The sequence below is a fragment of the Deltaproteobacteria bacterium genome (genome assembly GCA_018668695.1).
Taxonomy (GTDB): domain Bacteria; phylum Myxococcota; class XYA12-FULL-58-9; order XYA12-FULL-58-9; family JABJBS01; genus JABJBS01.
In genome coordinates this window covers 1-47,650 of the sequence record JABJBS010000215.1, presented here as the reverse complement: position 1 = coordinate 47,650, position 47,650 = coordinate 1, and the positions used below count along the sequence as shown (strand labels likewise).

Here is a 47,650-nt window from a genome sequence, read left to right as displayed (position 1 = left end):
TGCAGGGCCGAAGGGTAAATCTTCGTGCAAGATATACGGAGCAAATGTAGCAGGATCAATGCGGTCCAAATAGGACTGCATCATGGCCGAGACTTTCTGCTGGTCCAGTGGATCAGGAACTGCCATCTCAAGCATAAACAAAAGTGCTTCAAACGGGTTCGCTCTAAACATGATGTGGGAGAAAGATGCCGCACCAACATGCAAAACAACATTATCAATCTTTGGATTCAAAGCTGAATACACGCCGCCGAAAATCGCTCCCATACTGATGCCTAAAAAATGTAGGTTATCATCGTTGTATAAAAGCTGACCACCTTCTGGATGCTTGAACGCGTCGGCTTGAGCCAAATCACCGGACAGCGCTTCTGTAAGTGCGAGCCAGTTGATCATCGTCTGAGGCATTCTATCCGTCACTTCCATGAGCGACTCTAGATTCTTACTCATGCCTGCGGCCATCAGACCGATATCGGATCTACACATTCCCCACCAATCGATGGAGAAAACAACGCTCTCAGTAACATTCGCAATATTGCTTACCGCGCCGCCAATGCCCTCGGCGCGTTCACCAAAAAAGCCGTGTCCAAACTGCAAGACATCACCAGGCACACCCGACTCACCCACACTGCGAGGAATCCGCGCGAAGAATGGAAAGCTGATTTCGCCGTCGATTTTAACTCGGCCATTTTCGTCACGCAGTAAAAGCGCTCCCGCCTCAGCAGACTCAATCACCGCCGGGGCAGTAATAACACCAGCGATAGTTCTCCAGGCGTTACCTGAATCATGGTCTTCGAATGTTAGGCTCTCAATACGTGGTGGATTCGTTTTCATCGCCTCGAGAGCGAGTTCCCGGGCGCGTAATACATCATCCATAACGTGGGCAGTTGTCGCTGTGGTAAAATCCCAAGCAAGTTGGATATCTTCCCGGTTCACACCGGCCGCTTCAACCATTGGAAAAATTGTAGACTCGTATCGATCCATGAGTGGAACCAAAGTGTCATCCCACTTTGCAACATCATCACGCAGTCTTCTAAAGCCTTCCGGCGCCTCAATAAGGTCACCAAGCGTATCTTTAATGCCATGAATGGCCACAATGTAAGTCGTTTGCTCTTCAAGCCCGACGATAGGACGAATCACGAAAGCCTGACGCTGAGGTTCTTGCGAGCGCGGGTCCAAGTCTACGAAGTGAGCAACCAGTTCACCGGTTTCGGCGTTAATAATAAGGGTACGGTTACCGGGCTGGATTGAGGCTTCAGGGTCATCAAAAATTCCGACCAAGCCCTCGGGAGAAATCGTAGAGTCGAGCATCGTTACGATAGGCGGCGTTTTGGAGAAGCCATCAACCGCATGATCGACGTTCGCTGAATCGCCGCTTGTATTGTAAATCGCGGCGGCAGGGGGAATCTCAAGGCGTTGACCCGAAGGCATCGCGTCATCTTTCACCAGGAATACATCCGAAGGGTATGGCAAGAAGCAATCAGCACCTGCAAGCAGTGGATTGCAGCCCTCTTCTAAGATCATGGGTTCGTGCGGAGCACTTTGACATGCCTGCAACAACCAACCGGTTAATAAAATTGCGAGCACCCTAGAATGGTTGCGACGTATCCCCATGCTAATTCCCCATGATTTTCTGGCGTATGGCCATGTAGATGCAGGTAGGTAGATGTCTCCTAACTGCTGACAGCATCAGACCGCTCAAAACGGCATCCGTCAAGAGAGATTCCGGTAGGTAAAAAATAAAATGAACGGGGAATCAGCTTAAAAATTAGCCTTCCAGGGACTTTTTGAGCAATTGGTTAACCAATTGTGGATTCGCACGGCCTCCGGTCTCTTTGATGACCTGTCCGACGAAGAAACCCATCCGATTGGTCTTACCACCTCGGTACTGCGCCACTGCTTCCTCGTTGGCCGCCAGAATACGATCAACGACGGGCTGTACATCCGCAGGATCTGTGAGCTGCTTTAAGCCTTTATCGGCAACGATTTGCTCAGGTGAGCCACCCTCGTTGGTCATGCTGGCGAAAACCGTTTTAGCAATCTTCCCAGAGATATCACCGGCATCGATTAGTTTAACCAATTCTGCAACTTCAGCAGCACCAAACAAGAGTTCACTCAAAGAACCATCTTTGAGTTCCCGCATCACATCGTTGATGATCCAATTCGCAATGGCCCGGCCATTGTCGTGATGCTTCATCGCATCTTCGAAAAACTCTCTGAGTTCACAATGGCCCGCAAAAGTTTCGGCATCTGCATCGCTGATTCCATAAGCCTCCACCAACCGTTTGATCAGAGCTTCGTCTTCTGGAGAGCGAAGTTTCTCAACGGGTGCCTTCGCTTGCTCTTTAGGTTTACTCTTTTTCTGAGCCTTCTGAGCTTTCGCTTCAGGCACCTTCTGCGCCGGCGTATCCTGCTTACGTGCCCATGAATCTTTCAAAGCAACTGTTCGGTTAAAAATGAGTTTTTCATCGCTTGAATCTAAGTCACGATAGAAATAGCCCTGGCGCTCAAACTGGAACCGGTCACCTGAGGCAGTATTTTTAACACTCGGCTCAACAAAACCTTTTTGAACAGAAAGTGAGTTGGCGTTCATCGTGTCTTTAAAATCACCATCGTAAGCATCGGGCTGCTCGATACTGAAGAGTCTGTCGTAGAGACGAACCTCAGCCTCAATGGCTTCCGTAGCAGAAACCCAATGAATGGCGCCCCGAACTTTTCTACCTTCTGGATTTTTGCCCAGAGTATCAGGGTCGTAACTGCATCGAATCTCAACAACTTCACCAGCATCGTTCTTAATGACTTCGTTACAACGAATCACATAGCTATAGCGCAGCCGTACCTCGTTGCCCGGAGATAACCGATAAAACTTCTTCGGAGGATTCTCCATGAAGTCATCACGCTCGATAAATACTTCCCGCGTAAGTGGCACCTCACGTGTTCCCTCTTTGGGAATATCGTGTGGCCAGTACGGCGCCTCAAGCATTTCAACTTTGTCTTCAGGATAATTTTCAATCACAACTTTAATGGGATCCAGCACGCACATAACTCTGGGTGAACGGTGGTTTAAGTCGTCACGAATGCTGTATTCAAGCTGGGCTACATCAACCAAACTATTGGCCTTCGCTACACCGATTCGTTCGCAAAAGTCTTGAAGCGCTTCAGCGGTATAACCTCTACGACGCATGCCTGCGATGGTCGGCATCCGAGGGTCATCCCATCCCGATACGAGATTATCCTGAACCAACTCGAGAAGTTTGCGCTTGCTCATCACAGTGTATGTCAAACTAAGGCGAGCAAATTCAGTTTGCTCGGGCCTTGGCTGCGGAGCAGATACCTCGTTGAGGAACCAATTGTAGAGATCACGATTGTTTTCAAATTCAAGGGTGCAAATAGAATGCGTGATGCCCTCAATAGAGTCAGAGAGGCAATGGGCATAATCGTACATGGGATAGATGCACCATTTGTCGCCCGTGCGATGATGGTGATCATGTCGAATACGATAAAGCAGCGGGTCGCGTAATTTCATATTCGCTGCCGCCATATCACCTTTGGCTCGTAGAACGTGCTCGCCATCTTTGAACTCGCCTGCACGCATTCGCTCAAAAAGCGAAAGGTTCTCTTCGGCACTTCGGCTTCGATAGGGACTATGCTTCCCATCTTCTTTGACAGTCCCGCGGTATTCGCGAATCTCATCTTCCTTCAAACTGCAGACATAAGCCTTACCGTCTTTGATCAGCTGAAGAGCGTAGTCATACATTTTCTCGAAATAGTCTGAGGCAAAGAAGAGGTTCTCACCCCAATCGAAGCCTAACCAACGAACATCTGCCTGAATTGAATCAACGTACTCCGTGTCTTCTTTCACGGGGTTCGTGTCGTCGAAACGCAGATGGCAATGGCCATTGTATTTTTGAGCCAAGCCAAAGTTCAAACAAATCGATTTTGCATGACCAATATGAAGATAACCGTTGGGCTCGGGTGGAAATCGCGTCGTGACCTTGCCGTTGTATTTAGCAGTTTCCAGATCGCGCTCAATCATCGCACGTATAAAATTGCGTCCTTGAGTGACCTGGCTCTCGTCAGTTTCAGATTTGTTATCAGGCGTATTTTCCACAGTAGAACCTCTTCATATTGCGCCAACATTCGCGCAGGAATGCCTACCACCTGCCTATGGCTTCATCAACAACCAAATCTTAGATTTTAAGCTAAACAAGGTGTAGCCGGGCCACTTAGACGAGTGCCCACACCTGCTTTGGGCAGAGGCCCTGAGATCGCTAGATTTTCAGCATTTCTTCAGACGTGGCAAGCTTTATCCTGGAGCGGCCTTGTTCTTGGCCCTCTCTTAGCTCGTGTTGATTGATACGCTCCCACCTAGCAAAGTCTACGAAATCGACATTACGATTTTTAAGAAGCTCCACAACCGCTTCCGGACCTCGATTCGAACACGGCGCGGCTCTAACCGCATCCTCTAGCATCAACTTTACCGTTTCTTGCGCGTCAGGCTTATTGGTCCCGATAACTCCAGATGGTCCCCGTTTAATCCAGCCCGCCACATAGAGACCTGGTATCGGTGTGCCGCAGGGCTTATCGACCACTCGGCCGTTTACATTGGCCACCACTCCCCGGTCCTCATCAAAAGGTAAGCCTGCAAGCGGAGTGCCTCTGTAGCCCACTGAACGTAAGACAAGGCCACACGGGATATCATTGAACGTGTCAGTTGCAATGGATTGCACATAGCCGCCCTCCTGCTCTTCCAGACGATTGGCAACAACACGCATCCCTTCCACACGCCCTTCCCCGCTTATTTCCACTGGGGAAGTTTTGAAGAGGAAGTGTACCCTCTTTCCATTCGCTGCATGCTGGACCTTGCTAAACTTCTCGAGCACTTCAAAATTGCGCTGAGCGGCTTTATTGCGCTCAAGCTCACTAGCACTCCCAGGGTCCAGCTCTAGGTCCTCAGTTCGAACCGATGTGGTCGCTGCCTCAAAATCTCCAAATTCCTTAATCTCGTGTAGAGTAAACTTCACCTGGGCCGGCCCACGACGGGCAATAATATAAATATCTTCAACTTTAGATTCACGAAGTTGGTCCAGCGCATGACAGGCAATATCTGTGGGGCGAAGCTCGTCGGGTGTTTTGGCTAAAATACGGGCCACATCTAATGCCACATTACGAACTCCCACTACCACGACAGCCTTATGACTTAGGTCCACCTTCCAATCACGGTAGTCCGGGTGACCATTATACCAAGCCACAAACTCCCGCGCAGACACACTGCCCTCAAGTTCTTCACCGGGTACATTCAACATTCTATCGCCCTGAGTTCCCACCGAGAAAACTATCTGGTCATAATGTGATGAAAGGTCTTCGAGAGTAAGGTCAGTCCCATATTGAACATTCCCAAAATAACGGAATTTTTCATTTGACGCGATTTTGTCATAAACGCGCGTCACTGACTTAATCCTAGCATGGTCCGGTGCAACCCCATAACGCACCAATCCGAACGGGGACGGCAATCGCTCAAACATATCGACATGCACATTGATATCTTTTTGTTTAAACCATGCAGCTGCCGCATAAAAACCCGCGGGACCAGCTCCGATAATCGCAACCCGCAAACCACCCGAAAACCGAGACGCAATGTCTTCTTGTTGTGACATAGTAAACCCCTATCTCCCCATTAGACCTAACCGCCACAGTCATCTCCGGGAGACACCTTTCAGTATAGGCAAAGGCTTCTTGGTGCTCAAACCTGCAGTGATCTCAGCTATCTTTTAATGTCATCAAAAGGTGGGAAAAACCGGATAGAGATCGTCTTCAACACAGGCCTTAACTCGGGGGCAGGTCTCCAGGAATTGTGAAAATAAAGCGGCTTCCCTTGCCCAGTTCACTTTCCACCCAAATCTGTCCGTCGTGTAAGCGTAATAGCTCTCGGCTCACAGCAAGGCCCAAGCCTGCACCGCCGAAAGTACGAGTATGAGAACTGTTAACCTGAGAGAAGCTTTCAAAAATCATGTCGTGATCCACGGAGGCGATACCAATGCCTGTGTCTCGGATCTCACACCGGATAACCGGCCTTCCTTCCTCAACCATCTGACCCCATATAATATCGACCCGGCCACCTTCCGGCGTAAATTTGAGGCCGTTCTCCAAGATATTCGTTACGACTTTCGCGAGCTTTTCCCGGTCTGCGCAAAACTCTCCACTCCAATCCACCGCATTATGCGAGACGGAGATGCCCTTTTCGTGGGCACGCCTATTTGAATGGTCGAGGATATCCGTCATGAAGCCCGTGAGCTTAAACTTCGAGCAATTCAGTTGGACTGAATCGTCTCCTGAGTCGGAGAAATTAAGCACATCGTCAATGAGGTGTAGAAGCTGCGCAGCCTGTGTTTCAAGGCGCTGAAGGAAGTGTTGGTGTTCAGCATGCTCTCCTGAACAGATTACCCGGCTCGTAAAGGCCAGTCCTCCGTAGCTGCAATCGGGGCAAGTGAGAGTTTCACCTGAGTCGCCTTGACGGTCGCCTTCAAACATCGAACCACACGCCGAACAATGCCAAACAGGCACATCTTCATAGTCGCGCAGTAAGGCACTCGGAATATTACACAGAGCATTGAGAGGCGTTCGCAATTCATGGGAGATATTGGCCAAAAACTCACCTTTGATTCGGTTAGACTCTTCGGCATGCTGCAGCGCTTCCATCTGAGAACGAAGCGCTTCTTTTTCTACCCTCTTCTTCTCTTCCTTCATTGTGCGGATACGGGCCGCCAGTGAGAACGAAAGCAACAAGACGCCAAGCGCGATGCCTATTTGCAGACCGTAGGTTGTTAGGAAGGAAACCGGCAAGACTCCAAAGTTCCGTAAAATAAGAACCACGGCACCAGAGAGAAAAGTACCCCAGGCGATTAAAAAGAATTTGGCCGGTTGATAACCTTGCCGCATAACGTGGGCTGTTGTCACCAGTAAACCCGCGGCGCCCACGCCACCTAGGCCCAAACAATAAATTGCCGCAAATTTATGGGGAACGAAAAGCGGTATCACTAAACCGGGCACTGAAAGATACGCGCATCCGCGGAGAAATTTTCCCATGCGCGGCGCAAAATGGTCCGCGTTAAGAAAATTCACGACAAACCGGACGCTAACCACGACTGCCAATGACGTCAGAATAGGAACACTGCGCATCGACCACCAGGGTGATTCCGGCCACAGGTATTCAAAAGAAAACTTGTTTACATCAAGCTGGATAAGGGCAATAGACCCAATGAACAACACGTAATCAAGATAGGATGTTTCGCGAACGCCAAAGTAGATGAATAAATTGTAGAGCAGCATCACGAGCAGGATTCCGTAGAACATCCCAAAAACGAATTGCTCGTCATGGTCGTTTACCAAGAACGACTCTCGCTCCCAAAAAACCAACGGGAACTGTAATGCATTGCCGCTCTCTATTCGAATAAAGAGCTGAACCTTTTCCCCCGCCAGAACATCAACCGGGAAAACGATATTTCTGTGACGAAAGCGCCGCTGTGAATACGCAGTTCCTAGCCCTGCTGTCTGACGGTCGAGTTCAACACCGTCCATCGAAGCTAAAACGATGGTAAGTTCATCAACATGGGGCCACTTATTTTCTAAAAGCCATCTCTTGCCTTGGCCGACCTCGGCAAAATCGAGAACAAGTCGCCCCCAAAAGATGGACGTGGAGTAACCAAAATTGGGAACCTCTGAATCAGCTTTTTTCCATGTATAGACATCACCCCCAGAGCTTACCTCTGTGATTTGACCGGAAATAATTTGTTCTATGCTTAGGGTTCCATCTGGATCTTCGAGGAACTCAACTTGATGACCAATCGCTGAAGACCCATTTGGGGATACACTGAGAGTGTCAGCGAAACACCAAACTGGAGAACACCAAAGCCCTATTATGAGCATAAGGCATAAACAACTGTATCTCTTCATCTACGCCTTCCCCGGCACTTCCACTGTGATATCCTTAAATATGGTACTCCTCCGGGCAGGCCCGCACAAACCGCCAAATCAGTTTCCGGAAGAAACTGAGACACACTGCTTTAAAGGCCTGGCACAATAATCGCCGATAGTCAGGGCGACACATGCGTAAGAACTGTCATCGGCAGAATTAAAGGGTTGGCAGTCTGCCTCCACACTGCATGGCGCGTAATTGCCGCCCGCGTCCAATGCTACGTCGAGATACAAAACGATGTCGTCTGGGCGCTCGCAAACGGCTCCTGCACCGCAGTCGAGTTCAGTACCATCGGGCCTCTCACAAAATTGGAAACACAGTCCGGTTCCGCCGCCGGCATCAACGCAGAGAGCGAAAGCTGGATCGACCCCGTCAGCCAAAGGCGTTGGCTCAGCACAATATGAATGCCCATCTTCAAGGCTGCAATGATTAGCGGAATCGGCCAAACAACCTGTCCAGTCTGCCGGGTTCGACGAAAGACAGGGAGGTACCACGTCACCACAAAGCCCGTTGGGTTTGAAGCACTTATTCGCTCCGCTTGCCAATTCGGTACATTCATACCCAAGCTCACATCCAGTGTTGTCCTCACAATCGGGGCTACCGGTCTGGATGCTTCCAAAGCCCAGTGGATCCGCTAAGCAAGCTTCTGAGGCACTGCAATCAGACCCGTCACCACCGAGATCGCAGGGCACCTTGCACCGATAGGCACTGGCCACTTGAGCATCGTAATCATAAGCTGTGGGCAGACATTCAACGGCCTCTTCAAGGCACGAACGGCCATTTTCGTAGCAAGTGTCGTCGCGAGACACAGTGCGTTGAAGACAATAATTGTTGTCTACAAATTCGACACATTCGAACCCGTCTGCGCATGTTGTGACATCAGCAGCAGCGTCACAGCTACTCACGCAATAGGAGTCGGCCCCAAAGCCTATGCACTCAAGGCTATCATCACAAGTTCCCATGGTTGGTTCACCGCAGGCTCCTCCCAAAGAGATAGTCCCATAACAACCAGCCATATCGAATCCCGTACAATCGCTTGCACACCTTAGTGGTCCTAATGATGGCAATCCCAACGATTCACAGGTGGTTTCTCCCAACGTATCGACGTCACAAACTTCGTCACCCTGTAAAACACCATCGCCGCAAACAGGGACCACATCGTAAAAACACGAGCTTAAATCTAGCCGGCAGTCTTCGGCGCAGCCGAGCGTTCCCGTTGCTCCTCCGAGTAAACTGCAATCCCGACTTTGCCAATCTGTTGTAAATTCATCTCCATCGCAAAACTCGCCCCCTTCCACCGTTCCATTGCCGCAAGTGCAATCTGGGTCAGGTGTTCCAAGTGACCGACAAGTCCAAAGGCCAAGTGCTCCGTCGTAGTAATCCATGCAGATTCCATCGGCGGCGCTGCACAGATTACACTCTGTATCCGCGCTCCCGCCGAAGACATCACAACGGTCACAAGCGTCGTTGTCGTAAAAGCCAAAAGCCTCGCATAAATCTTCCCCGCATCCAGTTAAATCAAGAGTACAGTCATCGGTGCATCCTAGCGCTCCTGAGCCGAGGTTCTGCCCGAAGAAGTTATTACAGCTCCGCAGCGTTCCATCTGAGTTTAATCCAAGTAGTGTACCATCACAGGCTTCGTACCCTGTGATCTCACCATCACCGCAGATCTCTTCTACCGCCGGCGGCTCGGTCCAGCATTGTGTTTCATCAAAGGCGCTACAATCATCGGCGCAGGCCAAGCTGCCTGAAAGATAACCAAGGCTTGCACAGCTTTGTCCCGTTAAGAGCGGCCCATCGCAGACCTCACCATCATCAATAACGCTGTTGCCACAAGCGCTCTCAGCTTCGCAGGCATCCAATACATAGGCCATGCAGTCGGGTTGGCAGCCCAAGACACCACCGAGGTAACCAACCGTTTCACAGGTGACTCCCCCAAAATCATCGCCGTCGCAGAGTTCACCTTCATCGAGCACGCCGTCCCCGCAGCTACCAGAAAGCTCTGAGCAGCCTGAGGTGTCGAAACCGGAGCAATCGTTAAGGCAGAGCAGCGCCCCACTCTCGAATCCGAGTGTCTCACAGCCAGCCCCGTCCAAATCTAAACCATCGCATGTCTCACCGGCCTGAATGATATCGTCGCCGCAAATTGCCACAGATGAAGGATCTGCAGGATCGCTGGTGGAACTTGAATCGGAAGCATCCGATGGTTCTGGGGTGTCCGATGGGTCTGAGGTATCGCTCGGATCAGCGGAGTCGGCCTCGCACCCTGTTGTATCCACGATGGTACAGCTTTGATTACAGCTTAACTCACCCCCCGTAAAACCCATGTCCTGACAGGACGCGGAGCCCGACGGAAACGCTAAGCCATCACACAGTTCACCGGTTTCAATGATTCCGTTACCACAAACATTTTTAACCGAGCCGGCCTCAGTACTTTCACCACAGCCAGCCAATGGGCCTAAGATAAGGACGGCCGTCAAAAAAGAAGACCATGGGTTTGAATGACATTTCGCCTTCATCGAGACTCTCCCGCTTAGATTGCCCCATCATGAGGGGACGGTAGTGTACCCTCTGATCAAAGCGTAATCAGGCGTCTGTCGAAAGAGATTTATGGGTGGAATCTAAGGGAAGGATCATTAACAAGCTGAAAATAAAGATACACGGGTGCCCATGCAGGAGAACCTACAGGGGCAACTCAGCGGCTTGTTGGGAAATGTATAGGCGAGACAAAGAGGCAAAACCGATTCGTTGAATCGATTACTTCTTCATCTTAGCGCCGCCCTGGCGTACCTTAAAACGTGGATTGCTCTTGCAAATCACGTAGATACGTCCACGACGCTTAACAACTTTGCAGTCTTTGCTGCGATTTTTCAGACTGCCAATCGAACTTACTACTTTCATTGTAGCTCTCCTCTGTGCCTTGCAGCCCGTAAAGATGTGTGGCCGCTAGGTTTTTAAGAATCGGCTGGATATATTTTGAAGGCCCTCTTGTCAATAGCTCTCTTGACGGTTCGGGTCAGTTCCCACTTAGGCTGAGATCACTTCGACCTCGGGAGCAGCCGATTGGCTCAATCACCAAAATCAGTGATTACAGTGATTTAGAGCAGCTCTCTTGCAATTCAACCCGGCAGCCTATACCTGCCCACAGGTAAATCCAGGGTATAAGTCGCTCGTAGTAACCTCAACACGGGACATGCGCTTCTACCCAGCAACTGGCATATGCAAGAGCATTAACGCCTTTGGAGACAGCATGGAACAGCTCATTCATTTGATTCCGGGCGCGCTCCCCTACCCAAATATCGATCCCATTGCGGTCCAATTCGGTCCGCTGGCCATCCGCTGGTACTCCCTCGCCTATATTATTGGCTTGGTCGGCGGCATGGGACTTCTTTCCAAAATCGCCAAACGTGAAGACTCGGTCATTACCGAAGAGCAGGCCTGGGACTTTCTCTCATGGGCATGTATGGGCGTGATTCTCGGCGGCCGTGTGGGATACTGCTTATTCTACAAACCCGAATATTACCTCTTTAACCCACTCGAAATACTCGCAGTCTGGAAAGGTGGAATGTCCTTTCATGGCGGGGTCATAGGCTCCACCCTAGTCATCTATCTCTATGCGCGCCACGTGAAAGTACCGTTTCTTGCTCTTGCAGATATGGTCTCAAGTATCTGCTGTATCGGGCTTTTTCTGGGTAGAGTCGCAAACTTCGTCAACGGAGAACTCTACGGCCGTGTCACCGATGTAGCCTGGGCATTTGTATTTCCTCACGGCGGTCCATTACCTCGCCACCCAAGCCAACTTTATGAAGGTATTTTAGAGGGCGTCATTCTCTTTGCCATCTTGAACCTGATGCGATTTACACCTGCAGGGCTGCGACGCCACGGCCGGATGGCCGGAACATTTATGGTGGGTTATGCCCTCTCGCGCTTTATTGTTGAGTTCTTCCGAGAGCCCGACGCCCACTTAGGTATCCTGCAAACGGGTACGACGATGGGGCAGAACCTGTCCATTCCAATGGTCTTTCTTGGAATTTACTGGATAGTTCGGGCTTATCGGCGTCCTTTGGCTGATTTACCGGTCCGCGAAGTGCCCAAAGCGACCCCAAACCCCTCTAAAAAGAGCGGGAAAAAGAAAAAACGAAAAAAACGCTAAGTACCCGACCTTAAAAAAATATTTGGTCAAACTTTCAATAGACTTGCTTGAGCGATAAGGTTTACCAAATCAAGACGTTCACACGAGCGACTGCAGGGGAAATCGTATATAACTCATGGTCGACACCGGATCACACATCTATTCGCGCACGCTCGAGCCTGGAGACATCATCTTTCGTGAGGGAGATGCTGGGGATTCAGCCTACATTGTAGAAAGTGGGGCTGTTGAAATCTCTATGATTCAAAACGGTCAGCGTACAGTATTAACTCGAATTGGTGAAGGCGGTCTCTTTGGTGAGATGGCTGTCATTGATGATCAGCCAAGAACAGCCACCGTCGTGGCCCTTGAGAAAACCAATCTTGTTTCAATCTCAAGAAAACAGATCAACGAGCACCTCAACCAGGGTGACTCTGTTGTAAATCTCCTGCTCAAGGTTATCCTCACCCGTTACCGAGCCAATCTCGAAAGAACCAGCCAACCCGGAAAAGTCATTGCGCCTGCTATGCAGCCCGATTTAAACCAAAGTGGTGTTCAACTTGAATCTGCCATGAGTAAGCCCGCTGAGGCGGCAATCGAGGCGATTCGCCTGGAGGCAGATCTTAAAAACGGTATCGATAGGGGGGAGTTTGTTTGCTTCTACCAGCCCATCGTTGACCTAGAAACACGAACGACCGCCGGCTTTGAGGCACTTGTACGCTGGGAGCACCCAAAACGCGGCCTGCTCGCGCCTTTTCACTTCATCGATCTTGCCGAAAAGACTGGGCTGATTATCCCACTGGGAGACTATGTCCTCGAGCGTGCCTGCAAAGACCTGCCGGAGTTGGAAAAAGCGTGCAATCTAGGGAATACCAATGGGCGTACCGTTCGTCCCTTCGTGAGCGTCAATGTTTCCGGAAGACAACTCGGCGTTCCCGGCTACATCGATACCATTCGCCAAACGCTTCAAAGTACTCAAGCACCGCCCCACCAGATTAAGCTCGAAATCACTGAGAGCCTTTTCATGGACAGTCCGGAAGTGGCCGTGGAGTGGATTGCCCATTGTAAAGAAATGGGTATCACCATCGCCTTGGATGATTTTGGTACCGGCTTTTCCTCGCTTGGTTATCTCTACCAATTTGCAATCGACAATCTGAAAATCGACAGATGCTTCGTCACCGCCATGAGCGAAAATGAACGAGCCATGAAAGTTGTTCGAGCCATTACCGGCTTGGCGCGTGGTCTTCATTTGAGCGTGGTTGCTGAAGGTATTGAAACTCCGGAGCAAATGGAAAGCCTTGATGCTCTCGATTGCCAATATGGGCAGGGCTATCTCTTCAGTAAGCCGGTCAACTTGAATGATATCTGTGAGCTGGTCGCCAGCAGTCCTGACTGGACCTACGGACAGAAGTAATTAAGGTCTTAGCGCCTTAAAACTCCTTAAAAAGTTTCCACCTAAAATTCGCTGAATGCGCTCTTCAGACCAGTTGCGTTCCAACATCTGCGCAACCAAAACTGGGTAATGCGGATCTGATAACCCTTCCGGGGGTGAAATCATGCCATCATAGTCTGTCCCAATGGATACAAACTCATCTCCCACGACGTGGATAATATGTGCCATATGCTCGAGAATCATATTCCCATCCATGGGCCCATTCGCGCGCTTGAGAAAATTCGGTTCGAAGATAACGCCAACCGTACCGCCACTGTCTGCAATAACCTTAATCTGCTCATCCGTTAAGTTACGCCAGTGGTCACGAACGCCATCAACCCCAGTATGGGTAACAATGAGAGGCTGAGATGCATCATGACATTCAACAGCATCCCAAAAGCCTGCTTCGTTGATGTGGGCTAGATCCACAAAAATACGATGAGCATTCAAGTCACGTACAAAATCGCGCCCTGCTCCGCTTAGGCCCTCGCTCCCGCGCAGGCCCTTCAATGGGCTCGATGTAATCCCATAAAGAGAATTCGTAAGATGAACCAACGTAACCCGTGTAATGCAGTTACCAGGAATATCAGCGCAGCCACCAGGAGCTCCGGCCAATGAGTTACCACCTTGAATTGCTGGTAAACAAATGTGCTCCACTTTATCGCGAAGATCCATAAACTCTGACCATGTCGTAGCTATCTTCACACGGCCATGAGATCTCTGGACTTGATTTTCTAAAGTGGTCACGTTCTCAAGAAAAGACTGCCAGCGACGCCCCTTGGGCTTAAACGGGTTGGTCGTAATAGACCACATTGCCGCATTACAACCATTCTCTATGGCTCGGGGAAAATCGAGATGCCCCATGAATCGGCCGCCCGTGTAACTGCCTGAGTGTCGTACATTGAGGTCGTAGCCAAAGAGCCTATGGGGAATCAGCCCATCAACATGAAGATCAATGAGGTCTGAAACCTCGAGTAATTCTTTGGCCGCCTTTATTAAACCGTGGTCCATGCTTCACTCCACTTATTGCTCAAGAGCAGTCACTGCTTCCACCGGTTCAAGAGCGCTAAACCGGCCTCGTTCATCGACACTAAGCCGAGAAAGAGCAGTTTTACTATCATGGGTATAGAACAACCGGCCTCCGCGCTTGTGTAAATCCTCAAGTAATGCACGCTTTTCATCGATAAGCAGTTCCGGGTACCGGTCATAACCCATCGTAATAGGCAAGTGCACCCAAGGCGTTCCTGGAATCAAATCACCGCCAAACACCACGGGTCCATCAGGCATATCAATCTCAGTTAAAAGGAGTCCTGGAGTGTGGCCGTGACTTTCGTGAAAGCGGTACCCCTCACCCAGCACTTCAGACTGAGAACCACTTGGAACTACTTCCAACCGCCCCGATGATGCAAGCTGCGCATTCAAAATCGGAACAAATGAAGCCTTATCACGAGGGTGCGGGTTGAGGGCCCGGTCCCAAGCTTTTTCACCCACTACAAACTGCGCATTTGGAAACAAAAGCTTCGGTGACGCGTCCTCTGACCATGCAGAAAGGAGACCACCAGAATGGTCAAAGTGCAGATGAGATAGAACCACGACATCGATATCTTCGTGCGTCAGGTCATGAGCTGCCAATGAATCCAGCAAAACATGCTCAGACTCAACCACTCCAAACCGGTCCTTCATCTTAGGCTCAAAGAATGTTCCAATCCCGGCCTCAAAAAGAATCTTACGTTCAGATTCCTCAACCAATAAGCACCGGCAAGCCAACGGAATCCTGTTCTCATTGTCGCAAGGTACCCACCGCGTCCATAAAGCTTTGGGTGCATTTCCAAACATCGCACCGCCATCGAGCTTTTGGCTGTTGCCCATCAATGAGGTCATTATTCGCTTGCTAGCCTGTTTCACGGAAGTCTCCTTCTTGAGAGATTCTATGTCCCCAACCCAACAAAATCCAGTGTGAGCCGGCTTTGCCCCATTACACTTCTCGCGTGCTGGATGCCTTTACGTTACGATTTAGTTGTAATGAAGATATTTAGCAAACGTGTCATTCTAGAAGATGCATCGGGCCAGCTCATTGTGGCGCCCGCCTGCATCAGTGTTGATGGCACCTTTATCACTGATGTTGAAAAGGTTGACGAACCTCCCAGTGGCGTCGACGTTCTCGACTTTGGAGACCGGCCTATCAGCCCCGCTTTCGTGAATTGCCATACCCACCTTCCCATGAGCGCCTTTCGCGGTATCGGCGGTGTTGCCGCCCTCGCGGGCAATGTCGTTGAAGATCTGTTCTTCCGAATCGAATCATCGTTGCAAGTGGGTGATATCCGCGCCTTTACCAGAATGGGCGCTTATGAAGCACTTCTCTCAGGTACTGGTACTGTTTGGGAACATTATTATGCCGGGTTAGAGCTTGCGGATGGAATTGAGGATGTTGGTCTCAATGCGGTCATCGCCCCTACCCTCCAAGACCTAAGCGGCCCGGGCACACAATCCCTCGAAAGCCAGCTTAGTGAAACACTGGAGATACAGAGCAGGTATTCAATAGAGAGCGGTATTGCGGCCGCCCTCGGTCCCCATGCAACCGATACCGTCAGCGATGAACTTTGGAACCAAATCATAGAGCTTGCGAATACGAAGAACCTGCCCATTCACTCTCACGTGGCTCAATCCCTCGAAGAATACCAGCGCAGTGTTGAACGTTTCTCGATGTCGCCGGTGGAACGACTGGAGCGCTTGGGAGTTCTAGATGCCAAATCAGGCTCTCTCTTGGTGCACTGTCTCTTCTTTTCAAATGAAGACCTCAAGCGAATCCGGCCTCAACTTAACACGCTTGGGTTTTGCTCATTTTCACAAATGCAATATGCCTTCCCCGCTCATCTTCCCTCATGGATTGAGCATGATGTTCGGTATGTCTTAGGAACAGACTGCGGTGCATGCAACGACACCATGAACATCCAGCAAGAGCTTCGAGCCGCGGGTGGTGCACTCAGCTTCACGGTAACTCAAAGTGAAGCCCATCGGCGTTTCAGACAATCCGGTTCACTTCAAGACGCAGAGGCCGTGATGGAAGAACGAACCGCTACGCGCAACCTAGCCGCAGAGGCAATAAGTTACCCAGGTCTTCTCAAGAGTGTTTGGGGAACGGCGAGCAACATGCACCCTGATTTACCGGTTGGGAAAATACAAAACGGTTATCGAGCCAACATCGTGGTGTGGGATCCTGAGCACCCTTCACTCTGGCCCTGCCTTGACGTGCTGCAAACCTTAAGTATGGCAGATGCATCGAAAGGTATTTATCAAATGATGACATCAGGTCAGTGGCGAGGAACCGCCGGGCACTATTCTGAGAGCATCGTTGAAAGCGACGACTACAAAGAGGCGCGCACCGAGGCTTCGCTTCGTCTAGATGGCCTTCTTAAGCGTTTAAACCTTCGCTAGCACCAAGGCCAAGCCAGGCGTTACGCCGTGCCACGACTGCTTCAGAGGCATCCTCAATCAGCTCAAAATAAACGGTATCGGCTACCGGTGAACCTACCTTAAGAGTCGTGGTGACGAGTTCATCCCGGCGAAAAGCGTGCACTGATACTTCTTCCCCTACCTTAAGTGCGGCGACACGGTCTTCCAAATCGGTTCCCGTGACCCGAAGACCATCCAGCGCGACGACAACATCACCGGCTGCGAGGCCAGCGTCTTCAGCGGCGGCGCCATCGAACACGTTGAGAACTTTTGCACCAAAACCACCGGCACCCGTCCGGGCTCCAATACATCCCTGCTCGGTCACTTTTTTCTTCGAAGGCTTTCCGCCCTTGTCGGCAGAATTTTCTTGAGGGCGAACGCAGAATCGGACACCAAGAGGTTCAAGCAGCGGATTAAGTTCGATGTCGTCAGTGCCTCGTAAAGCTGAGTCGAAGAAGTCGGTGAAATCTTCACCGGCAACCTCTTGTACGATTTTCTCAACACCATCTTCAGGTACACCCACCAAAGGCTTTCCATGCCGTGCCCACAACACACGCATCACGTCATCCAAGCTTTTCTCATCTTGAGTCACGTGACGAATCTTCATGTCGAGCGCCAGCGCAACAATCGCGCCCTTGGTGTAGTAGCTAACAATCGCATTGGGCGCATTCTCATCTTGACGATAAAACTTTGTCCAGGCGTCAAAGCTGGAGTCGAACAAAGACTGCTTATGCCTACCATAGCTTCGATACACACGCGTCGCACCCCGCCCCAGTAGCTCCAGGTAGGATTCAGTATCGACCATACCACTGCGGATGAGTCCTAGGTCGTCGAAATACGAAGTTATGCCCTCAAAGGCCCAGAGAAGCGTAGTATGCGACTCTTTACTCAGATCGTAAGGAAGAAACATCGCTGGCTTAATCCGCTTCACATTCCAGGTGTGGAAATACTCATGACTACAAAGCCCGAGGAATTGCCGATAGCCTTCGGTGACCTCTTCGACTCCCTTTTGAGGTAGGTCGTCGCGTTTGCAAACCAAAGATGTAGAGCTTCTGTGCTCAAGTCCACCGTAAGCATTACCAACAGCCATCACCTGAAAAAGGTAACAATCCATCTTTGGCAACTCGCCGAACATATTGATGTGTGTTTCACAAATCTCTTTAAGGTCTGCACATAAGCGCTCGCAATCGGTGCTGTGACGACCGGTTATCGCGATGTGATGGGGAACCCCTGCTGCTTCAAAAGTTGCCAAAGTGAAATCACCCATTTCAACCGGATGATCAACGAGGTCATCGTAGTCAGGCGACTCAAACAAACCAAAGCCCCCCTCTTCACCCGTCACACGCTTTAAAGTGGTAGCAACTCGCCAGTTGACACATTTCTCATCGCTCGGTTCGATGATTTCGACAGAATGCGACTCGTTTTCCATCCCGTGGGTCATTAAACACACGCTGGTTCCATTGTAGTAACCATGGGTCTGATCCAGGTGAGCCGACCGAACCGACATGTCCCACGCGTAAACATCGTACTGCAGGGTAAGCGGACCTTTGGCACCGCGCACGGCCCAAGTGTTTCGGTCAACTTTATGCACCTCTATCGGACCAGCTTCCAAACGGGCACTGATCGGTCCTAAGCTCTTCGCGAATTCCCGCAACAAATAGCTACCAGGAATCCATGCCGGTAAAGAAAACAACTGCTCTTCGGTGTTGGGCTCTTGAACGGTCATCGTCACGTTAAACATGTGAGAAGCTGGACGGTTCATGGAAATGACAAAATGGACGCTCGCCTTAGTCATTGAGGTGACTCCTGGACAAATTGGGTTTTATAGAAAAAGTGGAAGACCGAAAGAAGTAAATTCCAAGCTGAGGGCCGACAACACAGGCACTCTCAGCAACAGCAAACCTTCGGTAATCTATAAATTCGCTCATGGTGGGTTGAAGTACCACGAATGGTCCCGGGTTCAAGGGCTAAAACACCGGTTTTGGCGTTGAAAATTATACCTTTTTCAAATTTCTCTCCAAAATCTCTCTTCCAATGTCAGAAATGAATCAGGCCACTCGAAATGCTAAATGGAGGGGCACAGGCGCAAGCACTGTGCTGGGCAACCTCCATTCTACCAGCCGGTGGATTGACCCCCAACGGCCTTGAGGAAACGATGATGAATACCCTACTCTCAACAGCACCCCCGATGGACCCCAGAGCCAGTTACACAGATATCTCCTTCACGGGCCTTAGATCTCAATATGTGCCGTCCCAGACGGTTCTCAGACGGCACCAAGCTAAAAAACAATGGAGCAGACCTTGCGGTTCATGGTCTTCCAGTGCAATGGATGCGTCGATAACCAAGCGGGAAACAGTTGTAGCGTCCTCCCTCAAGAAAACGAGCGTTGAAACAGGTGTTTCGGGTGCGAAACATTTGGTGAAAGGCAACCACGCGCGAGCCATGGAATGGAATGACGAGACACTCAATCAAGCTCTCGATGGCAATCGCCCTGCCATGCGGGAACTGGTGAAGCATCTCACGCCTGTCATCCAAGCCAGAGTCGCAAAATGCCTGATGGTCGGATCTCGTAACTTTGGTCACGACCGAGTTCGGGAAGAAGTTGCCGATATGACCCAAGAGGTCTTTGCTGCTCTTTTCGCCAATGACGCGCGCGTGCTGCGAAACTGGGAACCCACGAAAGGGCTTTCCCTGCGCAACTTTGCCGGGCTTGTGGCTCATCGCCAGGCGCTTTCAATTTTACGAACGACTAAACGTAACCCTTTCACAGAAGACCCGACGCTAGATACCGACTTCGAGTTTATGACTGAGCAAGACGAAACTCTTGAGAGTGCCACGATCAGCCGGGATTTAATCAGACAAGTCTTTCACCGCATGGATGAGCAACTTAGCCCCTTGGGCCGTCAACTCTTTAACATGGTGATTATCCAAGAGCTTGATGTCTCAGATGTGGCAACTCAAACTGGAATGTCCGACTCTGCAATCTACGCCTGGCGCAGCCGGCTGGCGAAGCATCTGAAACGAGAATATCAATCCGTCCTCTCGGAAACCTCAAGCTCTGAGCAAAGGTCTTAAAGGAGAACACCCATGCCTGATGATCAATTCATGAAGGAATTCAAAGCGGTGACCCAAGAAGAGCTGGAGAAACAGGCTCTTACGGAAGAAGATCTACTAGTCGAGCTTGCCGAAGGTACGATCTCCGAAGCAGATCTCGACAAATTGGAAGCGATGGCTACCGAAGACGAAAGTGTCGCCACAGCGATGAAGGCGTTTAATCCACTGGGAGATGATTTCGAAGACAGTCTCACCGACAGCCTCATGGCCATGGTTGGCGCAGCTGATCCAGAGCCATCGAAAGAGCCCAGCCCCGAGGTCAAGCCCTCGCCACTCAATTGGCTGCAGACACTCTTTAAATTCGAAACTCCATTGTTCGGACCAGCTCTTGCCGGCGCCGCGGCCCTGGCTATGGTCGCCGTCTTCTACCCAGGTACCGAAAGTAAGCTGGGAGGCTACAACTTAGAGGTAAGCCAGGGCGATGCCGCCATGCGCGGAGAGAACAAGGCCTCTAAAGATATACCCACGTTTAGCCAAGGCTCCCAGGTCCAACTGCTTCTCAGACCGAGTTCTCAGGGAGACGATGACTTTATGGTCCGGGTCTACCTGGCATCTGAATCCGAGTTCTCCGTTCTTCAAGTAAAGACTCAGATAAGCTCAAGCGGAGCTGTTCGCCTCAGTGGAAAAGCCGGTCTCGCATTTCCCTTAAAAGATCAGCCCTACCGAGTGCTCACGGTTTTGTCTCGATTCGAGGATACCCCCGATGAAGCGACTATCCGTCAGGCCGCCCAAGATGGGATTCGAACCCACGGCGAGCATTGGCAAATGCTCTCGACTGAAATCCTGGTGAAATAGAGCACATCAACTTCTGGCTGAAACCTGAGCGGATCGATCAGCCGATCAAAAAGTACATTATCTCAAAATTAAACTCAGCTGTGTGATGCCGATCACAGAGATGTAGGCGGGTATCGGATAGTTCCCCACCTTCGATTGGGATTTGAACAGGAAAATTCACATGTTGAGCCATGAAAACAGGGGTGCGTACGCATCCCGGGAAATAGTTGGGGCACCAAAAGTACGTGCTACCCTCCTCCGCGCCAGCGTAACTGGGCTTCTTTGCATGGGTTTTGCCATTTCCGCCTGTGATCCGTTCACCGTCATGAACGAGCAAGATCCTGAATCACTCGAAGCCTATTACAGCGGTTGCCACACGGTTTATGAGGGCCCCACTTGTGAACTGCCTGAGTTCACCGAGGATACCGAACACAAGCTGACCTTCTGGGTTGCGGGACACGAAGCACCAACCATTCAATTCAACTCCGAACGTGGCAACAAAGAGTTCAATCCCGAATTCATCAAAACCGAGGACGGATTACGATTCCAATTGGTTGCGCCGGAGCAAGCAGGCTCATTCACGTTTGACGTATCTCAACCTCAAGCGCGCTCCTGGAGCCTTGAAGTACAACCTTACGAACCTCGGCACCCTGTATTACTCGAAGCCGCCAAGCTTAGAAAAAACAAGAAGCATGCTCAAGTTAAGATGCTATTAGAGTCAAAACTTGCCGACTTTACGCCTCGGGAGCTTGGTGAGGCCTTGAGCTTATTGGGGCGATCCGAACTCAGCCTCAAGAATGCGCCAGAGGCCATCGAAAAATTAGAGCAGGCTTACGAAGCACATATCAAAGCCGGGAGTCTCGGTGCGGCTGTTCGGGACACCACCACTTACGCATGGACCTCAGTCTACCGAATGGGGATGCAATTCGATAAGGCGAGCCTTCACGTCAACAAAATGCAGGGCTTGTTACCCAACCACTACGATAGCCAGCATTTTTATCGCTGGTCGCAATCTCTCATCGCCGAGAAGTCTAGCAATCATCGCGGTGCACTCAACTTCTCGCAAGGCGCAATGGCGCTTGCAAAAAAAATTGGCAATCAACGAAATGCTGACTACCTCGCACACATTTACAGCTGTGCACTCATGAATCTTCACCAATTCGCACAAGCAGCCAAAGTCCTTGAAGACCGAGTGTCGAGAATCGTTCTAGAAAATCCGACTTGTGAAGATGCGGAAAATCTCAATAGCCTTGGTTGGGCCCAGTTGCTCAATAAGCTCGACAGTCAAAGCGATAGCGATACGATGGGTACCCCCGCCAAAGAGTTGCCCGACCCCACGGCGCACTTTGAGAACGCTCTCCAAATCTCCCAAGATACGACGATCTGTCATGCCGATAAACAAGAAGATACCAATAGTCTCCTCAACCTTTCGCTGATGTTTCTGGCCAAAAAAGAGTTCAAAGAAGCAAGGCGTTACCTCGCCAAGGCGGAGGCAACTGGAAAGGTCTCAGCTTACTATCAAATGTGGTTTGAACAAACTCACGCGGATCTGTATTTAAATCAAGACCAACCGCAGTTAGCTCTTCAACACTTTAGTAAACTTCGTCAACTCAGTAAAAATTCTCCCCATGCCTACCTTCACTGGCGAGGGCTGGTAGGTGCAGCAGCAGCTCATGCATCTCTCGGGCAGCATCAAAAGGCTCAAAATTTGTGGGAGCAAGCTCAAGCTCATGTTGAACGCGAGAGCTTACAGGCTCCCATCCATGCCGGGCGAGAAAGCTTCCTAGCGCATCGCCAACAGGCCACCCAAGCCTATGTCGCGTCTCTGCTTCAATCTGGAAAAGTAGAAGAAGCGCTCAAGGTCATCCGGCGTGCCCGGAGTCAACTTCTACAAAACCTTCAATGGAACTCGCGAACCGCGAACCTTGGAGATGGCAAGATGGCTCAGTGGCAAACAGCCATGGCGCAATACAAGCAGACGCGAACCGAGTTACAGAATCTCAAAACGGACCTATGGCAGCTACCTGAATATGAACTCAGACAAGCCCTGAATAAAGCAGAGTCTCTAGAACGAAAAGTTAGACAAAATCTTGATACAACCTTTGCACTGTTGGATATGCAGCGCACTGAATCAACATCACAAGCACATTCGTTTAAACCAGGCGAGAATGAAATCGTCTTAACATACTTTAAGCTAAAAGAATCCTGGGTCGGATTTTTAGAAACCCAGCAATCTATCTCGTTCAGATTGTTGGGAAATCTACCTGAAACACAGAGCCTCCAGGCTCTCTCTAAGATACTCTTAGGCCCATTTAAGGAAACTCTTCTGCAAGCCAACAAGGCCTACTTCCAGCCATGGGGAAAACTAAGAGAGATCGATTTTCACCGCCTTCCTATCGACAGCAAACCGCTCATCCAGTTTACACAAGTCGCGTACTCCCTAAGCTTGCGCAGTCGCGTATCATCACAGTCCAATGAGCCTCTCAAAGCACTGATCGTGTCCGACCCGGCTGGCAACTTACCTCTTGCTCGACAAGAAGCGCTAGCTGTTTCAACGATCCTAAAACAAGACCTTCTGGCTCAAGTCAATCAGGTGTCTGGGGAGTCCGCTGACCTCAACACAGTTAAAAGCGCCATGAAAGGTGTGCACCTCTTTCACTATGCGGGTCACGGTCAATTCAGAAAAAATGTCATCAGCGACAGCGCTTTGCTTTTAGCAGACAATACACAACTAAACATTGGCGATATACTGGTGCTTCCCCAAGCCCCCCAATCTGTCATTCTCTCTGCCTGTGAATCGGCTAAAACGGATAAAGCTTTTCCACTCGAGAGCCTAGGGCTGGCTCAAGCATTCGCCCTTGCCGGGAGCAACGTAGTTATCGCCTCCACACGCCCAGTCAAAGATGAGCTCAGCCGGTATATCACGACCCAGCTCTACAAATCGTATCAAACCAGTGGAGATTTTGCAGCGGCGCTGCAAGACGCTCAAATCATGGCATCTCAGCAGTACCCAGACGCCGACTGGTCAACCTTTAGACTCATTACACCCAATTAAGTCGTACTACCCCCTAAGAAAGGAATCTTCAGCAATGAAGCCCCAAATGAAATCAATGAAATATACAACCCTAGCCGCCTCACTCTTGATGGCCGCATGCGGTTCAGAATACGAAGCCATTACCGTTGAAGCAGTCTCTCCACATGGAAGTGCGTTGAGCGCTACAGCCGCAACTTGGCTCGACGAATCCAAGTCGCGTAAGCGGTTCATCGCTATCAAAAATCAAGACGCACAGGCATGCCCCACCCCGAACGTTCCTGGCGGGAACCCTGCATTCACCGTCACTCCCCTTTTCGCGACTCAGCAAGGAAACGATGACGTTTTTCAACAACCACGTGAGTGGGCTCTTCAGCAGTACTGTCTCTACGAGACACAGTACACCGTCGCATTTAATCCAGGCCGCGATATCCCTGTGGACTTGGAGCAGTTACTCTGCAACGCGAACAGTGGCCCAAACTGTCTGAAGCAAATCAATCCGGACCGTTTTGCAGTTGGCGCTTATGGCTCAGCTAATCCGAAGTCTCAATTTTCTGAAATCATGGCACCACTTTTCGAAGACGAGTTCCTCGAACACTCTGGTTGGGTAAGCTCAGCCGCCGACTTTCAATACGACGGCACGTTGCCTGTTCGACTTTCTTTTCTAGACACCAGTCGAACCGAAGGTCCTGACTCAATCTCTAATGCGTCACGCAATAGAACCAACCACCGCAACTCCGACCACGGCCTTTTGATGGCCCGAATTGCAGAAAAGCACCTATGCCCTAATGGACTCTCAAATTGCCACGCCGACATCACCACTCAGTTGGCACTCCCCTACGTTGTGGAAGCTGAAGAGATAGTCGATAGCGCTACCGCTTTAAGCATGATTGTTGAAGACACTCACAATGGCGGTGAATTTGGAAGCATCTCTTGGCTCGCCCAAGCAATCAACCGCGAAGTAAGCGCATGGCAGCGTGATAAGGAAGCCTACCATTCACCCAACCCGAATCAGCGCCTTATTCTCAACATGTCTCTTGGATGGATGCCTGCCTATGGCGGCGGCTTCGAAAGTGACCCTGTTGCTATCCGAACATTCAACGGGCTCAGTATCTCCGACCGCAAAGCATACATCGAGAGCGTATGGCCAGCAGACGTTGCTGCCGCTTTCACAGCTATTCGTACCGCACGGTGTAAAGGTGTTTTGATGCTGGCCGCCAGTGGTAACAAGTCCGGTGGACAAGACCACACCGACGCTCCTTTACTTCCCGCCGAATGGGAGCAAATCAACGCGCCGACCGAGGCTGAGTGTACCTACTATGCTGAGGGACCCGCCGGTTCTGCTACCGCATCTGACAACAATAACGATTCCTTCGGAATCGATACCGCATCTCTCTCCACTTGGCGTCCGCAGCCGATGCTTTATGCCGTCAGTGGAGTCACGAGAACAGGTTCCGATATTGGGAATCAACGCGCAGGCGCCCGCGCCCATTTGGCCGCTTATGCGGACCATGTTTCATTAAAGGATCACAGAGAACAACTCGACAACTGGCTTTCCGGAGCTGGCTACAGCCTCGATTCATATCTTGGAGCCGATAACAGTATCTACATCACAGCTCAGACGGGAACTTCCGTCGGAACTGCCGTGGTCGCAACAGCCGCTGCGGCTATGTGGCGATACAATCAGAGCTACCCACTTCAACGTGTCATGAGAGACCTTTACAGCTCTGGCGAAACCATCGAAGAAACAACCACCGTTGGTTCTTCGTCCGTTACGAATACTGTGAAGGCTGAATTTTGCCACTCAAAAATTTGCCGAGCGAGCAAGCGTATTACAGTCTGTAAGGCTATGCAGAAATACAACTCAGCGATGAGCTGTGGCTCATGGGCCAAAGAGGCTGACCCTATTCCCGACTCAACAGCAGAGAAGACAGCGTTTACCGGTGCCAGTCTCGCGACTGCGTTACAACACCATGGCTATGTTTCGTTAAGTATGACCAGCTCAGCTTCAACGGATCCTGTTTGTGGTGCAGGGCATACAAGCCTTTACTCGGAAGTGAATGTGGATGGCATAGATTATATTGAGACAGAAATGTGCCCAGAGGACCAAGCATATAATTATACAGCTGCTCCTTGGACATTGCCGCAACCTGAAGGCGGAAACGGTGGCTGCGGCGGTGGTGACTGCGGTATGTTTGCAAGTAACGGAATCGTTGCTCTGAGCAGTAGCTATACAAACTTCAGCTTGTTCTCTAGCCCTACGCTCAGTGTGACCAACAACTCAGGCACCGTGACCAACTTTAGCCTCGGTAGCTTGTCTGGATTCAATATCTCGATGAACTTTGGTTCCGGGGCCTTTGGCTCAAGCAGCAGTATTAAATCTGCCAGCTTCAGCGGCTACACCAGCTCCTACTCATTCTCTAACCCAATCTATCTTGGGTTCTAATAGACCATGACAAAGGGGAGAGTTATGCTCTCCCCTTCATGGGTCTATAAACTCGAGATCAGTGAAATAGCATAGATAGGGAACAGCCCAGCCTGGGGCTGCTGACTCCGTTTTGAAATGAGCCTTACGCAAGGCTCTTCGAGGCAACCTCGAATACATCCTTAGACAATCCATCGTGAGCAACAATTCGCTCTAGCTGCACCTTAATCAATGCTTGGCGCTTCTCATCGAAACGTCGCCAATTGGCCAAGATTCTCATCAAACGAGCCGCAACCTGTGGGTTGATGTCATTGAGCGCTAAAATCGTATCACCCAAGAAGCTATAGCCCGATCCGTCCAATGCATGGAAGTGGACTCGGTTACCCATACAAAACACACCAATCAAAGACCGTAAACGGTTCGGGTTGGTCATGCTGAATGCTGGATGCTTTGTGAGTGCTTTGACTTCATCAAGCACTGTTTCACGGTCAGCCATCGCCTGCAGTGAAAACCACTTATTGGTCACGAGCGCATCGTCTTGCCACTTGTCATAAAATGCAGCAAAAGCATTTGTTCGCTCTTCAGTATCCGTGTCTGCAAGATTACCAAGAGCAGCCATCACGTCAGTCATATTATGAGCTGCCTCATACTGATTGAAACAGCGCGTGGTGATTGCAGCATCATCAAGCTCCATCAAATAGCTTAATGTTGTGTTCTTTAAATCACGACGGCCGACACTTTCCGCATCGAAAGTATACTCAGCTTCTTCCTGGTTGGCGTTAAAGACGGTCTCGAACTCAGCGCGCAACGAAGTTGCAAGGTGTCCCTTGAGTAACTTACGAGCAGCATGGATATTATCCACATCCACGACTTCCATTTTCTCTGCGAGATAAGCTTCCGACGGCAACGTCAATGACTCTGCCAGCAGCGCCTTATCAAGCCCCTCTGTCGTAAGAAGTCTACGGAAAGCTTCGACTACCAATTCAGGGATTTGGGGCTCTTTACCAGCACGTAGATCTTCAATCATGCCCATGATTACGCGAATGCCGAGTGTTTGGCCTGCTTCCCAGCGACTGAAAGAATCCGAGTCATTGGCGAGCAAGAACGCTAGGTCTGCGTCATCGTATGCAAAATCAAGAATTACGGGAGCAGAAAACCCACGCAATAACGACGGCACTGGTTTCTCTTTCACACCATGAAAGGTCACCGACTGCTTGGTCTCACGAACTTCAATCACACGCTCGGCCAAAGCTTCGCCGCCTGCTTCCAAGCTCACGGCCATGTCTGCGCCGTCTGCGCCAAGTAATCCCATCTTCACAGGAATTACATAAGCTTCCTTGGTTTCCTGACCAGGCGTTGGCGGACAACTTTGCTCAAAGTGCAGAGTGGCTGTTTCGCCCGCCGCATCATATTCCATCGACGCCTTCAAACGTGGCGTTCCCGACTGGCTGTACCAGCGCTTAAACTGAGTTAAGTCTGCGCCATTGGCATCTTGCATCGCGGAAACAAAATCATCACAGGTAACCGCTTGGCCATCATGGCGTTCCCAATAAAGGTCCATGCCCTTACGAAAACCACCTGCACCGAGAAGCGTATGGTACATGCGCACCACTTCCGCGCCTTTTTCGTAAACCGTTCGGGTGTAGAAGTTGTTGATTTCGATGAATGCTTCAGGGCGAATCGGGTGACTCATCGGGCTTGCATCTTCCGCAAACTGATGGGTGCGAAGCAACTTCACATCCTGAATACGCTTTACAGCGCGGCTATTGAGATCTGCAGAGAATTCCTGGTCTCGAAATACCGTCAAGCCTTCCTTGAGGCTAAGCTGAAACCAATCTCGGCAAGTTACGCGGTTGCCCGACCAGTTGTGGAAATACTCATGGCCAATGACGCCTTGGATGCCATCAAAGTCAGTATCGGTGGCCGTATCTTTACGAGCCAAAACATACTTCGAGTTGAAGACGTTGAGTCCCTTGTTTTCCATTGCTCCCATGTTGAAGTCGTTCACAGCAACAATCATGTAGATATCTAGGTCATATTCTAAACCGAATACATCCTCGTCCCACTTCATAGATTGCTTCAGAGCAAGCATGGCGTGGTCACACTTATCAATGTTCTCAGGCTCTACGAAGATCTGTAAGAGCACTTCTCTACCGCTGGTTGTGGTGTACTTATCTTCAATGTGCTTCAGGTCACCTGCAACAACCGCGAAGAGGTATGCGGGCTTCTTAAATGGGTCGACCCACTTGACGAAATGCTTGCCACCATCAAGGTCGCCCCGTTCAACTGGGTTACCGTTGGACAATAGAACTGGGTAGAGCTTCTTATCGCCAACAATCGTTGTGGTGAAATCGGCCATCACATCCGGACGGTCTAGGTAATACGTAATCTTACGAAAGCCTTCTGCTTCACACTGAGTGCAAAATATACCGCTGGCCTTATAGAGACCTTCAAGCGCTGTGTTCTCCTGTGGCTTAAGAGCAACAGTCGTGCTCAACTGAAATACGTTTGGCGTCTTGTTGATGTTCAAGGTTTCAGCCGCGACCGCGTAATCGTCTGCCGCAAGGTCGGTGCCGTCGATAGCGATAGAGCGAAGCTCCATGTCTTGGCCATCTAAAACCAAAGCTGCATCCGCTGGCCTATTCGCATTGCGACGAAGTGAAAGTGTGGAATGAACCAACGTTTCATCTTCTCCAAGCTCAATTCTCAAATCGACATTATCGATCCAGTAATTGGGTTCGGTGTAATCCTTCAGGAAAATCGTTTGGGGAGTGTCGGTTTTCACAGGTAGCTCCTAAATATGGGGGTTTCCAGCAATGCGTAATCGGCAGCGGGGGTATCACGGGCAATCCAAGATGACCAGATGGACTCTCTAAAAAGGGGACAACACGGTGCGTCATAAAGAAGCGTTTAATTCGTTCGACAACGCTTGTATAGATGGAGTTCAGACGGTATCCACATCCTGCCTAGTTTCCCCAAACAATAGAGATTTTGTTCATGAACTCTGTTTTTATACGATTCGTTGCCCTGAGCCTTTGTATCTTTCAAGGCTCGGTGGTGTTCGCCGCAGGCCGCTCCATCGCCGAAGATAAGTTTAGGCAGCTCGAAGAAATCCTCCCAACACCCGATGAAGCCCGCCGAGCATCGGGCGCGCCGGGTGCGGAATATTGGCAACAACGGGCCGACTACAACATCCGCGCCACACTCGACGACGTCAATCAACGACTCATGGGCGAGGCAGATATTACTTACACCAACAAGAGTCCCGATACGCTCAAGTATCTTTGGGTCCAGCTTGACCAAAACATCTTCGAGCACGACTCAACAAGCTCCCTCACCCAAACCGCTCCTGGGTTTGAAGAGTTCTCCTACAAACGCCTCGATTACTACCTTGCCCGAGAAACTTACGACGGCGGTTATAAAATTCAAAAGGTTCTCGACGATGACGGCGATGCGCTGAAGTTTACGATTGTTGATACAATGATGCGTATCGATTTGCCGCGCCCGCTTCGCCCTGGCCGCTCCATCGAGTTCTCCATCGCTTGGGATTACAATATCAACAACGCCAAAGTCATTTGGGGACGCACCGGCTATGAATATTTCGAAAAAGACAAAAACTATATCTACGAAATCGCTCATTGGTATCCGCGTATGGCGGCCTATACCGACGTCAACGGCTGGCACCATAAGCAGTTTGTAGGACGCGGAGAGTTCACCCTGGAATTTGGAGACTTCGATGTCTCGATTACGGTTCCAGGGGACCACATCGTTGCAGCTACCGGTGAGCTCGCCAACGCAAGTTCAGTACTAACCAGAGCGCAGCGTAAACGCTTAGACGAGGCACGCCGTGCCGATTCTCCCGTGTATATCGTGACCCCCGAAGAAGCAGCGGCTGCCGAGAAGGAGCCAGCAAAGAAGGCAAAAACTTGGCGTTTCAAGGCAAAGAACGTTCGCGACTTTGCTTTCGCCTCATCGCGGAAATTTATTTGGGATGCCATGGGCTACAACCAAAATGGCAATATCATTATGGGCATGTCTTTTTACCCGAATGAAGCCGAGCCTCTTTGGAGTAAATATTCAACCCAGGCAGTACTGCATACCATCGACTCGTATTCACGCATGACCTTCGACTATCCCTACCCCACAGCTATTTCGGTGAATGGTCCGGTTGGCGGCATGGAATATCCAATGATTTGCTTCAACGGTCCGCGCCCTATGGAAGATGGAACCTATTTCGATATCCCGCGTGAAGCTGGCGAGTGGAGACACTCCAAGTATGGGCTCATCGGCGTCATCATCCACGAGGTGGGCCATTTCTACTTTCCGATGATTGTGAATTCAGACGAACGCCAATGGACTTGGATGGATGAAGGTATCAACACATTCGTGCAAACAATCGCAGAGCGTTCCTGGGAAGAAAACTATCCGCGTAAAAAAGCTCTGCCTCGCAACATGATTAATTACATGAAGAGCGACTACCAAGTTCCCATCATGACCAACTCGGAATCCCTCCTACGATTTGGCGCAAATGCTTATGGTAAACCGGCAGCAGCCCTAACCGTGCTTCGGGACACCGTCATGGGCCGAGAGCTTTTCGACTTTGCATTTAAGGAATATGCCAATCGCTGGAAATTCAAGCGTCCGATGCCCGCTGATTTCTTTCGCACCATGGAAGATGCCTCAGGCATGGATTTAGACTGGTTTTGGCGCGGTTGGTTCTACAGCACTGATCATACCGACATCTCCATTGGTGATGTGACACTCTATGAACTCGATACAGCCAATCCAAAAATTGAAAAGCCAAAAGCCAAAGCACGCAAGCTCCGCGACAATCCAGCCACCATCTACGCTGGTATCGAAAAAGGCCAAAAAACGCGTCTCGACCAATACCCCGAGCTCGCCGACTTTTATAATAGCTACGATGAGTTCGCGGTAACTTGGCAAGACGAGAAAGCTTACAAAGACAAGCTCGAGAAGCTGGACCCACACGAGCGTGATCTCCTCAAGAGTCAGCGAAATTATTATGTGGTAGACTTCCACAACCATGGCGGCCTGGTGATGCCACTGGTTGTAGAAATCGAATACGAGAACGGTAAGAAGGCAATCCATCGCATCCCGGCCGAAATCTGGCGGCGTGACTCCAAGAAAGTCTCCAAGCTTTTCGTCACTCAAGATAAGATTAAAAGTCTGTCGCTGGATCCTCTACAAGAAACCGCAGATGCCGACCTGACCAACAACCATTGGCCGCCGCGTGTGATTCCGAAGACCTTCAAGCTCAAGAAGACCAAGCCGGGTAAAAACTCAATGCAGAAAGCAAAAGAGAAGCCCGAAGAAGAGAAAAAGAAGGAAGACACCAAAGCGGAGCCAAAAGAAGAGCCGGCCCAAAGCAATACCCCAGCCACTGAAGCGGCCGGTTAAAACCAAGGCTCAATCTGCTTGTCTCAAAAATTGCTGCGCGTCCCAGACCGGCCTATACAGCCGGTTAAAAATGGGACTCATGCATGTCTGAAAATTCAGTAGATACAGCGTACGAAAACCAACTGAAGGTTATCGTGCGACCTTTACCTAAAGTTGTATTCTTTTACATGACGTGGCTGGCCTCATTGGGTTGCGCCTGTCTTGATGGGTTGTTCCCTGCCAAGGTTTTGGGACTGGCTTGGATGGCCGTATTTATCTTCAATCTTATCACCATTGCCTTCGACTTCACGGCTGACCGGTGCCTGATGCTTTTGATCCTCGGTGCCGGCATCGGTTATGGCTTCTACCACTTCAGCCTAAGCGCTCCGGTTCAAAAATTTCTTCATGCGATGAACCCCGTGATGAATCAGGGCTTTTACATGGTGATGTTTGGAATCTTCACCTTTGTCTACATTTTTGTATGGGTTCAAACGCGCGTAAATTACTGGGAATTTCGGCCCAACGAAGTCATTCATCGATGTGGCTTCTTCAGCCGCGCCAAGCGTTATCGCCCCGAACTTATCAAATGGGACAAAATGGTCCCGGATATCCTAGAGCGTATCCTGCTCGGAACCGGCACCATGATTCTCACGACAAGTCAGGAAGACACCCCCGTGATTCTTGAGCATGTCCCCGGCATCAGTAATATCGATGATAGAATCGCCAGCGTCTTGAATGTGCAAGTGACCGCCAGTAGATAGTTTCTATGAAACTCCACGCCGAAGTTCTTGGAAGCGGACCACCGCTGCTTATCTTTCATGGTCTATTTGGTTCAGGAACCAATTGGCGCACGCTGGCTAAACACGTGTTTGCCAAAGATTATGAAACGCATCTCGTCGACCAGCGCAACCATGGCGACTCTCCTCACGACGATGAATTCAATTACCAGGTGATGGGCAAGGACATACTCGATTATATTGAGTATACGAAACTCAATAACCCAGTTGCCCTCGGGCATTCCATGGGCGGTAAAGCTTTAATGCAAGCCGCCGTTACACAACCCGATGTCTTTAAAAAAATCATCATCGCAGACATCGCACCTCGCGCCTACGGCGGTAGCTTGAGACCCATTATCCAGGCTTTAGAGTCTTTGGATCTCAGTGCACCAAATCGCGGCGAGCTCGATAATGCATTGGCTAAGGCTCTGCCCACCGCTTCGCTGCGAGCTTTTCTGCTCAAAAATGCTAAGAGGCTTCCAGAGGGCGGCTTTCAATGGCGGGTCCATCTCAAGGCCATTTCTGAGAGCTACGACAATATTAATGAAACGCTTGAGGTCAATCAGCCTTTTACCGGACCCACTCTTTTCGTAAGAGGCGAGAAATCCGACTACATTCGTGATGAGGACCTAAGCACGATTCGCACCCATTTCCCGAGCGCAAACCTAGTGACCATACCTGGCGCCGGACATTGGGTGCATTATGAGGCACCTAAACCGTTTGCCGCTGAAGTATCAGCGTTCCTTCAATCCTGAGCTTCTCGAGGAACGCCCACTTCAACGCCACTCATTTTTTCAATCGCTTTGACCAAGGCATGGTTGCCCTCTAAACCGAGCCCTTGTCGCTGTAGGCTTTGATAAAGCTGATGAACCAGAGCTGTTCCCATCAATGGTACGCCCAACTCGTTGGCAGCTTCCAAAGCCAGCCGTAAATCCTTTTGTTGCAAATCAATCGTGAAGCCTGGTCTCCAGTCACGTTCCACAACCTGTGGACCGCGATGACTCAACATCCAAGAACCCGCGGCGCCACCAGAAACTGCAGCCAAGGTTTTGTCTAAATCGAGCCCACCCGCTTCAGCAAAAACCAAAGCCTCGCTCACCCCCAGCGCGGTCACCACGACTAAGATCTGATTGACAAGTTTGACCGTTTGGCCAGAACCAATGGGGCCAACGTGGGTCACCGTTTTACCCATGGCTTCAAAGACGGGAAGAGCCCTCTCAAAATCGGATGCGTCACCGCCCACCATAATACTCAAGGTACCGTTTGCCGCACCTTCGCTGCCACCGCTTATCGGAGCATCAAGCATCGATGCCCCCTTTTCTTTCAGCGCCTGCGCCATCGCGCGTGTAGCTTTCGGGCTTATGGTGCTCATATCGATAACGAGTTTACCGGGCTCTATGCCGTGGATAATTCCGTCTTCACCCAGGATGACAGCTTCGACATCGGGTGTATCACTGACACAAACAATGATGATGTCAGATTCTGCTGCGAGCTCAGCAGGTGTATCCACAACCGTTGCTCCCTCAGATTCGATCGTTTCTGACCTTTTTTTTGTACGATTCCATACGCTCAGAGGGTATTTTTTACTCAAGATATTCGACGCCATGCCCTGGCCCATGATTCCAAGTCCGGCAAATCCAATTTTTGTACTCATCTTGTTCGACTCCAAAATCTAACTCATTTTTACTTGGCTTCAAGCGTATCAAACTCGGGAAAATTGCTGAGAGCCCCCATAAATGAACCTCTCAAAAATTTCCCCTTGTGTACCACGCTGTACGAGCGACCGCACCCTTATCCCCACTCGCGCCGATATATGCATGAAATGTAGGTGTTATACTACTTTGTATTCAACACACTGACCAACGCAGATAGCCTCGTACATGACTGTTATCATTGCGCTTTTAACTTGTATGCAGAGGTAGGGATGTTAATGTTCAACTATGATGGACTACATACAAGACCTACCCAACGCTGCCACCAGCATACAAGTTCTCTGGGGCGTCGTTCTTCTCGCGAGCGCACTGGGTTTAACCTGGATGTCATTGAGACTCGTCAGTACGGCGCTCAAGTGCGGCGCACTGGCTCTGCTGGTCTACGCCCTGCTCACACCGGCTACTCAGATTCAGACACAAGTTGATGGGCTATTAGCCGACGGACGGACCGCGCTCACCCAAATGCTCGAGCAGACACCCGACCAAGAATCGATGGACTTCATTGCTCAAATCGCCAGCAACGCACTAAGCCCAGAGTCAACCAATCTCGACAAGCCGCTTCCTTAAGTCTTCAAGTCCTGCTGCCTTTTCAATAAGGCGAATCCACGTCACCCAGCTCAACATAAACGCTCTTAAGCTGTGTATAGTGCTCCAGCGCTGCGAGACTGTTTTCGCGGCCAATCCCTGACTGCTTTACGCCACCAAACGGCATTTCAATCGGCGTAATATTATAGTTGTTAATCCAGCAAGTGCCCGCTTCAAGCTCTGCCACCACACGGTGAGCACGTTGAATATCCTTGGTGAACACCCCGGCAGCCAAACCAAACTCTGTACCGTTGGCCCGCTCAATCGCTTCTTCCTCTGTATCAAACACCAACACACTCATGACTGGCCCAAAGATCTCTTCCTGAACGATTGTCATTTTATCTGTGCAGTCAGCGAAGATAGTAGGCTCAACAAAGAAACCCTTATCAAGGCCATCTCGGGTGACACGATTACCACCAAGAACGAGACGAGCCCCCTCCTCGTTGCCCTTCGCAATATAGCCCAAGACTTTCTCCAAATGGGGACCACTGATAAGTGAGCCAACATCGGTGTCCGGAGCCATTGGATTGCCGATTTTCATTTTAGCGGTACGCTCTTTCAACCGTTCCAAGAACGAATCGTAAAGACCCCTCTGAACAAACACCCGAGTAGCGTTGGAACAGATTTCACCTTGAGTATAAAAGTTTCCAAGCATAGCCGCTGAAATAGCATTCTCAAGATGCGCATCATCGAAAATAACCAAAGGCGACTTGCCTCCAAGCTCCATCGTGACATGTTTCAGGCGGGCGGCCGCACTGGCCATGACTTTACGCCCTGTTCCCACTTCACCGGTAAGCGAGACCTTCTCTATCCCCGGGTGTTCGACCAAAGCGGCACCCGTCTCTCGCGCGCCCTGCACGCAGTTATAAACTCCGTCCGGCATGCCGCTCTCTTTAAAAATTTCAGCAAGCTTCGGGGCGGTGAGAGGCGTCATTTCCGAAGGTTTAAAAATCATCGTATTGCCCGCTGCCAAAGCCGGTGCAGCCTTCCATGCAGCGATTTGAATAGGATAGTTCCAAGCACCAATGCCCAGGCACACACCGAGCGGTTCTCGGCGAGTATACGCAAATGCAGAGCCGCCTAAATCGAAATGCTGACCGTGCAATGAGGCTGCAATTCCGCCAAAGTATTCGAGGCAATCGGCTGCAGACGCCACATCGACCGCTTCTGCCTCCGCAATCGGTTTACCGGAATCTTCAACTTCGAGTTTTGCCAAAGAATCGTTGGCCTCACGTAACCGGCGAGCTGCTTCAATCAGAATTCGCCCACGCTCAACGCCGGTCATCTTCTTCCAGGTCTTGAAAGCTTCTGTGGCCTTAGCTACCGCCAGCTCTATTTCGGCAGGCCCCGCAACTTCCACCTTCGCGAGCACTTCACCCGTGGCAGGGTTTCGAGTTTCAAATGTTTCACCACTTTGATTGGAGACATACTCTCCACCAATAAAGCTTCGAACAACTGCGGTTTCGCTCATCTCATAACCCCCACAAACAATGTGTTTGTTTTCACATATCGTTAGGGAGGTAAGAGGTGCAAGCAAGAGCCCCACTCTCTGAGCACGCTCCGAACTTAAGCAACTTCTAAAGCGCGGCGATGTGCGGACTGAGCTGGAATCCTAAGAGATTTTGACAGGTATAACAGAGGACATGACTTTACCGACCCGCTCACGCGATTCACGGGCCGCGTCTACCCAGCCGCCTCGGTAGAGCCGATGGGCGAGAATGACGGTTCCAAGCACCACTTCTAGGCAGAGGCCTATCCAGCCTCCCAAAGCACCTAAACCCATCTTGTAACCCAATAGCCACATCAAGGGTGGCGTAAAAAGCCACGCAGAAATGATACCGACCACTGCAGGGAAGCGAACGTCCCCTATTCCGCGGAGTACACACCGCGAGACGATATTGGTCCCGTCGAAAAACAAAAAGACGCACGCCACGTAAAATAAGGCCATGGTTCGTTCGACGAAGACTGCCTCGGAGACAAAGAGTGAAGCTATCTCCCTTCCGAAAAGAACCAATATCACGCCGCATAAAACCATGTAGGCGGTTACCAGCTTTGCGGTAAGCCACGAAATCGGTGTCACGAGCTTATCGCGTGAGGCACCCACTGCTTCACCCACCATGACAGATGCTGCTTCACCAAATGCGACCGCCGGTAAAAAAGCGAAATGAATAACCTGTAACGCAACTTGGTGTGAAGCCATCTCCACCTCATCAAGCCGAGAAATCATCACGGCCAAAAGCGTAAAAGAGCCCATTTCCAAGGTGAACTGCAGGCCGCTTGGCAACCCTATATCCCAAATCGCCTTAAGGTGATGCCGCCTCATTGTACGAAGCTGAGGTAATAAACCCCGCATCGCTACCAACATCACGCTCGCCTCGAGACAAGCCCCCGCCACGGTCGCCCAAGCAGCGCCAGCAACACCCATCTCAAGTTCGAAAATAAAAAGGTAGTCGAGACCAATATTGAGAAGGTTACCCGCCACTGAAGCCACCATGGGTAGCTGTGAATTGCCGCAACCATAACCGTATTCCCGAAATGCGACAAAAATCAATAAAGGGACCACCCCCATCATGCGTACCGTAAAGTAGCTCGACGCCGCATCCGAAGCGGATTCGCTTGCCGACAAATACGGGAGAACACTATCAACCAGCGGGCTCAACGCCATGAGAACCACACCCAACACAAGGGCAACCACACAGCCAGCACCTAAGTAAGCTACCGACTCATTCTCCAAACCTGCGCCGCGAGACTGAGAGACCAATACCTTGATGGCTCGTAACAATCCGAATGTGAAACAGAGTAAGGCAAAGGATAAGGTTATCGCCAGACCAACGCCGGCAATCGCCGAAGTGCCGAGCCGGCTCACGAAAGCGGTATCAACCAAGCTCATCACACTGTAGGAGACCATCGATACGGCAATGGGCCAGGCCAAGAGAATAAGGTGGCGCAACGGCCCATTTTCCCATTCGAAACTCTGATTGTTTTTTTCTTCCGGGTCCATAACCCACCTCACTCTATACGTCAGAACAAAGTCGAGACTTCGTGCGATTTCGCCGGTCAACTGCTGGTTCAGGATTGAAGGTGTCAATTCAGACTAGAAACACACTCCGGTGTAACCTGCAGAAAGCCGGACCGATTTCAAATGGGCATGTGCTTACGCGGCAGCCTTCATCGAATTCGGTTTCATCGGGCGGCGGGCAACCATCGAAGTACCAAGTTCTTTCTTACGAGACGTCGGGAAACAAAAGCTCTCGACCCTGAAGGTATTAGACTCTAAGCCGGTAGTGTCAACCGGCAATGCCGCCAGCGACCAAATTTTATCATTACTAAAAGTACGCGTGGCCGATGAGTAGAACCCGTTCGCGTGATGGCTTAACCCTCGAAACCATGCTCCTCGAGCATCTGGTCGACCACCTGAGCCAAGGTATCTAGGCCCGGATAGGTCGCCATGCTTTCCTCACAACACCGAACAAAACCGATGGCCATTTTTAGAGTGGTTTTACGGCGGTCACGGTCGAGGTGGCGGCAGAGACCAAGGACACCTTGTAGAATATCACCTACTGGGTAACTCGAGTCTTGCGTAGCTTCACCGAGCATCATCTCGGCGTTTCCAGTTGCTCCGAAAAGAGAAGCGACCAATTCAACGTCACGAGGAGCTCGGCATGTGGCAGCCAATATCTCGATGTGTTCAGCATCCATCTCACTTGTCGCCAGCTTCTTGAGTGCCGCAGACCATGCCAAATGCAGAGACACGACGCCACCAGAACGCTCTCGAGCTAAAGCTTCAAATATTTCATCAATCGGATCTGACATATCTACGCGTCGCTCCTGCGAGACTATAAATTTGGACGAAGCCACTTCTTAGCCTCATCTAAGATCATCTCTTTGCGGACCGAATAATTCAAGAGCTGATCGTCACTGATCTTGCCTACATTGAAATATCGGGCCTTTGGATGCCCAAAATAGAGCCCCGACACCGATGAAGCTGGATTCATCGCAAAACTGGACGTCAAAGTTGCACCGATGTTCTCTGCTGCGGAGAGTAAAGTCCAAAGTGTCTCTTTTTCAGTATGATCAGGACAAGCGGGATATCCGGCTGCTGGGCGAATACCGCGATACTCTTCCTTCAGTAAAAACTTCAAGTAAGATTCGTCGACTTCACCTGAGGCATCAATGGCCTCTTCGGTGCCATAGCCCCACTCGTCTCGCATAATTTTATGAACATACTCGGCCAGGGCTTCGGCCAATCGGTCACCCAAAGCCTGGATAATAATAGCCGAGTAGTCGTCTTGCTGGTCGCGATAACCTTGAGCCATTGCTTCGACTTCGGACCCCATAGTTACCGCAAAAGCACCAATGTGGTCCGCACCTTGATCACGAGTTGCCACGAAGTCAGCGAGACATTGCTGTGGCTTCTTGGCACCCCGGTCTATTTGTTGTCGTAAGAAGTGAAACGAGCAGAGCTCTTTACTTGAGTCATCGGGATTCAAAACACGAACATCGTCACCATCTCGATAGGCAGGCCAGAGACCAGCAACTGCTTTTGCCGTCAACCGCTTATGCTCAACAATCTCTTTCAATAAACGCTGTGCATCTGCATAGAGTTCTGTCGCCTGCTCGCCTCGGTCTTTGTGATCCAAAATTTTTGGAAAGGTTCCCTTCAGTTCCCAAGTCCAGAAAAACGGGGACCAGTCGATATAAGGTACCAGGGTCTCGAGCGCGATATTATCAAAAACCTTTAAACCAAGAGGTGGCGCATTCCCTTTGAGGTGATCCCATGTCAATTCAGGAGCTCGGCTACGAGCTTGCTCTAGTTTGAGAAAATTCTGCGCCTCGGAGCGAGCTGCGTAACGTACTCGCTCTTCCTCCTGAGCAACCTTAACCTTCGTAACATAAGCTTCTTTTCGGTCGCTGCTCAGCAGTTCATTACAAGCCTCCACGACCAAAGAAGCATCAGTAATATGAACCACCGGGCACTCATAAGCAGGTGCTATCTTGATGGCGGTATGAGCGCGGCTCGTTGTAGCCCCACCCACTAAAAGTGGGGTCGTCATCCCACGTTTTTGCATTTCACTGGCATTGTGATTCATCTCATCAAGAGACGGAGTAATCAGACCACTCATCCCAATGAGATCAGCTTTGTGTTCTTCGGCAGCATTCAAGATCGATTCACAATCAACCATCACGCCGAGGTCAATCACTTTATAGTTGTTGCAAGCCAAGACCACGCCGACGATGTTTTTACCAATGTCGTGTACATCGCCCTTAACCGTTGCGATCAAGAAAGTACCTGCATTCGTTGCTCCAGCGCCATCTTTCTCGTCTTCCATAAAGGGAGTGAGATAAGCCACCGCGCGTTTCATCACACGTGCACTTTTTACAACCTGGGGTAAGAACATCTTACCTTCACCAAATAGCTTACCCACCACTTTCATGCCGTCCATCAAAGGACCTTCAATCACATGAAGGGGACGCCCCAGTGCGACTCTCGCCTCTTCCGTATCAGCTTCGATAAAGTCCGTAATTCCGTTGACCAATGCATGAGAAATTCGCGCATTCACGTCAGCTTCTCGCCACACCAAGTTTGTAGTGGCTTTATCCTTCTTAACGCCCTTCACTGTCTCCGCAAAGTCTACCAGTCGCTCCGTAGCGTCTTCACGTCGGTTCAGTAAAACATCTTCGACACGCTCTAAGAGTTCGGGTTCAATCTCCTGGTAGACTTCCAGCATTCCCGCATTCACGATGCCCATATCAAGGCCAGCTGAAATCGAGTGATATAGAAAAGCCGCATGCATCGCTTCACGTACGGTATTGTTACCACGGAATGAAAATGAAACGTTGCTGATTCCGCCGCTGGTTCTCACGCCAGGACAGGCCTTTTTCACCTCGCGAATACCCTCAATAAAGTTCACACCATAATTGGCGTGCTCTTCCATACCGGTCGCAACCGTCAATACGTTTAGGTCGAAGATGATATCTGAAGGCGACATGCCCACGGTTTCCGTCAGTAGCTTGTATGCTCTTTTCGCAATTCGAACTTTATCTTCGACAGTGGCCGCTTGGCCCTTCTCATCAAACGCCATGACAATAACGGCAGCGCCGTAACGCATGCATAGACTTGCATGCCGCAGAAACTCTTCTTCACCGCCTTTAAGGCTAATGGAGTTTACGACGCCCTTACCCTGGACACATTGCAGTCCGGCTTCGATTACTTCCCACTTTGAGCTATCAATCATGATGGGCACACGTGCGATATCTGGCTCAGCCGCAACGAGATGCAAAAACCTTTGCATGCACGCGACACTGTCTAAGAGTCCCTCATCGAAGTTAATATCGATTACATTGGCACCATTTTCGACTTGCTGACGGGCTACCGCCAGAGCGTCATCGAAGCGGTCTTCTTTAATCAATTTACGAAACCTCGGTGAACCCGTCACGTTGGTACGCTCACCAACCATCATAAAGGGAGGTTTGTCACCCGCTAAAATACATGGCTCAAGCCCGCTCAACCGAGTGGCGTAAGGAAGCTCGGGCAATTCACGCGGGGTCACCGTTTTAAGACCATCCACAATTGCTTTGATATGGTCGGGCGTGGTTCCGCAACAACCACCGGCCATATTCAAAAGCCCATCCTCTGCCAAACGCCTCAGCGCTGCAGCGGTATCATCAGGCGTTTCATCGTAGCCTGCCGGGTTGAGTGGATTCGGTAGACCTGCATTCGGATAACAATGAACGTAGGCATCGGAGATACGCGCCAAAGACTTTACATGAGGCGCCATGGCATCTGCACCCAATGCACAGTTGATGCCCACGCAGAAAGGCTTCATATCGGCAATAGATATCCAACAGGCATCAATCGTTTGGCCGGACAAGGTTCGCCCTGAATTATCGGTAATCGTCACCGAGACAATAACCGGTAGACGCTCATGATGCTGATCATGAAATTTCTCGATGGCAAACAAGGAAGCTTTGAGGTTAAGCGTATCGAACGTGGTCTCGGGCAGCAAAATGTCCACACCGCCCTCTACCAAGGCTTCTACTTGCTCGTAGTAGGCGTCGACTAACTCGTTAAAAGTAACCGCACGAAAACCGGGATCATTCACATCCGGTGACATCGAAGCCGTTCTATTCGTGGGTCCGATGGCGCCCGCGACCCAACACTTTCGGCCGGGATTGTCGGCCATGAAGTCATTGACTACCTGCTTCGCGAGTACAGCAGAATCGTAATTGATATCTCGAACCGCCGACTCAAGGCCGTAGTCTGCCATACCAATCGTCGTGGCACTGAAGGTGTTGGTTTCAATGATATCGCTTCCCGCGTCTAGAAATTCCCGATGGATATCATAAATGATTTTTGGAGCCGTAATCGACAAGAGGTCATTGTTCCCCTTGAGATCACTAGGGTGGTCTTTGAACGCATCGCCTCGAAAATCTTCTTCCCCCAACTTGTGCTTCTGAATCATCGTTCCCATTGCGCCATCCATGAAGACGATCCGCTTTTTAAGGACTTCGCGAAGCTCACTAAACACAACAGATTCAGGCTTTATTTCCAACATTCACTATCCTCGATTTTATTAATTAGTTGGGGAGCCGAGCAGACTACAGAACACTAAGAGTCTTTTAGCTTGGACTTATCTAAGCCCTTTAATGCCTTGCTCCACGATGTTTCTTCTTGGACCAAAGGCTCAGTATCCCCAAATTCAAGTGGTTCATCTCCGAGTTCAGCACAGCCCGACACCATTCCAGGTAAGCAGGTTGGAGCAAAAGGAAGCTCCACAACCATTTGCTCAATCGCGATAGGAGCAATATCGACCATGGCCCCATCATGCTCAGAAACATCGAGTGCGATTTCTTCGCGGCTCTCCTGAGTCATCTTGTCTTTGTGTAAGTCGCCCTTGGATACATACCGGTGTACAAAATCAGTCTCGACCGGCCACTCAATCTCTTCGCCGCATCTTGAACACAAACAAGCTACTGCTCCGGTGACTTTACCGCGCACACTCACAACATTCGTATATTGTTCGGCTGTGTATTGGATTTTAAAGGCTTTACCGACCGGCGTTAAGCGTTCATCCAGCCGCTCCACGAACCATTCCACGAGAAGGTCATCAACCTCTTCGATGCGTGTGTTAGAAATTTTATCCAATATAATTTCAATAGGCATGCCTATCTCCTTGATCAACCATTGCCGTCCAGGAATTCACAAGCCACATAGACTGGATCGGATTAATCAGACCGCATATGCCAGGAAGACGATTAGGTCGAGTCTAAAATGCAGAGATTTAGGGCTATTTAGAGCCCTATCGACTGGCCAAGGAGTGACCGCGAGGCCGATATGGACTTGTCTTTAAAAGAGCTGAGCGCAACGCTTCGCGCCCTACATAAGAAGCTCTGATACGCCAAGTGGGTCGATTCGCCACATAGGCACCAACCGCATAACGCGGATTTTCAGCCGGAGCGAAGCCAACAAACCAGCTTAAGTCGCGTCCACGGTGACCGAGAGTTCCAGTTTTCCCGCCGCCGCCATGCTTGCCAAGGGCCGGCTTACCCTGCTCCTTGAAGGTTTTCCGGGCAGTTCCCGAAGTAACTGTGGCAACCATCATTTGCCGCAATGCTTTTGAACGGCTGCTTGGAAAGAGTCGTACTTCTTGAGTGGCTTGGCCGACTTTCCAAACAGGTTTGCGAGCTACCCCGCCGTTGCCTACCGCTGCCGCCATCAGTGCGCCGTGCAACGGAGAAAGATGAATATCACCAAAGCCCGCGGCAGTGCCGGCTCGCTTGAGCTTGTCTAGAGGGATATCGAAATTACCGTTCGCCGACTTGGATAATCCAAGGACATTAGGACGCTGAAAGCCAAAGGCGTGGGCCTCCGCTGCCAATTCAGAGCGAGAGAGAAATGCATTGGACCACCGAGCAAATGGAACATTGTAGCTTCGAGAAAATGAAGTCTTCATGCTCGCACAGGTGTTACCAGTTTTGCCGCGAAGATCAGCCGCGGTAATGGGTCGAAAACCACCGTTAAAACAAATCTCACTTTTACTATGGAGCCCTTTGCCCATCAAAGCAGATGCCGTGACAATCTTGAATACACTCGCTGCTGGCCACTTCGCGGTTGTCGCATGAGAATTTGCTAAAGCTCCATCTTCGTAACCAAGCGCGGTGAGAACTTCGCCTGTCTTGATGTCGACCACCGCCACCGCTGCTTCAGGAACATCGTAGTCATCAAAGAGTGTAAAGAGCTTCTTAGAAAGTACCTGATTGACCCCCGGAAACTTTACTTCCTTTTTCTGGCTGCGTTCACTCACCATCTGCTTCAGGCGGCTTTCAGCGGCAACTGGCTTAACCTCAGCTTTGGGTTGGGGCAATGTCGCTTCTTTTTTTACGTCGATTTGCTTTCGGGCTTCGGGCACATCCGGCAACTGGACAGTGGGCTCGGGCTCCTGAAGGACTGCGTTACGAGTTTTGGATTGCTGCGCGTCAGTGGCGATGGCTCTGGCCATAACAGGTTTAGCTTTTTCAACATCTCGGTTGTTTTTGACCGTATCCCCAATATGACTTGAAGCTCTCAGAATATTCGGAGTTTCAGTAGCAGTGTTCGAAGCCTGCTTGGGAGCTGTGCTTGGCTGGTCTTCGCCATCCGGCAGGAAAAGCATGCCCACTGCGACCACCCCACCGAGCATACTCGCTAGAAACACCTTGCGGGAAGCTTCACGAGTACGCCTGCGACTTCGGCTTCGTTGCATACTGTCATTGGCCACTGTCAACATGGTGCGATTTCGCCCCGTTAACCGGCTCTTGTACTTCATGTCTCGCACTCTACTACAAGTGCCTTACACAAGGATCGCGGTCAAATCTTTTTCCTAACAGATTGTCGCGATTTGCAACGAAAGGGGCTCAGTACGTACTAGCGCAAGCGCATCAAGAAGCACTTATGGAAGCAATTATTCAGCCTGGATTCACTCGGATCCGTTGACGACTTGGGCCTGATGTGCGAGCTGAAGAGCCCGGAAGAATCCGGGAGTGTATTCTAGCAAGGAGACGGTAATGGTTTCAGATATTTTCAATCCTGAGAAGTGGGACGAAGTAGAGGGATTTAATCTCAGAGATATTACGTATCACCGTGCGAAAAATCAGGGCACAGTTCGCATCGCCTTCAATCGCCCCGAGGTACGAAACGCTTTCCGTCCAAATACAGTCGATGAACTTTACCGGACATTAGACCACGCTCGTATGTCATCGGATGTTGGAACAGTCTTAATCACTGGCAATGGACCGTCCCCTAAAGATGGTGGCTGGGCATTCTGCTCCGGAGGGGACCAGCGCATCCGTGGAAAAGACGGCTACAAATACGAAGGCGCGGATGAAGGTAACGTAGATCAAGCAAGGCTCGGCAGACTTCATATTCTCGAAGTTCAGCGACTGATCCGCTTCATGCCTAAAATTGTAGTCGCTGTCGTTCCGGGTTGGGCAGTAGGAGGCGGTCACAGCCTTCACGTTGTTTGTGACCTGACCATCGCGAGTAAAGAGCACGCTGTTTTCAAACAGACCGATCCAGATGTAGCGAGTTTTGATGGCGGTTACGGCTCTGCCCTACTCGCACGCCAGTGTGGGCAAAAGCGCGCCAGAGAAATCTTTTTCCTCGGTCACAACTACTCAGCCGACGAAGCATTTCAGATGGGTATGGTTAACAAAGTTGTACCTCATGCAGAACTTGAAGATGTTGCTCTCGAATGGGCCGCGACCATGAACAACAAAAGCCCGACCGCGATGCGCATGATTAAATATGCCTTTAACATGATAGACGATGGCCTTGTTGGCCAGCAGCTCTTTGCCGGCGAAGCAACACGCCTAGCCTACGGTACCCCTGAAGCTAAAGAGGGTAGAGAATCATTTGTTGAAAAACGTGAGCAGGATTTTCTTCAATTCCCGTGGCACTACTAGAATTGGATTCACTCAATCACAGGTAGCCGTAAGTCCGGCTTACCGATGCGTGCCTGATGCAGCCTTCCAATCAGCGGTGCGGTCCACAAAACCAACTGATGGTCCGGGTGAAGCCCTCGAAATTTCTGAAACGCTCGCTCGAATTCGATGTAGCTGTCTTGACTCATAACCTGATGAACCGATGCCCTGGTAAACCTAGCATCTCGAGACAAGGCGACTGAGAACCAACGCCGAGCACTCTCTAAATCCTTATCCCGGTGCCTTGCAGCGGCACCCTTTTGGAAAGCCAGGCCCACACTCACGGGATTAAGCTGCTGAAGTTTATTCATCACTTCATCAAACAATGCCCAATTCTGGGTTAACCGATAAAAGTCGGCCGCCACCCGATAGCCAAGATAGCTGCGAGGAAATTCCTTAATCACCTGGCTCGCAGCCACGCCACCAACCTCTATTCGATGCCTTGCAACACGAACTAAAGCATTCGCTAACGCTTCTGACTGATCGTAGGCATCACAAAACTCGCTAAATTCCGCTTTCTGATCGGCATCAAGCGTCCCGGCGTCCAGGCCTGCCTGCTCTTTAAGCTTATACGGGGCAAGTCGCTCCAAAACTTTCAGCTGCGCTTGCCCCAGCATGAGCAGTGCCTCACCCCAGGCTAATTCCATTTGGGCAACCATCGCCCGGCCCTTCACCCCATGAATGACCAGGGCCGCTCGGATTCCCGCCGGAAAAAGCGCGATATTGTCGGCACGTAAAATTTCTAATGTGTCCTCAAATGACTTGGCCCGCATCAGTGGATGATCACCAAAACGGCTCAAATGCTGCCCATAAAAATAAGCTGCAATATCTTGTGCGTCGTCTAAATCAACATCATCCGAGACAACAATTTCTTTTTGCGACGACACCCCGGAGCAACCACTCACGAGCCATGCTGCACATAGAAAAATCGAGATCTTTTGTCGTAATAATTTATTCATGTCCGTATTCGTTTTTTACCACAAACCGTTATCCAGCTGAAAATATTCTTTGGCATTTGGCTCAGTTCATCTTGTCTTTCGAATACCAAGTACCGTGTATTGAGTTTAAATGGCCTTGTGGCAGTCCACCGTCCACCGCCTTGATGCAGTATGTTTTTGATATGGAGAGCTTATCAATGTAAGTAAAGAGCCTACCTGCACCAATATTTCCTCAAGATGTTGCTGGGCTCAGCACCTCACCTTGGGTTAAAATAACTTCTATGAGTGGTCACAACCGAGGCATATTTTTAGATAGAGATGGTGTTTTAATACCGCTTCAAAATGAGCGCGCCGACGTCGAAAAGAGTGAAATCTTTCCGCATGTTGGCGAAGCTATCCGAAAGATTCGCGACCTGGGCTACACTGTCTTCTTAGTCACGAATCATACCCCAGTCGCCCACGGCTTGATCTCAGAATCCAAGCTTGAAGACCTTCACTGCAACCTCGTCTGTTTCATCTCAGAGCAAGACCCGATGGCTTTCATCGATGGTATCTATGCCTGCCCTCATGATCCGAACGGTACTGAAGAAAAATACACAGAGAAGTGCGAATGCCGATTCCCTGAAGCATCCCTACTCCACCAAGCATCCGGGGATTTCTCCGTTGATTTAGGCCGCAGCTTCGTCGTTGGAGACCACGTCTCGAGTGTTGTCGCAGGCCATCTCGCGGGCGCTAAAAGCATTCTCGTGGAAGGACCACGCAATGAATTACCGCTCGAAATCACCCGCGATATTCCCGCAGAGCTAAGTACCCCGGATGCTAAACTTAAAGACCTTCTTGCTGTTGCCGATTGGCTCAAAGAAAACGAACCCTAAAGCCCCACAAGCGTGGGAACCTTCACACCCGGTAAAGCCTCAGCATAACACGTATTGATTTCTTCCTGGGTCAGGCAACG

31 protein-coding genes are annotated in these 47,650 nt (G+C 50.4%); 13 read left to right on the top strand and 18 right to left on the bottom strand.

Annotated elements, in window-relative coordinates; all coding sequences use genetic code 11:
• The 6 genes from HOK28_11410 to rpmJ form a co-directional block, all read right to left on the bottom strand.
• Positions 1–1,608, bottom strand: a 1,608-nt coding sequence (locus HOK28_11410) for a hypothetical protein (GenBank protein MBT6433693.1), incomplete at its 3' end; no start/stop codon positions are given.
• Positions 1,609–1,762: 154 nt separating this feature from the next.
• Positions 1,763–4,030: a glutamine--tRNA ligase/YqeY domain fusion protein gene (locus HOK28_11405; GenBank protein MBT6433692.1), complete on the bottom strand. Its 2,268-nt coding sequence runs from the start codon at positions 4,028–4,030 to the stop codon at positions 1,763–1,765.
• 235 nt (positions 4,031–4,265) lie between these two features.
• The gene (locus tag HOK28_11400; protein ID MBT6433691.1) at positions 4,266–5,651 is read right to left on the bottom strand and encodes an FAD-dependent oxidoreductase; all 1,386 of its coding nucleotides are present in this window, start codon (positions 5,649–5,651) and stop codon (positions 4,266–4,268) included.
• A 169-nt stretch (positions 5,652–5,820) separates the two neighbouring features.
• Positions 5,821–7,947 (bottom strand): sensor histidine kinase, encoded by a 2,127-nt coding sequence (locus tag HOK28_11395; GenBank protein MBT6433690.1) that lies wholly within the window; start codon positions 7,945–7,947, stop codon positions 5,821–5,823.
• Between the two features lie 78 nt (positions 7,948–8,025).
• On the bottom strand, positions 8,026–10,488 hold the full coding sequence (locus HOK28_11390; protein MBT6433689.1) for a hypothetical protein: 2,463 nt from the start codon (positions 10,486–10,488) through the stop codon (positions 8,026–8,028).
• A 238-nt stretch (positions 10,489–10,726) separates the two neighbouring features.
• A complete protein-coding gene (gene rpmJ / locus HOK28_11385; protein MBT6433688.1) occupies positions 10,727–10,870 on the bottom strand; it encodes a 50S ribosomal protein L36 in 144 nt (47 codons plus the stop codon).
• A gap of 349 nt (positions 10,871–11,219) precedes the next feature.
• Between rpmJ and HOK28_11380 the strand changes: the two genes are divergently transcribed.
• Together HOK28_11380 and HOK28_11375 are read left to right on the top strand one after the other, a co-directional pair.
• The gene (locus HOK28_11380) at positions 11,220–12,122 is read left to right on the top strand and encodes a prolipoprotein diacylglyceryl transferase (GenBank protein MBT6433687.1); all 903 of its coding nucleotides are present in this window, start codon (positions 11,220–11,222) and stop codon (positions 12,120–12,122) included.
• A 115-nt stretch (positions 12,123–12,237) separates the two neighbouring features.
• Positions 12,238–13,512, top strand: coding sequence for an EAL domain-containing protein (locus HOK28_11375; protein ID MBT6433686.1), 1,275 nt, complete (start codon positions 12,238–12,240; stop codon positions 13,510–13,512).
• Here the strand turns inward: HOK28_11375 and HOK28_11370 are convergent, their stop codons facing one another.
• Together HOK28_11370 and HOK28_11365 are read right to left on the bottom strand one after the other, a co-directional pair.
• A complete protein-coding gene (locus HOK28_11370) occupies positions 13,513–14,541 on the bottom strand; it encodes a hypothetical protein (GenBank protein MBT6433685.1) in 1,029 nt (342 codons plus the stop codon). It abuts the gene before it with no gap.
• Between the two features lie 12 nt (positions 14,542–14,553).
• A complete protein-coding gene (locus HOK28_11365) occupies positions 14,554–15,411 on the bottom strand; it encodes an MBL fold metallo-hydrolase (GenBank protein ID MBT6433684.1) in 858 nt (285 codons plus the stop codon).
• 141 nt (positions 15,412–15,552) lie between these two features.
• Between HOK28_11365 and HOK28_11360 the strand changes: the two genes are divergently transcribed.
• Entirely contained in the window at positions 15,553–16,965 is a 1,413-nt protein-coding gene (locus HOK28_11360; GenBank protein MBT6433683.1) for an amidohydrolase family protein, read from the top strand.
• Here HOK28_11360 and HOK28_11355 read toward each other — a convergent pair.
• A complete protein-coding gene (locus HOK28_11355; protein MBT6433682.1) occupies positions 16,943–18,778 on the bottom strand; it encodes a M61 family metallopeptidase in 1,836 nt (611 codons plus the stop codon). The two genes, HOK28_11360 and HOK28_11355, sit on opposite strands and share 23 nt — an antisense overlap.
• A gap of 360 nt (positions 18,779–19,138) precedes the next feature.
• On the opposite strand from HOK28_11355, the gene HOK28_11350 reads away from it, so the two are divergent.
• From HOK28_11350 to HOK28_11335, 4 genes are all read left to right on the top strand, one after another.
• Complete coding sequence (locus HOK28_11350; protein ID MBT6433681.1) at positions 19,139–20,059, top strand: sigma-70 family RNA polymerase sigma factor; 921 nt, start codon at positions 19,139–19,141, stop codon at positions 20,057–20,059.
• Positions 20,060–20,071: 12 nt separating this feature from the next.
• Positions 20,072–20,893 carry a hypothetical protein gene (locus HOK28_11345; protein ID MBT6433680.1) on the top strand — a complete coding sequence of 274 codons (822 nt, stop codon included), beginning with the start codon at positions 20,072–20,074 and terminating at the stop codon, positions 20,891–20,893.
• Between the two features lie 265 nt (positions 20,894–21,158).
• Positions 21,159–23,927, top strand: a complete 2,769-nt coding sequence (locus tag HOK28_11340) for a CHAT domain-containing protein (GenBank protein ID MBT6433679.1) — start codon at positions 21,159–21,161, stop codon at positions 23,925–23,927.
• Positions 23,928–23,973: 46 nt separating this feature from the next.
• Positions 23,974–26,349, top strand: coding sequence for a hypothetical protein (locus tag HOK28_11335; protein ID MBT6433678.1), 2,376 nt, complete (start codon positions 23,974–23,976; stop codon positions 26,347–26,349).
• 124 nt (positions 26,350–26,473) lie between these two features.
• On the opposite strand, the gene pepN is transcribed toward HOK28_11335, so the two are convergent.
• Positions 26,474–29,113, bottom strand: coding sequence for an aminopeptidase N (gene pepN / locus HOK28_11330; GenBank protein MBT6433677.1), 2,640 nt, complete (start codon positions 29,111–29,113; stop codon positions 26,474–26,476).
• 212 nt (positions 29,114–29,325) lie between these two features.
• Here pepN and HOK28_11325 point away from each other — a divergent pair, with 212 nt between their 5' ends.
• The 3 genes from HOK28_11325 (at position 29,326) to HOK28_11315 (ending at position 33,256) form a co-directional block, all read left to right on the top strand.
• Positions 29,326–31,746, top strand: coding sequence for a M1 family metallopeptidase (locus HOK28_11325; GenBank protein MBT6433676.1), 2,421 nt, complete (start codon positions 29,326–29,328; stop codon positions 31,744–31,746).
• A gap of 83 nt (positions 31,747–31,829) precedes the next feature.
• Positions 31,830–32,486, top strand: a complete 657-nt coding sequence (locus HOK28_11320; protein MBT6433675.1) for a hypothetical protein — start codon at positions 31,830–31,832, stop codon at positions 32,484–32,486.
• A 5-nt stretch (positions 32,487–32,491) separates the two neighbouring features.
• On the top strand, positions 32,492–33,256 hold the full coding sequence (locus tag HOK28_11315; protein MBT6433674.1) for an alpha/beta fold hydrolase: 765 nt from the start codon (positions 32,492–32,494) through the stop codon (positions 33,254–33,256).
• Here HOK28_11315 and HOK28_11310 read toward each other — a convergent pair.
• Positions 33,247–34,155, bottom strand: coding sequence for an NAD(P)-dependent oxidoreductase (locus HOK28_11310; GenBank protein ID MBT6433673.1), 909 nt, complete (start codon positions 34,153–34,155; stop codon positions 33,247–33,249). The two genes, HOK28_11315 and HOK28_11310, sit on opposite strands and share 10 nt — an antisense overlap.
• A gap of 286 nt (positions 34,156–34,441) precedes the next feature.
• Here HOK28_11310 and HOK28_11305 point away from each other — a divergent pair, with 286 nt between their 5' ends.
• Entirely contained in the window at positions 34,442–34,780 is a 339-nt protein-coding gene (locus HOK28_11305; protein ID MBT6433672.1) for a hypothetical protein, read from the top strand.
• 22 nt (positions 34,781–34,802) lie between these two features.
• Here the strand turns inward: HOK28_11305 and betB are convergent, their stop codons facing one another.
• The 6 genes from betB to HOK28_11275 all read right to left on the bottom strand — a co-directional run bounded on the left by betB (position 34,803) and on the right by HOK28_11275 (position 44,604).
• A complete protein-coding gene (gene betB / locus HOK28_11300) occupies positions 34,803–36,269 on the bottom strand; it encodes a betaine-aldehyde dehydrogenase (protein MBT6433671.1) in 1,467 nt (488 codons plus the stop codon).
• Between the two features lie 141 nt (positions 36,270–36,410).
• A complete protein-coding gene (locus HOK28_11295) occupies positions 36,411–37,799 on the bottom strand; it encodes an MATE family efflux transporter (protein ID MBT6433670.1) in 1,389 nt (462 codons plus the stop codon).
• A gap of 371 nt (positions 37,800–38,170) precedes the next feature.
• Complete coding sequence (locus HOK28_11290; protein MBT6433669.1) at positions 38,171–38,611, bottom strand: hypothetical protein; 441 nt, start codon at positions 38,609–38,611, stop codon at positions 38,171–38,173.
• Positions 38,612–38,634: 23 nt separating this feature from the next.
• On the bottom strand, positions 38,635–42,354 hold the full coding sequence (gene metH / locus HOK28_11285; protein ID MBT6433668.1) for a methionine synthase: 3,720 nt from the start codon (positions 42,352–42,354) through the stop codon (positions 38,635–38,637).
• A gap of 53 nt (positions 42,355–42,407) precedes the next feature.
• Positions 42,408–42,962, bottom strand: coding sequence for a DUF177 domain-containing protein (locus tag HOK28_11280; GenBank protein MBT6433667.1), 555 nt, complete (start codon positions 42,960–42,962; stop codon positions 42,408–42,410).
• Positions 42,963–43,098: 136 nt separating this feature from the next.
• Positions 43,099–44,604, bottom strand: a complete 1,506-nt coding sequence (locus HOK28_11275; GenBank protein ID MBT6433666.1) for a hypothetical protein — start codon at positions 44,602–44,604, stop codon at positions 43,099–43,101.
• 238 nt (positions 44,605–44,842) lie between these two features.
• Here HOK28_11275 and HOK28_11270 point away from each other — a divergent pair, with 238 nt between their 5' ends.
• Entirely contained in the window at positions 44,843–45,739 is an 897-nt protein-coding gene (locus HOK28_11270) for a 1,4-dihydroxy-2-naphthoyl-CoA synthase (protein MBT6433665.1), read from the top strand.
• A gap of 8 nt (positions 45,740–45,747) precedes the next feature.
• Here the strand turns inward: HOK28_11270 and HOK28_11265 are convergent, their stop codons facing one another.
• A complete protein-coding gene (locus HOK28_11265) occupies positions 45,748–46,716 on the bottom strand; it encodes a hypothetical protein (protein MBT6433664.1) in 969 nt (322 codons plus the stop codon).
• Between the two features lie 260 nt (positions 46,717–46,976).
• Here HOK28_11265 and HOK28_11260 point away from each other — a divergent pair, with 260 nt between their 5' ends.
• Positions 46,977–47,570, top strand: coding sequence for an HAD-IIIA family hydrolase (locus HOK28_11260; GenBank protein MBT6433663.1), 594 nt, complete (start codon positions 46,977–46,979; stop codon positions 47,568–47,570).
• Positions 47,571–47,650: the final 80 nt, after the last annotated feature.

Excerpts from the sequence above, each read along its gene's own strand:
- HOK28_11405 (MBT6433692.1), bottom strand. The coding sequence starts at position 4,030 with ATGATTGAGCGCGATCTGGAAACTGCTAAATACAACGGCAAGGTCACG.
- HOK28_11400 (MBT6433691.1), bottom strand. The coding sequence starts at position 5,651 with ATGTCACAACAAGAAGACATTGCGTCTCGGTTTTCGGGTGGTTTGCGG.
- HOK28_11395 (MBT6433690.1), bottom strand. The coding sequence starts at position 7,947 with ATGAAGAGATACAGTTGTTTATGCCTTATGCTCATAATAGGGCTTTGG.
- HOK28_11390 (MBT6433689.1), bottom strand. The coding sequence starts at position 10,488 with ATGAAGGCGAAATGTCATTCAAACCCATGGTCTTCTTTTTTGACGGCC.
- rpmJ (MBT6433688.1), bottom strand. The coding sequence starts at position 10,870 with ATGAAAGTAGTAAGTTCGATTGGCAGTCTGAAAAATCGCAGCAAAGAC.
- HOK28_11380 (MBT6433687.1), top strand. The coding sequence starts at position 11,220 with ATGGAACAGCTCATTCATTTGATTCCGGGCGCGCTCCCCTACCCAAAT.
- HOK28_11375 (MBT6433686.1), top strand. The coding sequence starts at position 12,238 with ATGGTCGACACCGGATCACACATCTATTCGCGCACGCTCGAGCCTGGA.
- HOK28_11370 (MBT6433685.1), bottom strand. The coding sequence starts at position 14,541 with ATGGACCACGGTTTAATAAAGGCGGCCAAAGAATTACTCGAGGTTTCA.
- HOK28_11365 (MBT6433684.1), bottom strand. The coding sequence starts at position 15,411 with ATGACCTCATTGATGGGCAACAGCCAAAAGCTCGATGGCGGTGCGATG.
- HOK28_11360 (MBT6433683.1), top strand. The coding sequence starts at position 15,553 with ATGAAGATATTTAGCAAACGTGTCATTCTAGAAGATGCATCGGGCCAG.
- HOK28_11355 (MBT6433682.1), bottom strand. The coding sequence starts at position 18,778 with ATGACTAAGGCGAGCGTCCATTTTGTCATTTCCATGAACCGTCCAGCT.
- HOK28_11350 (MBT6433681.1), top strand. The coding sequence starts at position 19,139 with ATGATGAATACCCTACTCTCAACAGCACCCCCGATGGACCCCAGAGCC.
- HOK28_11345 (MBT6433680.1), top strand. The coding sequence starts at position 20,072 with ATGCCTGATGATCAATTCATGAAGGAATTCAAAGCGGTGACCCAAGAA.
- HOK28_11340 (MBT6433679.1), top strand. The coding sequence starts at position 21,159 with ATGGGTTTTGCCATTTCCGCCTGTGATCCGTTCACCGTCATGAACGAG.
- HOK28_11335 (MBT6433678.1), top strand. The coding sequence starts at position 23,974 with ATGAAATCAATGAAATATACAACCCTAGCCGCCTCACTCTTGATGGCC.
- HOK28_11325 (MBT6433676.1), top strand. The coding sequence starts at position 29,326 with ATGAACTCTGTTTTTATACGATTCGTTGCCCTGAGCCTTTGTATCTTT.
- HOK28_11320 (MBT6433675.1), top strand. The coding sequence starts at position 31,830 with ATGTCTGAAAATTCAGTAGATACAGCGTACGAAAACCAACTGAAGGTT.
- HOK28_11315 (MBT6433674.1), top strand. The coding sequence starts at position 32,492 with ATGAAACTCCACGCCGAAGTTCTTGGAAGCGGACCACCGCTGCTTATC.
- HOK28_11310 (MBT6433673.1), bottom strand. The coding sequence starts at position 34,155 with ATGAGTACAAAAATTGGATTTGCCGGACTTGGAATCATGGGCCAGGGC.
- HOK28_11305 (MBT6433672.1), top strand. The coding sequence starts at position 34,442 with ATGATGGACTACATACAAGACCTACCCAACGCTGCCACCAGCATACAA.
- betB (MBT6433671.1), bottom strand. The coding sequence starts at position 36,269 with ATGAGCGAAACCGCAGTTGTTCGAAGCTTTATTGGTGGAGAGTATGTC.
- HOK28_11295 (MBT6433670.1), bottom strand. The coding sequence starts at position 37,799 with ATGGACCCGGAAGAAAAAAACAATCAGAGTTTCGAATGGGAAAATGGG.
- HOK28_11290 (MBT6433669.1), bottom strand. The coding sequence starts at position 38,611 with ATGTCAGATCCGATTGATGAAATATTTGAAGCTTTAGCTCGAGAGCGT.
- metH (MBT6433668.1), bottom strand. The coding sequence starts at position 42,354 with ATGTTGGAAATAAAGCCTGAATCTGTTGTGTTTAGTGAGCTTCGCGAA.
- HOK28_11280 (MBT6433667.1), bottom strand. The coding sequence starts at position 42,962 with ATGCCTATTGAAATTATATTGGATAAAATTTCTAACACACGCATCGAA.
- HOK28_11275 (MBT6433666.1), bottom strand. The coding sequence starts at position 44,604 with ATGAAGTACAAGAGCCGGTTAACGGGGCGAAATCGCACCATGTTGACA.
- HOK28_11270 (MBT6433665.1), top strand. The coding sequence starts at position 44,843 with ATGGTTTCAGATATTTTCAATCCTGAGAAGTGGGACGAAGTAGAGGGA.
- HOK28_11265 (MBT6433664.1), bottom strand. The coding sequence starts at position 46,716 with ATGAATAAATTATTACGACAAAAGATCTCGATTTTTCTATGTGCAGCA.
- HOK28_11260 (MBT6433663.1), top strand. The coding sequence starts at position 46,977 with ATGAGTGGTCACAACCGAGGCATATTTTTAGATAGAGATGGTGTTTTA.